Raw genomic sequence first — 54,740 nt, forward strand, 5'->3', positions numbered from 1 at the left:
CCCTGCACGACGTGCGCAACCTCGATGATGCCGCACTCGCGCAGGCCGGCGAGGCCTATCGCTCCAGGATCCGATCGGCACCGACGCGGGAGCGGCAACTGGAAGTTCTGGCGTGAGAGCTGGCGAGGCTGTCGTTCCGCGAAGAACGACAGGGAAGAGCGGAGACGGCGAGCGTTACACGGCCAAAGCTGCGACCACGTGCGCAGCGGCAGGCATCACACCGCCAGCAGAAAGCTGAGATGGGTGGAGGCCGGGCAGACCGAAGACGGGTTGCCCGTCTAGAGGCTGGCGCGCGCTCAAAAGTGATTGAAGCTCCGCATGGAATTCTTCTGGCGGACGCCCGATGGGCGAAGATGGAACCGCATTGCCCGGGCAAGACGACTGATCCCTGCCGAAGCCGGAGCGGCAATCGGCTCTTCGTCGAGGTGGTTCCTGAAAATCGTGTGAACCGCCAGCCCCTGGCGAGACATGCCAGCCTGCTTCGGCAACTCGGACTAAGCCGCATTTGAACCTGGGTCGGAAATTCTGGACACGCCCACTTCAACCGGCCGCTCCTCGCTCCGGCTCCATCAGAGCGTGTTCGAGATGGGGATCCGAGAGATGGCGGCAGAACATCACCTGCCTGCTTCCTTGACCCAGACTTTTGCATTCGCAGCTGCAGATAATCGGCTCACCCGCCGGTTATGGTTGCCTCGTCTGGGGTGTACCAGTCTCGGACTTCGCCAGCGCCACTGCGGTTTCCTGAGTGTTTTCAAGCGTTGCTTGAACGTCGGGGCGCACCCCGACACCCTCCCAGTTGCTCCGCGTAACTGGATTTTCGGCCCGACCCGTCGGCACAACGGCAAAGAAGTCCGAACCTAGTTCACGAAGCCCGCCCGGATTGGCACCACCGCGTGTGACCGTGCCGACGACGATCGCCCGCCGAAGGGCCTGCAAGTCGTATGCGAATTCCTCGCCCGCCGAATAGGTCTTCGGACCGACCAGAACGTAGACCGGTTTGCCGAGGTAATGCACGGGCGTCGGCGAACTCCAGAAAGCTTCCGTTCTGAACGTCAACGTCCCGCGATTGCGCCAGATGAGGTCGTTGATATGGACGCGCGCACCTTCATCGAGAAAGAAGCTGACGAGGTAGGCAACGGATGCTGGGTGGCCGCCGCCATTCTCGCGCATGTCGATGAGCAGGGCGGCGGTGTCCGACACGCTGCGCATGGCCTTGTCGGCCGCTGGTTTGAAGGTATCGGGCGGAACGAACCGGCTGAGGTGGATGTAGCCGATATTCCCGTCAAGCCGCTTCACCTCGAAGCCGGCTTCGTCCGTGCCGCCGGACGCTGATCGATTGCCGAACGGCGATCCAAAGATCACGCGCAGATGGCTATCTTTCGTTATTTCCCGGAGTTGTGCGGTCAGCTTTGCGGCAAACCGTTCGGGATCGGTCACCTCGGCATAGACATGTTCCGCCAGCGCGTTTTCCAGTGTCTCGGCCGCCAGAGCACCCTTCTCCGGGAAGACGTAGCCTTCGCGCAACTCCGCGACGATGCCTCCGATTGTCGTGCTCACCGTCGCTCGATCCAGTGTAGCGCCTTGTGCCGTGCTGGGAGATACGTCTGCTTTCGCGGCGCTTGCTGCCATGAATGCGAAAATCACCGCGCAGCATGTTGCCAGGAACAGCGGTCGATAGCCTGCCATTGAAACCCTTTCGGCTTGCGAGAACCTACATTAAAACCAGATCCAAATTCTTGTTATTTTTATGAATTTTGATTTTACTTACAAGCACCCTATTTCCCATGTCGACATCAAGAACATCGCCTTCTCTCTGAAATAACTCAGCAACGATTGCCTGCGATGCGGCAACGCATGGGGTCATTGCCGGCACCCATCGAGCCAAACATCCGAAAAGCCCGCAGGCGCACAAGCTCCGGCTGCCAGACGCTGGATACGGGCCACCCGTTCGTCGAGCCTGGCATCGCTTCCAACGAGATCGTAGGAGGCCGGCGCAATCAGCACCGCCGCGAGCCGGATGAACTCGGCTTCGGTCAGTTCGGCTGGAGGCCGCCCATAGATCGCTGAGCTTGCCGAAAAAAAGCCGACCATCCAGCCATTGGGGCCGTTGCCCATTTGCAGCGTCTCCAGCCACAGGGCAAGGATCTGCTCCTTGGAAAGACTTCTCTCCAGCCCAAGCGCATAGCCGGTCTGGCGTATCTTACCGATGCCGGGATGAAACTCCTCAAAGGCGAGCCGTTTTGCTGCCGATTGGGTGATCGTGGTCAAGCCGGCGCCCGGGCTCGAGAAATCCACTCCGGAATGCGTTGAAAAATTCGGGTCTTCGACCGCAAGCAGGATAGCCCGGTGTGCCGCCCCCAGGGAGTCACCACCGCTACCTTGAGCAATCAGTGCATCGGCACGAGCGCGCAAGCCCTCGGCATCCGATACCGCATCCCAGTATCCCTTGGCGCCATAACCCACGAGGCCAATCAGCAAAAGAGCGAATACGATGCCCAAATACTTCAATATCCGCATCATTCGATCTACTTATCCTAGGTACCGCAGGCTTGTATCCGTCACTCCCACTCGATCGTGCCGGGCGGCTTCGAGGTCACGTCGTAGACGACGCGGTTGATGCCCTTCACCTCGTTGATGATGCGCGTCGCGGCCGCGCCGAGGAAGTCCATGTCGAAGTGGAAGAAATCGGCCGTCATGCCGTCGACGGAGGTGACGGCTCTGAGGGCACAGACGAAATCATAGGTGCGCGCATCCCCCATCACGCCGACGGTCTGCACCGGCAGGAGCACGGCAAAGGCCTGCCAGATGGCATCGTAGAGGCCGGCCTTGCGGATCTCGTCGAGATAGACCGCGTCGGCCTTCCTGAGGATATCGAGCTTCTCGCGCGTCACCCCGCCCGGGCAGCGGATGGCGAGCCCCGGCCCCGGGAAGGGATGGCGCCCGACGAAGCTTTCGGGCAGGCCGAGCTCGCGGCCGAGCGCCCTCACCTCGTCCTTGAAGAGCATGCGGAGCGGCTCGACGAGCTTGAGGTTCATCCGCTCCGGCAGGCCGCCGACATTGTGGTGCGACTTGATCGTCACCGAGGGGCCGCCGGTGAAGGAGACCGATTCGATCACGTCCGGATAGAGCGTGCCCTGGGCAAGGAATTCCGGCGCCGCGCCCCCATCCTGGCCGAGCTTCTTCGCCTCCGCCTCGAAGGTCTCGATGAAGAGCCGGCCGATGGTCTTGCGCTTGGCCTCCGGGTCCGCCTCCCCTTCCAGAGCGGAGAGGAAGGTGTCCTCGGCGCGCACATGCACGAGCGGGATGTTGTAGTGGTCGCGAAACAGCGAGACGACCTCCTCGCCCTCCCCAAGCCGCATCAGCCCGTGGTCGACGAAGATGCAGGTGAGCTGCTCGCCGATCGCCTCGTGGATGAGGACGGCCGCCACGGAGGAATCGACGCCGCCCGACAGCCCGCAGATGACGCGGCTGGAACCGACCTCCTCGCGGATGCGGGCGATCGCCTCCTCGCGGAACGCCGCCATCGACCAGTCGCCGGAAAAGCCAGCGATCCGGTGCGCGAAGTTGGCAATGAGCCGCGCCCCGTCCGGCGTGTGCACCACCTCGGGATGGAACTGCACGCCATAGAGCTTCCGGGTTTCGTCGGCGATCGCGGCGAAGGGCGCCCCCTCGGAGGTGCCGATGACCCGAAAGCCTTCCGGGATGGCGGTGATCTTGTCGCCGTGGCTCATCCAGACCTGGTGGCGCGTGCCCTTTTCCCAGATGCCGGCAAAGAGCGGCGAGGCTTCCTTCACTTCCACGAAGGCCCGGCCGAATTCTCGGTGGTCGGAGAGTTCCACGTCGCCGCCGAGCTGACGGCACATCGTCTGCTCGCCGTAGCAGATGCCGAGCACGGGAAGCCCCGCCTCGAAGATCGCCTGCGGCGCGCGCGGCGTGTCGGTGTCGGTCGTGCTCGCCGGGCTTCCTGAAAGGATCACGGCCTTCGGTTTCAGGCGGGCGAGCGCCTCTTCGGCCTTCTGGAAGGGAACGACTTCGGAGAAGACACCCGCCTCGCGCACCCGGCGCGCGATGAGCTGGGTCACCTGCGAGCCGAAATCGACGATGAGGAGCGTGTCGTGCTGGACGGAAATGGGCTCTGTCATCGCAAGGCGTTTAGGCACAGAAGCCGCCCACCACAATAGGGCGAACGGCCCGTGACGCCCTATTCCAGAAAAAGCTTGAAGCCGGCATGGCTCCGGGTGAAGCCGAGCCGCTCGTAGAAGCGGTGCGCGTCGGTGCGGGCCGCGTTGGAGGTGAGGCTGATGGCGTTGGCTCCCGCCCTGCGCGCTTCCTCGATGGCGAAGCGCACCATCTGCGCGCCGATGCCTCCCCCGCGCAGATCGGGCGCCACCTGCACCGCCTCCAGCACCGCCTTGATCGTGCCGCGATGCGGCAGCGAGCGGCGGATGCCGAGCTGGAAGGTGCCGACGACGCGCCCTTCCCGCTCGGCGACGTAGAGCGTCTCCTCCCCGCTCGCATCGATCGCGGCGAAGGCCGCCTCGTAGGCCGGAAACACCGCCGGATCGGTGGTATCTCCATGGCCGCCGAGCTGATCGGATGCGAAAAGCGCCACAAGATGAGGAAGATCCTCACTTTGTGCGGGACGAATGGAAAGGCCATGCATACTTGAGCGCGAACCCCTTTTGTCTTTGCCAGCGCAATATCGCCGCAATACCTTCAAGCAGACACCTTTCTGCCGCAATCGCGCCACACGGCCGCCACGGCCCCGGCAAAACATCAGTCTGCTCGACGGCGTGCTTATGGCCAATTCCGGTTCAAGCCAACACCGCCGACGCTTTCAGGAACGAGACCGATGGCATCTACTCCGAAGCCGGGCCCCAAGGATCCCAAGGGCGGCAAGGGCGGCAAGAAGTAAGCAATTTCAGCCCATTGATTCTCTTTGCGGCCATCCCTCGCGGGATGGCCGTTTTCGTTTGGGGCGCGGCGTCCTTCCGCTTGCCGCAACCGGCCGGGTGGACGCGTGCCTGAAGGGCGCGAGCCATCCCGGCACGATTGCCGGCGCGGGACTTGAACGCCCTTGCTTGAACGCCGTTGGGAGAAGCGTTCAGACGCCCGCGAGGCGGGCGCGCTTGCCCGCCATCTCGGCAAGGCCGATGGCACCGATGGCGAGGACCACATGCGCAAGCTGGAGCGACCACTGGCCGCCGCCCATCGCCGTGGTCAGCTGGGCATAGCCGACGATCGGCACGACAAGGCCGACGAGGAAGCCGGCGAGCGCGATACCCTTTGCCGTGCCCATCGCCTTGAAGGACAGGAACCACAGGAGCAGCACGAAGATCGCTCCGACCGTCATGTGCAGATGGACGGGCATGGCGGCATAGCCGAGCCATCTGGCAATTCCGAGGGCAAGGGCGAAGAGCGCGCAGAGCCGCGCGCCCATCAGCATCGTCTTGGTCATGGTGTCACTCCGGTGTCGGTGTTGGCCGCGCCCGCGCCGGCCCGCCCGAAAGCGGGGGCCGCGCGGGGCGAGGGAAGGCCCGTCTACTCGATGCCGAGTTTCTCCTTCAGGAGCGCGTTGACGGCCTGCGGATTGGCCTTGCCCTGGCTCGCCTTCATGACCTGCCCGACGAACCAGCCGATCATGGTGGGCTTCGCCTTGGCCTGCTCGACCTTGTCGGGATTGGCGGCGATCACCTCCTCGACCAGCGCTTCGATGGCGCCGGTGTCGGTGACCTGCTTCATGCCCCGGCTTTCCACGATCTCGCGCGGCTCGCCGCCCTCGCCATAGGCGATCTCGAAGACGTCCTTGGCGATCTTGCCGGAGATCACCTCCTCCTTGAGCATGTCGAGGATCTGGCCGAGCTGGGCCGGCGAGACGGGCGCCTCGTCGATCGGCCTCCCGTCCTTGTTGAGCGCGCCGAGAAGGTCGTTGATCACCCAGTTCGCCGCCTGCTTGCCGTCGCGGCCCTCCGCGACCGCCTCGTAGTAATCGGCGATCGCCCGGTCGGAGGTGACGATGGAAGCGTCGTAGGCGCTGAGCCCGTAGGCCTCGATCAGCCGGTTGCGCCGGTCGTCCGGAAGCTCCGGCAGCCCGGCTTCGAGGTCCCGCACATAAGCCTCGTCGATCTCCAGCGGCAGTAGGTCCGGATCGGGGAAGTAGCGGTAGTCATGCGCCTCTTCCTTGGAGCGCATGGAACGCGTCTCGCCCTTGCCCGGATCGAAGAGTCGCGTCTCCTGGTCGATCGTGCCGCCATCCTCGATGATGCCGATCTGCCGCCGCGCCTCGTATTCGATCGCCTGGCCGGCGAAGCGGATGGAATTGACGTTCTTGATCTCGCAGCGCGTGCCGAAGGGCTCGCCCGGCCGGCGCACCGAGACGTTGACGTCGGCCCTGAGGTTGCCCTTCTCCATGTCCGCGTCGGAGGTCTTCAGGTAGCGCAGGATCGTCCTCAGCTTGGTGAGGTAAGCCTTCGCCTCCTCCGAGGATCTGAGGTCCGGCTTGGAGACGATCTCCATCAGCGCCACGCCCGAGCGGTTGAGGTCGACGAAGCTCATATCCTCATGCTGGTCGTGCAGCAATTTGCCCGCATCCTGTTCCAGGTGCAACCGCTCGATGCCGATGCGGATCTCCTCGAACTCGCCCTTCTTGTCGGGCCCGACCTCCACCAGCATCTCGCCCTCGCCGACGATCGGCTGGTCGTACTGGGAGATCTGGTAGCCCTGCGGCAGGTCCGGATAGAAGTAGTTCTTGCGGGCGAAGACCGAGCGGTGGTTGATCTTCGCCTTGAGGCCGAGGCCGGTGCGCACGGCCTGCGCCACGCAGGCCTCGTTGATGACGGGCAGCATGCCGGGCATCGCCGCATCGACGAGGCTGACATTGTCGTTCGGATCGTTGCCGAAGGTGGTGGAGGCGCCAGAGAAGAGCTTTGCTTTCGAGGCGACCTGCGCGTGCACCTCCATGCCGATCACGACTTCCCAGTCGCCGGTGGCGCCGGGGATGAGGTTTTTCGGATTGGTGTTGCGGGTCTCGGCGATCATCGGCGGGCGGCTCCTGTCTTCAGCCCGCTATAGACCACGCCTTTTGCGAGAGAAAGACCATGTCGCCGGAGCGACGGCAGACGCGCGCGCCGAGCGGCGCGGCCAGCTGCACAGACGGCGTCAGCCTGCGAGCTCTTCCTTCAGCCAGGCGAGCAGGGCGGCGACCTCAGCGCGGCTGCGCCCCGCCCCGTGCGCGGTGAAGACCGAGATCTCGGCCGGGCGGACGACGCTTTCCCGGCAGGGCCGGATGAGCGCGCCCTCCTTAAGGAGGGTCTCGACCGTGCGCCGCCAGCCGAGGGCGATTCCCTGGCCTGAGACCGCCGCCTGCAGGACCAGCGGATAGCTATCGAAGGCCCGCCCATCATGGGCGCCGACCCGCACCGCCGATCCCACCTCGGCGAGCCATCCGTCCCAGTCGATCCAGTCCTGCGGGACGACGCGGTGCGACAACAGCGCCTGCTTCCGCAGATCGGCGAGCGCCAGCGGAAGCGCCTTTCGCTCGATGTAGTGCGGACTGCAGACCGGAAAGATCTCATCGGAGGCCGTGAAGGCGAGCGGAAAGGAGCCATGCCGCCGCCCGGAAGTCTGGATGGCGACGTCGAAGGGCCCTTCGGCATCCACGATCGGCCGTGTCGAGCTCGCCACGCGCAGCTCCACATCGGGGTGCAGCCGGTGAAAGCGCGAAAGACGCGGCATCAGCCAGTAGAAGGCCTCGCAAAGCTGGCAGAAGAGGACGACCTCGCCCGACCGCGTCCCGCCGCGCAGCTTCCCGGCCGCCTCGCCGATGTCGCTCAACGCCGCTCCGACGATCCGGCCGAGTCGCCGGCCCTCCTCCGTCAGGAAGACGGCGCGGTTGCGGCGCTCGAAGAGGGCGGTGCCGAGATCGCGCTCCAGGGCCCGCACCTGCTTGCTGACCGCCGCCTGGGTCAGGCCGAGTTCGGCGGCCGCCAGGGTGAAGCTCTCCAGCCGCGCCGCCGCCTCGAACGGGGTCAGCGTCGCCAGCGGCGGCAGGCGGCGGCGATCATTCATAACTTTTACTCATGCAAATGGCTCGAGAAGTCGTTTTATGCGGCGATCTGCGCGCATCATACATAACTTCATGGCACGCTTGGAACAAACGCTACCGCCCCGTTCCGTCCCGCTCGGCATCGGCGCGATCGTGCTGGCGGTATTCCTGTTGTCGCTGTCGGACGCGCTGGTGAAGCTGACGAGCGACCGGCTGGCTGCCGCGCAGTTCTTCGCCCTGCGTTCGGCGATTGCGGCCGGCCTCATCCTCGCCGCGACCGCGGCCATGAACCGCCTGCCGCAGCTGCGCCTTCAGCGCCCCGGCTGGGTGCTCCTGCGCAGCGGCCTTCTGAGCACCATGTGGGTCGCCTATTATCTCGCCCTGCCGGCCATGTCCTTCGCGCTGGCTGCCGCCGCGCTCTACACCGCGCCGCTCTTCATGGCCGTGTTCGCGCGCATCTTCCTCGGAGAGCCGATCGGAAGAAGGCGCTGGGCGGCCATCGCCATGGGGCTGCTCGGCGTGATCCTCATCCTGCGCCCCGATCCATCGGGGCTATCGGCACTCGCAGCCCTGCCCTTCCTGGCCGCGTGCTGTTACGCGCTCGCCGCCATCGTCACATGGCGCCACTGCCCGGCCGAGCGCCCGCTCGCCATGGCGCTCAACCTCAACCTGGTTCTCGGGATGACGGGCGGCATCGCCCTTGCGGCCCTGGCCCTCTTTCCCCCGGACCCTGCCCTCGCGGCGGCCTACCCCTTCGCCTTCAGGCTCTGGCCGGCGCTGGAAGGCAGCGATCTGATGCTGGTGGCCCTGCTCGCTCTTTTCATCGTCGTCATCGCCACCGCCGTGGCAAAGGCCTACCAGATGGCGCCGTCGCCGGTGATCGGGCTGTTCGACAACGCCTATCTGGCCTTCGCGGCCATCTGGAGCGCCCTCTTCTTCCACGAAATGCCGGACTTGGCCGGCGGCGTCGGCATCGGCCTGATCGCCCTGGCCGCCCTCCTCAGCGTCAGGGGCGGCAGGCGCAAACGGCGCTGAAGAAAAAAGGCCGCAGCGATGCGGCCAGGCGGCAGTCCGTGGAGGTCTGAGTGTGCGGCCGAAGGCGGCCTTGCGCCTACTGGCAGCAATATTCCGGCGGCGGCGGAATGTCGCCCGGAAGGAAGGTCTCGCCCGTCGCACAGTAGAAATACGGTGTGCGGGCCGGCGGCGTCGGGCGCCCGTCGCGATCGAAGAAGGTGACGGTCTGGCCTCCGATCGGGCAGACCACCTGGATCGGGGCAGGCGCCGGCTGGTAGGCGTAGTTCGGGGCTGGCAGGAGATCCGCCGCCCGCGCGGCGGAGACGCCGGCGGCGAGAATGGCGATGACGGCGGCCGAGAGTGCGGCAACTGCGACCATCTGCCGGCCTGCGCGCCAGTAATCCGTGCTCATGAGAGTTCCCCTTCACCCGTTCGCCTGCCGACAATTTGAGACAAACCGCGGCAAAAGAAGTTAAGGAGCGGCAGGGTTCCCGGCTAAGTTTTCTCTCATGGTGAACGAAACCTTAGCGCATCGCGTCTGGGCAGCGGCGGGCGCAGATTGATCTCGATCAAAGATCGCACAAGCCCCCGCCGTCATAATTTTGCCCAATCCCGAGAATGCGGGCGGAGGACGCGATGGGCCTGAAGAAGCGCTATCTCGAAAACCTCGACAGGATGCGGCGGATGATGGCGCGCTACGCGCTGCAGCCGCTGGACGTCACGCGCTTCTTCGGCGAGGACGAGACGCGCAACGCGCTCGGCCGCTGCATCACCTGCGAAGCGGTCTGTCCGTGCGAGGCCTATCTCGCCGAGGCGGAGCTGACCGAGGTTCCGTCCTTCTGCCCGAACCTGCACATGCTGCAGAAGCTCTCGGCGACCTTGGTGGACGCGGAGGACGAGGCTTCCTCCGGTGGCGGCGGCCTCGCCGCCTGGCAGGCGGTCGATCGGTCGGATACGCGCCTGGGCGCTCCCGCCTGAAGGGAGCGCCGGCGCCAGGCTCCGGTGGGGGCCGGAACGGGCAGGGATGCGGGCCAGCCGGGGGACAGGAGGGGCTAAAAACCCTTTCTGTGGCAGAGCTCCATCTCCGCCCGTTCACTTTTTTCGGGGCGCCGAGACATGTGCCGGGAGGCGTCGCACGCGCCCGCATGAGAGCGCGAGCGTGAAACGGTTCCATCCGCTCTGCGCATGGCTGGCCCGACGATAGATCGGTGCCGGGCAATTGCACCGCGCCGAAAAACGCGGGATGAAAGCTGTTCACTTCCGTCCGCGCCATCCCGACCTAGCTATCCGCTGCATGCCGGCCAGCCGCCTCATCCCGCTGATCATTGCCGTCGCTCTCTTCATGGAGAACATGGACGCGACGATGATCGCCACCTCGCTGCCGGCGATCGCGGCCGATATCGGCACCTCGCCGATCGCGCTGAAGCTGGCGCTGACCGTCTATCTCCTGTCGCTGGCGATCTTCATCCCCGTCTCCGGCTGGGCGGCCGACCGCTTCGGCGCGCGGCACGTCTTCACCGCCGCCATCGTCGTCTTCATGGCGGGCTCGCTCGCCTGCGCCGGCGCGAACTCGCTGATGGGCTTCGTCGGCGCGCGGTTCCTGCAGGGCATGGGCGGGGCGATGATGACCCCGGTCGGGCGCCTCGTCATCATGCGCACGGTGGAGAAGCGCGAATTCGTTTCCGCCATGGCGTGGTTCTCCATTCCCGCGCTGATGGGGCCGATCTCCGGCCCTCCGGTCGGCGGCTTCATCACCACCTATTTCTCCTGGCACTGGATCTTCCTGATCAACATCCCGATCGGCATCGTCGGCATCTTCCTGGCGCTACGCTTCGTGCCGAACCTGAAGGCGATGGAGCCGCGCCCGCTCGATTCGCTCGGCGTGATCCTCGTCGGCTTTGCGACCTCCGGCCTCGTCTTCGGCTTTTCTGTCGCCAGCCTCGGTGTCCTGCCCTCCTGGGCCTGGCAGGCGATGGTGGTCGTGGGCGCGGCCGCCGCCTTTGCCTATTTCCGTCACACGCGCCGGGTCCTGCATCCGGTGGTCGACCTGTCGCTGGTGAAAACGCCCTCCTTCGGCCTCAGCCTCGGCGGCGCGACGCTCTTCCGCATCGGCATCGGCGCCATGCCCTTCCTACTGCCCCTGATGCTGCAGCTCTCCTTCGGCCTCTCGCCGTTCCAGAGCGGCCTCGTCACCTTCACCGGCGCGGCGGGCGCGCTCCTGATGAAGTTCCTCGCCCAGCCGATCCTGAAGCGGGCCGGCTTTCGGCCCGTCCTTGTCGTCAACACGCTGATCGGGGCGGCATTTCTGGCGATCATCGGCTTCTTCGACGAAGGCACGCCCCGCCTGTTGATGATGAGCCTGCTTCTGGTTGGCGGCTTTGCCCGCTCGCTGCAGTTCACCTCGGTGAACTCGCTCGCCTTCGCCGACATTTCCCATGAGCGGATGAGCCATGCCACCAGCCTGTGGGCGGCGGCGCAGCAGGTCTCGCTCGCCCTCGGCGTCGCCATCGGCGGCACCTTCCTGGAGATTTCCATGCTGAGGCATGGCGGCCCGCTGACGCTCGGCGATTTTCACTTCGCCTTCTTCGGCGTCGCCCTCGTCTCGGCGCTGTCGATCTTCTTCTTCTTGCGCCTGCCCGACGACGCCGGCTCGGAAATGAGCGGTCACGTCGTCAATGCGCGCAGCAGCGGCCTTTCGAAGCTAGGCTGAATTTTCAGGGAAACGGCGGGCTCAGCCGCCGATCTCGGCCTCGAACTCGATCTCCACCAGCCATTCCGGATCGATCAGGCCGGCGGCGATCACCATCGTCGCGGCGGGGCGGATCTCGCCGAAGGCCTCGCCATGGGCGCGGCCGACCGCCTCCCAGTCCATCCGGCGGGTCAGGAAGATGCGCGTGCGGACGACATCGGCAAGGCTCGCCCCCGCCTCCTCCAGCGCGATGCGGGCGATCTCGATGCAGCGCCGCGTCTGCGCCGCCGCATCGCCGACGCCGACATTCCTGCCGTCCGGGCCGACCGGCGCCGTGCCCCCGACGAGGACGCGGTTGCCGATCTTCACCGCCCGCGAAAAGCCGATCACCGGCTCGTAGGGGCTGGCGGAAGAGATGTTCTTTCGGCTCACCACCATTTCTCCGGCGGAAACGAGCCCGCCGCATCCTCGATGACGTGGGCCGCCTTGAAGAGCCCCGCCTCGTCGAAGGGGCGTCCGATCAGCTGCAGGCCGAGCGGCAGGCCCTTACCGTCGAGCCCGGCAGGCACGGCGATGCCCGGCAGGCCCGCCATGTTCACCGTCACGGTGAAGACGTCGTTCAGATACATCTTCACCGGATCGGCGTTCATGTCCTCGTCGGCGACACCGAAGGCGGCCGAGGGCGTCGCCGGCGTCAGGATGGCGTCGACGCCCGCCTCGAAGACCTCCTCGAAGTCGCGCTTGATCAGCGTGCGGACCTTCTGCGCCTTCAGGTAATAGGCGTCGTAATAGCCGGCCGAGAGCACGTAGGTGCCGATCATGATGCGCCGCTTCACCTCGCGGCCGAAGCCCGCCGCGCGGGTCTTCTCGTACATGTCTATGATGTCGTCGCCCTCGACCCGGAGGCCGTAGCGCACGCCGTCATAGCGGGCGAGGTTGGAGGAGGCCTCCGCCGGCGCCACGATATAATAGGCCGGCAGGGCGTATTTGGTGTGCGGCAGCGACACGTCGACGATCTCGGCCCCGGCGGCGCGATACCATTCGATGCCCTTCTGCCACAGCGCCTCGATATCGGCCGGCATGCCTTCGACGCGGTATTCCTTCGGAATGCCGATCTTCATGCCCTTGACGCTCTGGCCGACGGCGGCCGGAAAGTCCGGCACTTCCCGGTCGGCCGAGGTGGAATCCTTCGGGTCGATGGAAGCCATCGACTTCAGCAAAATCGCCGCGTCCTTGACGGTGCGCGCGATCGGGCCGGCCTGGTCGAGCGAGGAGGCGAAGGCGATGATGCCCCAGCGCGAGCAGCGTCCGTAGGTCGGCTTGATGCCGACCGTGCCGGTGAAGGCGGCCGGCTGGCGGATCGAACCACCCGTGTCGGTCGCCGTCGCGCCGGCGCAAAGCCGCGCCGAGACGGCCGCGGCCGAGCCGCCCGACGAGCCGCCCGGCACGAGCTGGGCATTGGAGCCCTTCGAGCGCCAGGGGCTGATCACCGGGCCGTAATAGGAAGTCTCGTTGGAAGAGCCCATGGCGAACTCGTCCATGTTGAGCTTGCCGAGCATCACCGCCCCGTCGGCCCACAGATTGGCTGTGACGGTGGATTCATAGTGCGGCTTGAAGCCGTCGAGCACATGCGAGCCGGCCTGCGCATGCACGCCCTCGGTGCAGAAGAGGTCCTTGATGCCGAGCGGCACGCCTTCCAGCGGCCCCGCTTCGTCCTTGGCGATGCGCTGATCGGAGGCCTTCGCCATCTCCAGCGCCTTGTCGGCCGTCACGGCGACATAGGCGTTCAGCGCGTCGTTCGCCGCCTCGATGGCGGAAACGTAGGCCCCGGTAAGCTCCAGCGCGGAGAACTTCTTCGCGGAAAGGCCGTCGCCGATCTCGGCGATGGTGAGGGAGGTAAGGTCGGTCATCGAAATCGGCTCAATCGGAAAGGCGTTTTTCCATGAAGATGGAGACGCCATTGTCGGGATAATCGAGATACGGGCCGCGGGGCGAAAAGCCCGCGGAACGGTAGAGGCCGAGCGCCGCCGGTTGCGCATGCCCGGTCTCCAGGACGAGCGCGGCTAGGCCCCGCGCACGCGCCTCCCACTCGATCGCTTCGAGGATTTTTCGGCCGAGGCCCCTGCCCTGCTCGGACGGCGCGACATACATGCGCTTCACCTCGCCGAGCCCCTCGCCGATCATCCTGAGCGCCCCGCAGGCGACCGGCTCCTCGCCGCGCCTTGCGGTGAAGAAGACGACCTCCGGCCGCTTCAGCTCCTCGATGGTGAGGTGGTGGCATTCCTCCGGCCGGTAGAGCGACAGGAGATAGGCGTTGAGGTCTGCGATCAGGCCCGCGATCTCGGGCCTGTCCGGCAGTTCGATGCCGATGACGGCCGGGTCTTCAAGGGTGGCGGGCACGTCTCATTCCACGACTTTGGGCACGAGGAAGTAGTGGTCCTCACTGGCGGGCGCATTGGCGACGATATCGTCCACCTTGCCGCCGTCGGTCACCTCGTCCTGCCGCGCCTTGAGGCGCATGGCCGTGACGGAGGTCATCGGCTCGACGCCGGTGACGTCGACCTCGCCCAGTTGCTCCACGAATCCCAGGATCGCGTTGAGCTCCTCGCGAAGACCCTCGGTCTCCTCGTCGGAAAGCTTGATGCGTGCCAGATGCGCGACGCGCTTGACGGTTGGAAGATCGACGGACATCGCAAAACCCCTTCTGGCGCCCGCTATAGACCGCGTGGGCTAAGCCGGCAACGGGGGCGCGGCGCCGCGCACACCGACCTTCGGCGCATAAGGCAAGGCCAGCCAATCCGGCAGGTCTGCCCCGCACAATATTGCAGCGCAAAAGAACGGCGACGTGCTAGTTTCCTCGACCCGCCACCAAAACCCGGCCCCCATGCCCGCACCCTGGATCAATTTCACCCTTCTTGCCCTCGAATCCCAACAGGTCATCTGGCTGAGGCTGATGAAGCTCGCCGCCGGTGGACCGGCCGCCTGCAGCGAAGCGCGGCAGATGGTGGAGGAAAAGCTCGCCGCCGGCTCCGATGCCGCCGGCCAGATCCTTGCCGGCGAGCCGCCCGAGGCGATCGTCGACGGCTATCTGGGCAGGGTCCGGGCGAACCTCAAGCGCCTGTCGAAATAGACCGCCCCCGGGCGGCGGCTCAGAGCTCGACCGTCTCGCCGATATCCGGCACATGCACCTTGCCGGCGTCCTCGCCCATTGCCGCCAGGAACCGGTCCGGCGTCTGATCGACGAGCGGGAAGGTGCGATAGTGGCAGGGCAGGATCGCCGAAAACGAGAAGTAGCGCTTGCAGGCGAGCGCGGCGGTTTCCCCGCCCATGGTGAAGCGGTCACCGATCGGCACGATACCGATATCGGGCCGGTAGCGCTCCTGCACGAGCTCCATGTCGCCGAAAATGTCGGTGTCGCCCATATGATAGAGCACCTTCTCGCCCGGCGCCCGGATGATGAGGCCCATCGGATTGCCGAGATAGACGGGCGTGCCGTCGACCATCGTCGAGGACGAATGCAGCGCATTGACGAAGGAGACGGTGAAGCCGCCGCAATCGACCGTGCCGCCATGGTTGCCGGGATTGATGTTGTCGCCGTCGACGCCCTTGCTGACGAGATACATGCAGACCTCGAAGGAGGAGACAAGCATGGCGCCGGTCGCCTTGCACAGCTCCGCCGTATCGCCGAGATGATCGTCATGGCCGTGGGTGAGGAGAATGTGCGTCGCCCCCTTCGCCGCCTCTACCGGGTCGCCCTCGAAGACGGGCGAGCCGGAAAGGAACGGATCGATGATGACGATCTTGTCGGCGAATTCGACGCGGAACGCGGAATGGCCGAGCCAGGTGATCTTCATGTGCGTGTCTCCCTTGGTTGGGAGGGACTTTAGCGGCCGCGGATGAAATTTCGAGGCCTGCCGTCAGCGCGTCAGCACCGCGCGGATGAAGGCGCCGCGCATCTCCGGAAGGGAGAGGTCGCGCGGCGCGAAGACATGGCGTTCCAGGAAGAGGCCGGTGAGATGAAAACCCTCGCCGAGCTCTGCCCGGTCGGGGCGCACATCGTTCCCCGCGCGCAGGAAGGCCGGCAACGGCAGGAGCCGGTTGTGATAGGCCATGCCCGCCTCGCGGCTGACCGCCCGGCCCGATTTCGGCGACACGTAAACAAGGTCCTCCGCAACGCCCGTCGCCGCGCAGGAGCCGAGATCGAGCCCCACGCCCATCTCTTCCAGAAGCAGCATCTCGAAACGCACCATGCCCTCCGCCATCGCCCGCGCATCGAAGCCACCCGAAACGGCGCCCTCCAGAAGCGCCGTCAGCGCCCGGTGGAGGACCGGATGCGGATCGCGCTCCGGCAGGAGCCGCAGATGCGCGGCCAACGCCTGGATGAGATAGGTACCGGCCCGGTCCGCCATGATGGCCCCGGCCCGTTCCACAACGGGCTCGGCGCGGAAATTCCCCAGATGCTCGTTGAGCCTTGCCCGCCAGGTCAGTTCCAGCGTGTTGCCGGGCTGCAGCGCCGGCCGCTGGCGGCGCGAGCGCCCGCCCTTGACGAGGCCGAGATGGCGGCCGTGCCCGAGCGTCATCGCTTCCAGGATGATGTCGGCCTCGCCGTGGCGGCGCGTGGCGAGGACGATGCCGGGCTCGGACCATTCCATGGCGATGCTCTAGCGAAGAAGCGGCGCGCAGACGAGGAAATCCTCCGCGCCCGGCCTCAAGTGCGCGGCAGTGGCGCCTCGTGAGGGGGGACCGGCACCCGCCCCTCCTCCCGGGCGGAAGCGGTCCGCTCCGCGCCGAGCGTCGTCTTGATCCAGTCGGCGAAAGCCAGGGTGACGGGCTCCTGCGCCTTCTGCGTCTCGGCGACGAGATAATAGGCGTTGAGCGAGGGAACGGAGAGCGAGAACGGCCGCACGAGCTGGCCGCTTCTCAGCGCCGCCGCGCAGGCGATGTCGTCGCCGATGGCGACGCCCAGGCCCGCGATCGCCGCCGCAAGGACAAGATACATGTTGGAAAGGACGATCCCCCGCCGCGCCTCGATCCGCACACCGGCGCTCGCCAGCCAGCGCGTCCAGTCGTCGTGGCTGCCCATATGCAAGAGCGGCGTGCGCTCCAGATCCTCCATCTCCAGCCGGCCGCCGAATTCGCGCAGAAGCGTCGGGCTGCAATAGGGCGTGAATTCCAGCTCCGACAGGAGCTCGGTCGCATGGTCGGGCCAGTTGCCAGAGCCGAAGGCGATGTAGAGGTCTACGTCGCGTTCGTTCACCGCATCGAGCTGCTGCGGCGTGGAGATGACGAGGTCGACCTTCGGGTAAAGGGCGCGGAACGCGCCAAGATGGTTGCACAGCCAGAAGATGGCAAAGCCCGGCGCGCAGCTGATGCACAGGCGGCCGGAAAGCTCCGGCCCCTCGTCGAGGTCGCGGGCCCGGTCGAGGATGGTGAGGGCCTTGCGCACCTCGCGCGCATAGTGCCGGCCGAAATCGGTGAGTTCCACGCCGCGGCCGCGGCGCGCGATGAGCTTGTCGCAAAGCTCCTGCTCCAGGAAGCGGACCTGATGGCTGATGGCGCTGGGCGTCAGATGCAGCTCCTCGGCGGCGAGCCGCATGGAGCCGAGGCGGGCGAGACTGTCGAAGGCCTGCAGGGCGTGGAGGGAGGGAAGACGCATGTAATTGGTGAAATCCATTCAACTGAACATGGCACACATTTCGATTGTGCCGCGTTTTGCTGCAAGCCTAAATTCTCGCCACCCCTTCCTCGAAGAGCAGGCCCCCATGACCCGCATTTCCGATTCCCGCCGCTTGCAGTTCCTCGACCAGATGATGAAATCGCAGCTTTCCCGCCGCGGATTGCTGCTCGGCGGCGCGGCCACGGCCGGCGCGCTCGCCATGCCGCGCTTTCTCGGCGCGGGCGAGGCGCGCGCCGCCGAGACCATCCGCTTCTGCTCCTGGGGCGGATCGATCCAGAAGCTGCAGCGCGAGTACGTCCTTCAGCCCTTCACCGAGGCGAGCGGCATCGAGGTCGTAGAAGATTCGCTGCCCCTGTCGAGCCGCATCAAGGCGATGGTCGACAACGACGCACTCGAATTCGACGTCGTGCAGACCGACCTTCTCACCCTCCTCTCGCTCGAGCAGATGGGCGAGTATTTCGAGCCGATCGACTATTCGGCGATCGCGCCGCAGGCCCTGAAGGGCATTCCGGAGGCCGTCCGCCTGCCCAAGGCCGTCGGCTATCTCTACTGGTCCTACAACATCGCCTATCGCACCGATAAGTTCGACGCGGCGCCGAAGGACTGGGCCGAGGTCTGGGACACGGAAAAATTCCCGGGCGGGCGCACCCTCACCTCCGCCGATGACGGTCAGTACCCGAACCTGGAATTCGCGCTGCTCGCCGACGGGGTCGCCAAGGAGGATCTTTATCCGATCGATGTCGACCGGGCCTTCTCCGCCCTCGATCGCATCAAGTCGGACGTGGTGAAATGGTGGAGCTCCGGCAGCGAGGTCGTCCAGCTCTTCACATCCGGCGAGGCCGCCGTGGGTTCCGCCTATTCCGGCCGCATCCTGACGGCCAAGAGCGAAGGCGCCCCGGTGGACCTTGCCTGGAACCAGGGACAGGCCTCGCTCGACTACCTGATGATCGTCAAGGGCGCGCCCAAGGACCGGGCGATGAAGCTCATCGACGCGCTGCTGGCGGTCGAGCCCTCGGTCGAGGTCTTCAACCGCTACAATGCCGGCCCGGCCAATCAGGACGTTCTCGCCGGCCTCAAGGAAGGCCGCGCCGCGGAGCTGCCGAGCTACCCGGAAAATCTGGAGAAGATGTACGTTCAGGATTCGCAGTGGTGGGCCGACAACCTTGACGACATCATCGAGCGCTTCCACGAATGGACCTTCGCCTGAGGGCCAGTCTGGAAAATTGTGATGGGAGCGCTTGCCACCGCCCGGTCCGCCCGACCGGCTGAGACTTCCTCGCTGTGGCTCGCGCTCCCCGCCATCCTTGCGCTCGGCCTCTTCTTCTTCGCCCCGCTGGCGAACCTCGTCACGATCTCGTTTTCCGGCGAGACCGCCTTTTCGGCCTATGAGCGCTTCTTCGCCTCCCCGGCGGCGACCCGCATCCTCGTCAACACGGTGCTGGTGGCGCTCGCCGTCAGTGCCTCGTGCACCCTCATGGCGCTCGCCTTCGCGCTGGCCATCCGCACCCTCACCCCCTTCTGGGCAAGGCTCGCCCTGCTTTCCGTCACGCTGCCCCTGTGGATCAGCATCCTGGTGCGCAGCTATTCCTGGCTCTACGTCCTGGCGCAGGAAGGCATCGTCAACCGCTCGCTCCTGGCGCTAGGGCTCACCGACCAGCCGTTCCAGCTCCTCTTCAACTGGGGCGCGGTCGGCCTCGGCATCGGCCATATCCTGCTGCCCTATGCGCTGCTGCCGATCCACAACGCCGTCGAGGCGCTCGATCCGCTGCTCCTGCGGGCCGCGCGTTCCCTCGGCGCCGGGCCGGCGCGCATCTTCTTCACCCTGATCCTGCCGCTGACGGCACGCGGCATCCTGACGGGCGCCGCCCTCGTCTTCGTTCTGGCGCTCGGCTTCTACGTCACGCCGCAGATGCTCGGCAGCGCCCGCAACACCATGCTCGCCGTCTATGTGGACGTCCTCGTCAATACGATGCTCGACTGGCCGCGGGCCGCCGCCGCCTCGCTCGTCCTCGTCGTCACCGTCGCCGCCGGCATCGCCCTCCTCGCCTTCGCGGCCGGCCGCACTGTCGCCAGGCTCCGCCCGTGAGCGCCCGTCCCTCGCTCCTTTCTCTGATTGCCCGGCTGGTGGTGGTGGCGGGCGTGCTCTTTGCCCTCGTGCCGCTCGCCATCATGCTCTTGATGTCCTTCTCCTCCTCGGAGTTTGTGCGCTTTCCGCCGCCGGGATTCTCGCTGCGCTGGTACGATTCCTACCTCTCCCAGACCGACTGGATGGCCGCCACCTTCCGCAGCCTGTGGCTGGGAACCGGCGTCGCGGCCATCGCCGTCCTTCTCGGCGTGCCGGCCGCCATCGCCATCGACCGCATGACCCCGTCCTGGCAGAAGGCCGCGCTCGGTGTCGCCGTCCTGCCGATCCTCCTGCCGCCGGTGGTGATCGCGGTGGCGATGTACATGACCTTCACCCGCCTCGGCCTCGTGGGAACGCCCGCCGGCCTCGTCGCCGGCCATCTGATGCTCGCCCTTCCCTTCGTCGTGCTGACCAGCGTCGCCGCCCTGCGCAAGCTCGACCCCGAGCTGACCCGCGCCGCGCGCTCCCTCGGCGCAGGCCGCACGCGTATCCTCTTCACCGTCACCCTGCCGCTCATCCGCCCGAGCATTCTCAGCGGCGCCCTGCTCGCCTTCCTCACCTCCTTCGACGAGCTCGTCATCGCGCTCTTCCTGGGCTCGCCCCAGCTGCGCACGCTGCCGCGCCGCATGTGGGAAGGCATCCGATCAGAGTTCGACCCGACCGTCGCCGCGGCCTCGGCGATGGTCGTCGTCGCCACCCTCCTCGCGGCCCTCGCCCTGCAACTCCTCGCGCATGCCGCGCGCCGCCGCATCCGTCCCTCCTAAGGAAAGAACATGTCGCAGAAGAAAGTCGTCTATCGCGCCAAATGGATTCTGGGCTTCAAGGAGAACGCCCACCGCCTCGTCACAGACGGCGAGGTCGAGGTCGAAGGCAACACGATCTCCTATGTCGGGCCGGAACGGGAGGCCCTGCCGGAGGGCGCGGAGCTGCGCGCCTTCCCCTCCGGTCTGCTGATGCCCGGCTTCATCTCCTCGCACGCCCATCTGTGCAACCATGTGGGCGACCGGATGATGGCCGATACCGGCCGGCTCGACCTCTTCAACTGCGGCTTCCTCAACTATCTGCCGGCCGGCAGGAACGGACGCGATTTCCTCGCCGATGACGATCCGCTCGCCGGCATCCGCTTTGCCGTGGGCGAACTTTTGAAGAGCGGTGTCACCACCGTCATCGAACTCGGCGGCGAAGTCGGCGGCAACACCGACGTCATGGTGGATATCGCCGGCGAGATGGGCATCCGCGCCTATGTGGCGCCCGGCTTCGCCTCGGCCCATTATTCCTTCAGCGAGGCCGGAAAGCTCGGCTACGACTGGCTTCAGGACGACGGCGAGGCGCAGTTCGAGAAGGCCTGCGAGAGCGCGCTCGCCAATAACGGCCGCTACGACGACCGCATCCGCGGCATCCTCGTGCCGGTGGAGACCGTCCTCACCTCTCGCCGGCTGTTGCAGAAGACCGCCGAGACCTCGCAGAAGCTCGGCCTTCCGGTGACGCTGCATGTGGCGGAGACGATCTGGGAATTCCACGAGACGGTGCGCCGCGAGGGCACGACCCCCCTTGGCCTTTTGGGCGATTGCGGCCTGCTGGCGCCGAACGTCATCCTCGGCCATTCCATGTTCTATGGCGGCCACTCGCTCACCGGCTTTCCGCGCGTCGACGACCTTGAGCGCATCGCCGAGGGCGGCGCGCATGTCTCCCACTCGCCTTTCGTCTTCGCGCGCCGCGGCATGCAGCTGGAAGGCTTCCGCCGCTACGCCGAGCTGGGCATCAACATCACGCTCGGCACCGACAGCTACCCGCAGGACATGTTCAACGAGATGAAATTCGCCTCCGTTCTCGGCAAGCTGCACGAGCACGACTTCCGGGCGGCCCCGGCAAGCGAGGTTTTCAACGCCGCGACCGTGAACGGGGCGAAGGCGCTCGGGCGCAGCGATATCGGCCGCCTCGAACAGGGCGCCAAGGCCGACCTCGTCGTCGTCGACATGGACAGGATCGCCTTCGGTCCGATGCTCGACCCGGTCAAGATGCTCGTCCATATCGCCGGTGCGGCGGATGTGCGGCATGTCATGGTCGACGGCATCGTGCGCGTGGAGGAAGGAAAACTGACCATGCTCGACGAGGACGCGCTTCTGCGGACCGTTCGCGCCGCCGCCGAGCGGGTCTATGCCAGCGTCCCGGAATATGACTTCAAGGGTCGGACCGCGGAGGAATTCGCGCCTCCCGCCTTCGAGCGCTGGTAGGCGCGCGGAGAAGACGATGAACCTCGGCTCGGCCATCCATATCGAGGGCGTGAAGAAATCCTTCGGCGCCCATGTCGCCCTTCAGGGGGTCGACGTGGAGATTCCGGCCGGCTCCTTCACCGCGATCCTCGGCCCGAGCGGTTGCGGCAAGACCACGCTCCTCATGACCATCGCAGGCTTCGAGCACCCGGAGGAAGGCCGGATCCGCTTCGATGCGCACGAGGTCACCGCCGAGCCGCCGGAAAGGCGCAATGTCGGTCTCGTCTTCCAGAGCTACGCGCTCTTTCCGCATATGAGCGTGGCCGACAACATCGCCTATGCCCTGAGGGCGCGGCGGCGCCCCAAGGCCGAGATCGCGGACAAGGTGAAGGCGGTCGCGGCCCTGATGGAGGTCGAGCCGCTGCTCGCCCGGCTTCCCTCCGAGATATCCGGCGGCCAGCGCCAGCGTGTCGCCATCGCCCGCGCCCTCGTCTTCGATCCGCATATCCTGCTTCTCGACGAGCCGCTTTCCGCGCTCGACCGCAATCTGCGCGACCGCATGAAGGACGAGTTGCGGCGCATCCACCGCAAGCTCGGCATCACCATCGTCATCGTCACGCACGACCAGGACGAGGCGACCGAACTCGCGGACCAGATCATCGTCATGGATAGTGGGCGCGTGCTCGCCGCCGGCCCGCCGCGCGCCCTCTACGAGCAGCCGCGAAGCGCCGAGATCGCCCGCTTCTTCGGGCGCGCCAACATCTTCAAGGTCGCCGGCAACAGCGAAGACGCCGTGCATGTGGAGGGAAGCCGTCTCGATGCCGCCACCGTGTCGGGTGAGGGCGCGCAAATCCTCGTCCGCCCGGAGGATTTCGAGCAGGTCGAGGAGGACCGCGAAGACGCCATCCGCATGCTGGTGGAGGCCGTCACCTTTCGCGCCGGCCTGTGCGCCGTCACCTGCAAGGCGCCGAGCGGCGCCCCGGTGCTCGCCGAGCTGCCCACCGGCCGCATCGAGACGCTCGCAAAGGGCGATGCCTTCTATCTGCGCCCGCGCAAGGCCTGGCTTCTCGACTGAAGCAGCCGCCGGCGGGCGGCGGGGCCCCATTCTGCGGAGGGGATCGCGGTGCAGCCGTCGCGGCCGCGCCCGGCCCCTCTCACGGAACGGCTGTCCTCAAGCCTCGCTCTTGCCGCGCTCGATCGCTTCCATCACGAGCCGTTCGGCGCCCTCGGCGTCCTGCCAGCGGCCCATATCGACCCACTTGCCCTTTTCCAGATCCTTGTAGTGCTGGAAGAAGTGGGCGATCTGCTCGCACATGATCGGCGGCAGGTCCTCGTAGCTTCGCACCCCGGTATAGAACGGATGCAGCGCATCGGCCGGCACGGCGATGATCTTCTCGTCGCCGCCCGATTCGTCTTCCATGACGAGCGCGCCGACCGGCCGGCAGCGGATGATGGCGCCGGCCACCACCGGCACCTGGCTGACCACGAGGATGTCGCACGGATCGCCGTCCGGCGAGAGCGTGTGCGGGATGAAGCCGTAATTGCCGGGATAGAACATCGCCGTATGCAGGAAGCGGTCGACCATGAGCGCGCCCGATTTCTTGTCGAGCTCGTACTTCACCGGCACGCCGCCATAGGGGATCTCGATGACGGCGTTGAGGTCCCGCGGCGGGTTGGTGCCGACGGGGATATGGGACAGGTCCATCTTGGCCTCTGGATGTGGATGGCAGGGTCGGCAGCCGCGTAGCACCGCGCCCGCGGCAAGGGCAATGAGACCTTCGCACGGCTTGGCCGGGTGGTGAACAGAAGACGCCCCGGCAAAGCCGGCGCCGCGCTCCCTAATCTTCTTCTCCGGGCTCCTCGGCTTCCTCGAAAACGCCCTCGGTGAAGAGCACCGGTGCGCGTGGCATCTCGTCGACGAGCATCTGGAAGACGTCCGGCCGGGCATAGTGGCCGACGACGTCGAGGTCGTACTTGCCGCGCACGATATCGTCGAGGTCGATATCGGCGGCAATCACCGCCTCGCGCTCGTAGACCGGGCCGGCCAGCACCTCGCCGAGCGGGCTGGCGATGACGCTGCCGCCGCGGATGAGGATGGCGGCGGGATCGTTGCCCTGGATGCAGTCATATGCCTCGGGAGCGTCGGCGCGGGTCATGTACTGGCAGGCGCTGAGCACGAAGGTGCGGCCCTCATAGGCGATATGGCGCATGGAGGACTGCCAGATCTCCCGGTCGTCGACGGTCGGCGCGCACCAGATGCCGATCCCCTTGGCATACATCGCCATGCGAAGGTTCGGCATGTAGTTCTCCCAGCAGATCACGCCGCCGAGCCGGCCGAGCGGCGTCTCGAAGACCGGGATGGTGGAGCCGTCGCCCTGCCCCCAGACGAGCCTTTCGCTGGCCGTCGGCATCAGCTTGCGATGCTTGCCGAGAAGCGCCCCGTCCGGGCCGAAGAAGAGCACCGTGCAATAGAGCGTACCGCCGTCACGCTCGATGACGCCGGTGACGAGATGCGCCTTCATCTTTGCGGCGAAGGAGCCGATCTGGGCGCATTCGGGCCCCGGCACGTCGATCGCCGACTTGAAGTAGCGCAGGAAATCGTCTCGCCCGGCTGGGCTGCGCATGCCGATCCGCGCGCCGAAATCGAGCCCTTTGGGATAGCCCCCGACATAGGCCTCGGGAAAGACGACGAGCTCGGCCCCTTCGCCGGAGGCCGTCTCGCAATGCGCGCCCATGCGCTCCAGCGTGCGCGGCGTGTCGAAGAGGCTCGAACCCGTCTGGACGACGGCGACGCGGTGCTGGCTCATGGCTTTTCCCCTCAGTTTCGGGAGCGGCCGGGAAGATGCCACGAGGCGGCCCGGCATGCGAGCCCCGGCCAACCGGCTAGCGCGGAAACTCCAGCCCCATCTCGCGATAGCGCTCCGGATCGTCCGCCCAGCCCTCGCGCACCTTCACGAAGAGGAAGAGGTGCACCTTGCGCGACAGCATCTCATGCAGGTCGCGCCGCGCGGCGATGGAGATCGCCTTGATCGTCTCCCCGCCCTTTCCGAGGAGAATCTTGCGGTGGCTCTCGCGCGCCACATAGATCACCTGGCTGATCTTGACCGAGCCGTCCTTCTTCTCCTCCCAGCTCTCCGTCTCCACGGTCGCCGCATAGGGGATTTCCTGGTGCAGGCGCAGCATCAGCTTCTCGCGCGTCACCTCCGCCGCGATGGAGCGCAACGGCAGGTCGGAAATCTGGTCCTCCGGATAAAGGAACGGGCTCTCCGGCATCTGCCCGGCGAAGTAGGAAAGGAGATGGGTGACCCCGTCGCCGTTGAGCGCGGAGATCATGAAGGTCTCGGCGAAGGCGAGCCGCGCATTCGCTTCCGCCGTGATGGCGAGCAGCGTCTCGCGCCTGACGAGGTCGATCTTGTTGAGTAGGAGCACGCGTTTTTGCGCCGGCGCGCCGGTTTCGGCCAGCCGGTCGAGGATGGTGAGCGCCGCTTCGTCGAGCCCGCCGCGCGCGTCGATCAAGACGGCGACGATGTCGGCGTCGGCCGCCGAGGCCCAGGCCGTCGTCACCATCGCCTTTTCCAGCCGCTTCTTCGGCTGGAAGATGCCGGGCGTATCGACGAAGACGATCTGCGTATTGTCATGCATGGCAATGCCGCGAATGACGCTGCGCGTCGTCTGCACCTTGTGCGTGACGATGGCGACCTTCGAGCCGACGAGACGATTGATGAGTGTCGACTTTCCCGCATTCGGGGCGCCGATGAGGGCGACGAAGCCGGCGCGGGTCGCAACGCCTTCCTGCGGCGGCTCTGGCGTATCGGCAGGCGTGTCGCTCACGACCACACTCCCTCGCGCTTCAGGATGGCGGCGGCGGCCGCATGCTCGGCCTCGCGCTTGGAGGCGCCCTTGCCGATGCAGCCCTCCGTCCCGGGGATGACGACGCTCACGGAAAACTCCGGCGAATGGTCGGGGCCGCTGCGCCCGGTCTCTTCGTAGCGCGGTGTCGGCAGGCTGCGCCGGTGCGCCCATTCCTGCAACTCGGTCTTGGCATCGCGCAAAGGCCCTTCCATCTGTTTGACACGTTCGGCCCAGTATCGGTGGATGGTGCGCCGCGCCGCGTCCAGCCCGGCATCGCGGAAGATCGCCCCGATGACGGATTCGCAGGTATCGGCGAGCAGCGTGCGCGCCGTGCGCGCATTGGCCTTGGCCAGGCTCTCGCCGACCCGGTAATGCTCCGACAGACGCATCTCCTCGGCGACGGCCGCGCAGGCCTCGCGATTGACGAGCCGCGCCAGGCGCCGCGACAGCTCCCCTTCCGGCGCCTGCGGATATTCCTCGATCAGAAGGTCGGCGATGACGAGGCCGAGGACCCGGTCGCCGAGAAATTCCAGCCGCTCGTAGGTGGTCAGCGGATCACCACGCCCGTCGTCGCCGATGGCGCTCGCATGCGTCAGCGCCCGGGCGAGAAGCTCCGGGCGCGTGAAATGGTGTCCTATCCGTTCCTGCAGATCTTCAAGGGTGGCCTTGCCGCTCATAGTCCCTCGAGGATGCGGTCGTAGCGAAGGCTCCACGGCCAGCGCCAGAATTCCCACACATGAGTGTCCTCGTCGACGGAGAAGAAGATCACCTCCGCCTTGCCGACGAAGTTCTCCTCCGGAACGTAGCCGACGAAATTGAGAAAGCGGCTGTCGGAAGAATTGTCGCGGTTGTCGCCCATCATGAAGTAGTGATGCGGCGGCACCTCGTAGACGCCCGTATTGTCCTTCTCGCCGTTCTGCGTGAGGTCGAGCGTCAGGTAGCTGACGCCGTTGGGCAGCGTCTCGCGGTACTGCGCGACCTTGATCTCCTGGCCGAAGGCGTTCGCGCCCGTGTAATCGTCGACCCGCTCGCGCTCGACCGGCTCGCCGTTGATGAACAGCAAGCCGTTCTTCATCTGGATCTTGTCGCCCGGCAGGCCGATGACGCGCTTGATGTAGTCGGTGTTCGGATCGCGCGGCAGGCGGAAGACCGCCACGTCGCCGCGCGTCGGCCCGTCCCCCTCCCAGATCCGGCCCTTGATGAAGGACAGGTCGATCGGGAAGGAATAGCGCGAATAGCCGTAGGAGAACTTCGACACGAAGAGGTAGTCGCCGACGAGCAGCGTCGGCATCATCGAGCCGGAGGGAATATTGAAGGGATGATAGAGAAAGGTCCGGAAAAGCAGCGCGATGATCAGCGCCTGGATGACGACCTTCAGCGTCTCCCCGAGGCCGCCCGATTTTGCCTTCGCGGCATGCTTGCCGGTTTCCTTCTCGGAATCGGCGTCTTGTTCCGCCACGTGCATGGCTCCGTCCTTGGGTGTCGCTCGGGGGGTTTAGCGGTAGCGTCCGGCGGCTGCAACGCCGCGCCCGACCGTCGCGGCATTAATTCCGCTTTTGAGGCCGCATTGGGGCAAGAGCCCGCCTGATCCTAACGCCTCTCCTGCGCCTCGATCAGCACCACAGCCTGGGCGAGCGGCCCGTCATCGGTGATGGTGAGGTGGATCGAGACCTCGTGGCCTTCCGGCGTGATGCGCGCCAGCGCCTCGGCCGCGCCACCCGTAAGGCGGATCGTCGGCTTTCCGGAGGGCAGGTTGACGACGCCCATATCGCGCCAGAAGACCCCCTGCCGGAGCCCGGTTCCGAGCGCCTTGGAGCAGGCTTCCTTGGCGGCGAAGCGCTTGGCGTAGGAGGCGGCGCGCATGCGCCTTCGTTCCGATTTGCGCTGCTCGACCTCGGTGAACACACGCTGCACGAAGCGCTCGCCGAAACGCTCCAGCGTCTTTTCCACCCGGCGGATGTCGATGAGGTCCGAACCGAAGCCGATGATCATGCCGCCGCTCCCGCCTTGCTGCGGGCCTCCACCATCAGCCGGCGCATTTCGGCGATGCTGTCCGAAAGTCCGATGAAGATCGCCTCGCCGATGAGGTAATGGCCGATATTGAGCTCGCGGATCTGCGCGATCGAGGCGATCGGGCCGACATTGTCGTAGCCGAGGCCGTGCCCGGCATGGACTTCAAGCCCCGCCGAGGCGCCATAGAGCGCCATCTCGGCGATGCGCTTCCGCTCCGCTTCGGCGCCGGCCATGTCGCCCTCGCGGCCGAGATCGCAGAAGCGGCCGGTATGCAGCTCCACCACCGGCGCACCGAGCGTGACGGCCGCGTCGAGCTGGCGCCGGTCGGCTTCGATGAACAGCGACACGCGCACGCCGCGCTCGCCGAGCCGCGACACGATCGGCCCCAGCCGCTCCATGCTGCCGGCCGCGTCGAGCCCGCCCTCCGTGGTGCGCTCCTCACGCCTTTCCGGCACGATGCAGGCCGCATGCGGGCCGTGGCGAAGCGCGATCGCAAGCATCTCGTCGGTCGCCGCCATCTCCAGGTTGAGGGGAAGGGCGATCTCCTCCATCAGCCGCGTGATGTCGTCGTCACGGATGTGCCGCCGATCTTCGCGCAGATGCGCGGTGATGCCGTCCGCGCCGGCGCCCTCTGCGATCTTCGCCGCCCGAAGCGGGTCGGGATGGTCTCCTCCGCGGGCGTTCCGCACCGTCGCCACATGGTCGATGTTGATGCCGAGGCGAAGCTTCTCGTTCATTGAATGCCTTTCAGGCTGGCCCCTTCCTGCGAGGGATTCTCGCCACCCGTCGGCTTGCGCCGGAGCGCGAAGCGCTCCTTGCGGGCGGCCTGGTAGGCCGCGACCATCTTGTAGACGATGACGTAGGAGATGATGCCGACGAGCAGGCCGAGCGGGATCGCGCCGACCGTCATCGGCTTCAGGAGTGGCATGAGCTGCTCGAAGGATTTCTCCACCAGGTCGTGGCCGAGCCGGGGCGGCGGCAGCTCGTGCTGGCCGCGCAGGATGAGGTGGCCGAGCTTGTAGGTCGCGGCCCAGATGAAGGGGAAGGAGAGCGGATTGCCGACCGACGTGCCGAGCGCGGCGGCGAGAAGATTGCCGCCGATCAGCCAGGCGAGCCCGAAGGAAATAACGAAGTGCAGGCCGAGGAACGGCGTGAAGGAGGTGAAGGCGCCGGCCGCCACGCCGGCGGCGATGGCATGCGGCGTCGCCGAGAGGCGCAGGATGCGCTTGGTGAAATAGAGGACGGAGCGCCGCCAGCTGGAGCGCGGCCATACCATCACACGAAGGCGATGGTGCAGGGCTTCCTCGTTACGTCTCTTGAACAGCATGGGACGCGGTCACCGATACGCTGGCGTCGACTTGCACATGGCACCCATCCGCTCAGCCGTTCACGCGGGAAACACCGCTGACCACGGACCGCGCCCTCAGATTGCGCATGATATGGTTCAGGTGCTTGAGGTTCCAGACTTCGAGATCGATTTCAAGTTCGGTAAAATCGCGTCCGCGTTCCAGCATCCTCAGGTTGTCGATATTGCCCTCGCTTCGCCCGATCGCTTCGGCGATCTCGGCGAGCGAGCCCGGCTCGTTGATCGCCGAAACGCGGATGCGCGCCGGAAAGCGCTCGCCCGATTCGTCCGGGATATCCCAGCGCACGTCGACCCAGCGGTCCGGCTCGTTGTCGAAGGCCGTCAGCGCCGGCGACTGGATCGGATAGATGGTGATGCCCTCGCCCTGGGTCAGGATGCCGACGATACGGTCGCCCGGCAGGGCCCCGCCTTCCGGGGCGAAGCGCACCGGCATGTCGCCACTCGTGCCTCGGATCGGCAGCGCGCCCTGCTCCGCGCCGCTCTCCGCCTCGCCGTTGCGTTCCTTGCGGCTTCGCCCCGGCAGGCGGAAGTTGATGCTCCTGAGCGATTCCCCCCGGCCCGTGCCGGCCTTTCCGCCCGCCTCCAGGCCGGCAGGCAGCACCTTGCCGGGAAACAGGCCCGCCATCACCGTATTGGCCTCCGTCTGGCCGCGGCCGATGGCGGCCAGAAGGTCTTCCACGTCGTCGAAGCCGAAGCGGTTGACGTGCTCCCGCAGATGCGCCTCCGACCAAGGCTCGTCGATCTTCTCGAAGGCACGGTGGAGGATGTGTCGGCCAAGCCCGGCATATTGCTTGCGCACATGCGCGCGGGTCGCCCGGCGGATGGCGGCCCGCGCCTTGCCGGTAACGACGACCGATTCCCAGGCAGGCGGCGGACGCTGCGCATCGGAGCGCACGATCTCCACCTCGTCGCCGTTCTCCAGCGGCGTCACGAGCGGCGTCAGCTTGCCGTTGACCTTGGCGCCGACGCAGGTGTCGCCGATATCGGTATGGACGGCATAGGCGAAGTCGATCGGCGTCCCCCCGCGCGGCAGGGCGATAAGGCGCCCCTTCGGGGTGAAGCAGAAGACCTGGTCCTGGAAGAGCTCCAGCTTGGTGTTTTCCAGAAACTCTTCCGGCGCGTCGCCATGGGCGATGTGCTCGACCGTCTGCCGCAGCCAGGCATAGGCCGAGGATTCGCGCGCCAGGCGCTCGCGGTCGGCGGCGATCCCGTCCTTGTAGAGCGGATGGGCGGCGATGCCGTATTCGGCGACCCGGTCCATCTCCCAGGTCCTCAGCTGCAGTTCCACGCGTTGCTTCTCCGGCCCGACCACCGTCGTGTGCAGCGACTGGTAGCCATTCTGCTTGGGGGTGGAGATGTAGTCCTTGAAGCGGCCCGGCACCATCGGCCAGGCCGTGTGCATCGCCCCGAGCGCGCGATAGCAGTCGCCGAGATCGGAGAGAAAGATGCGGAAGCCGAAGATGTCGGAGAGCTGCTCGAAGCCGATCGCCTTCTTCTGCATCTTGGAAAAGATGGAATAGGGCCGCTTCTGCCTTCCGCGGATTTCCGCATGGATGCCGGCCTCCAGCAGCCTCTGGCGAAGCGCCTCCTCGATCGTCTCGATATCGCTGCCGGTCCGCTTCCTGAGGTCCGCAAGCTTGCCGGCGATGGTGGCGTAAGCGTCGGGAAAGAGCGCGCGGAAGGAAAGGTCCTCCAGCTCCTCGCGCACGGCCTGCATGCCCATGCGCCCGGCGAGCGGGGCGTAGATCTCCATCGTCTCCTCGGCGATGCGCCCGCGCTTGGCCTCCGGCACGTACTGGATCGTGCGCATGTTGTGGAGCCGGTCGGCGAGCTTGACGAGAAGCACGCGGATGTCGTCGGCGACGGCCAGAAGCAGCTTGCGGAGGCTTTCGGCCTGCCGGGCCTCGCGCGAGACGAGGTCGAGCCGGTCGATCTTGGTAAGCCCGTCGACGAGCTTTGCGATCTCCGTGCCGAAGAGATGGTCGATCTCGTCGCGCGTCGCGCTCGTATCCTCGATCGTGTCGTGCAGCAGGGCGACGGCGACGGAAGCGTCGTCGAGCCGGAGATCGGTGATGATCGCCGCGACTTCGAGGGGATGGGAGAAGTAGGGGTCGCCCGAGGCGCGCTTCTGCGTGCCATGCTTTTGCATGGCATACACATAGGCCCTGTTCAGAAGGTCCTCGTTGACAGCGGGGTTATAGGCGGCCACCCGCTCCACGAGCTCGTATTGACGCATCATGCGCGGCGCGCCTGCAAAGCTTCAAGTTTCTCCGTTAGGACCTTGCAGATATAGGCTTACCAAAGCCTGAGCGCATCCTTCAAAAGAAACAAAAGCCCCGCCGGGGCGGGGCTTCTCGCCGCGGCGCGTGCCGCGGCATCTCGCAAAAGGGCGGCGAAGGCCTTTAGTCGTCGCGCCGCTCGGGCGGATCGAGGCTTTCCAGGCCGCGCAGGAGCTCTTCCTCGCTCATGCGATCGAAGGTGACCTCCTCGGTGGCGCCGCCACCGTCGGCCTCGATCTCCTCCGGCGCCGGCTCCGGCTCGTCGATCTCGACGAACTTCTGCAGCGAATGGATGAGATCTTCCTTCATGTCCTCCGGCGAGATCGTCTCGTCGGCGATCTCCCTGAGGGCCACGACGGGATTCTTGTCGTTGTCGCGATCGATCGTCAGCGGCGAGCCGTTCGAGATCATGCGCGAGCGGTGTGCCGCCAGCAGGACGAGCTCGAACCGGTTGTCGACCTTGTCGACGCAATCTTCCACGGTGACGCGCGCCATGGATCAGCTCCTTGAAAACGTTCGGTTCGGGATTTGGGTCTCCCTTAGGCGCTTTTCAACAGCCTAGCAAGGTGTTGTTCGGCCGCTGCCTTGAAAGTGCCCGATCGATGTCATACCGGGTCAGACGGCGGCAAAGTTGCGCCCCATTTCGATAAAAACGCATATTGATCAGGAGTTTGCCATGCTGGATGCAAGGGAGAAGGTTGCCCTCTTTCTGGACGGCGCCAATCTTTACGCCACTTCGCGTTCCCTCGGCTTCGATATCGATTATCGCCGTCTTCTGAAGAGTTTCCGTGAAAAGGCATATATCCTGCGCGCGGTATACTATACGGCGCTCGCCGAGGAGCAGGAATATTCCTCCATCCGTCCCCTGATCGACTGGCTCGACTACAACGGCTACCGCGTCGTCACCAAGCCCTTGAAGGAATATACGGACGCGCAGGGCCGCCGGAAGGTGAAGGGCAACATGGATATCGAGCTTGCCGTCGATGCCATGGAGGCGGCCGACCATATCGACCACTTCGTCATCTTCTCCGGCGACGGCGACTTCCGCTATCTGGTGGAGGCGCTGCAGCGCAAGGGCAAGAAGGTGACGATCGCCTCGACACTCAAATCCTCCCCGCCGATGATTTCCGACGAGCTTCGCCGCCAGGCCGACCATTTCATGGAACTCGCCGACATGGAGGACGAGCTCGGCCGCCAGGGCGGCCAGCGCCCGGCCCGGCCGGCACGCGCCGAGGAGGCGGAGGAAGAGGAAGAAGATTACGAGGAGTATTACGACGAGGAGGATGAGGACGATCCCGCCGACCGCTGAGCGGCCAAAGCTGAGCGTCCACCTTTGAGCGGCCGACCGCTGAGCGGCCGCCCCTTCCCCGATCAGAAAAGCCGTCATGCCCGCCAGATCCGCCGCGCGCCCCGCCGCGACCACGACCGAACCGTCCGCCGACTGCCCGCTGTGCCCACGCCTCGCCGCCTTCCGGCAGGAATGGCGTGAGAAGGAGCCGGCCTGGCACAATGCGCCGGTGCCGACCTTCGGCGCCGGCGATGCGCCGCTTCTCATCGTCGGCCTCGCGCCGGGACTGCGGGGCGCCAACCGCACCGGCCGGCCCTTCACCGGCGACTTCGCCGGCGACCTCCTCTATGCGACGCTGATCGAATACGGCTTTGCGCGGGGCGAATACCGCGCCGATCCCGAGGACGGGCTGACGCTGACGGGCGCGGCGATCACCAATGCGGTGCGCTGCGTGCCGCCGCAGAACAAGCCGGTGGGCGCGGAGATCGCCACCTGCCGGCCGTTCCTTTCCGCCACGATCGACGCCAATCCGAAAATAGCGGCGGTGCTCGCCCTCGGCCGCATCGCCCATGACAGCGTGCTGCGCGCGCTTGGCGTCCGCCTGAGGGACGCGCCCTTCGGCCACGGCGCCGTGCATGAGCTGGACGGGCTCAGGCTCTACGACAGCTACCATTGCTCGCGCTACAACACGAATACGGGCGTCTTGACGGAAGCAATGTTCCGCAGTGTCTTCGCGCGGATCAGGGAAGATATCGGCTGCACCTAGAGGCGCGGCCGGGCGCAGCTTCTAGCCCAACTCCTTCAGGAGCCGGTTCTTCTCACGCTGCCAGTCGCGCTTCTTTTCGGTTTCGCGCTTGTCGTGGCTCTTCTTGCCCTTGGCGAGCGCGATGGCGAGCTTGGCGATGCCGCGGTCGTTGAAGTAGAGCCGCAGCGGCACGATCGTCATGCCGTCGCGCTCCACGCCCTGGGAAAGCCGGGCGATCTCGCGCTGGTGCAGGAGCAGCTTCCGCTTGCGCCGCGGATCGTGGTTGAACTGGTTCGCCTCGACGTATTCGGGGATGTTGCCGTTGATCAACCAGATCTCCCCGCGTTCGGGGCTGACATAGGATTCGGCGATGTTCGCCTTGTTGCGGCGAAGGCTCTTCACCTCCGTGCCGACCAGCGCCAGGCCAGCCTCCATCGTCTCGCCGATTTCGTAATCGAAACGGGCGCGGCGATTGTCGGCGACGAGCTTGCCGCTGGTTGTGCTTTTCTTGGCCATCAGCCGGTTGCGCTAGTTGAGAAGCCCCGCATGGCGCAGAGCGTCCTTCACTTCCCTCTGTGTCTCCTCGCCGACCGTGGTGATCGGTGAGCGGACCTCCTCGCTCATCTTGCCGAGGATGGACAGCGCATATTTGGTGGGCGCAGGGCTCGGCTCAAGGAAGAGGGCGCGATGCAGCGGCATCAGCCGGTCCTGATAGGACAGCGCGGCGGCGAAATCGCCCGCCATGCAGGCCTCCTGGAATTCCGCGCACAGCTTCGGCGCGACGTTCGCCGTCACCGAGATGCAGCCATGCCCGCCATGGGCCATGAAGCCGAGCGCCGTCGGATCCTCGCCGGAGAGCTGGTTGAAGCTCTCGCCGATGGCCTGCCGCTGCAGGCTGACGCGGCCGAGATTGGCCGTCGCGTCCTTCACCCCGACGATGTTCTCGCAATCCTCGAAGAGAGCCTTCATCGTCTCCACGCTCATGTCGACCACCGAGCGCGGCGGGATGTTGTAGATGATGAGAGGCAGCGAGATGGCGTCCGCAACGGCCTTGAAATGGGCATACATGCCCTTCTGGCTCGGCTTGTTGTAATAGGGCGTGACGACGAGCACCGCATCGGCCCCGGCCTTCTCGGCATGCTCGGCGAGCTCGATCGCCTCGCGTGTGTTGTTCGAGCCGGCGCCTGCGATCACCGGCACGCGCCCGGCCACCAGTTCCACGGTGAGCTCCACGACCCTTTTGTGCTCGGCATGGGAAAGCGTCGGCGATTCGCCGGTCGTGCCGACCGGCACGACGCCATGGCTTCCTTCCTCGAGCTGCCAGCTCAGAAAGCCGCAGAACGCGTCTTCGTCGACCTCCCCGTCCCGCATCGGCGTGACGAGAGCCGGAATTGACCCCTTGAACATAACTTGGCCTAAAAATCCTGCCTTTGACTTGGCCGCGGACGATAGTGGCGCGCCCCGGCAAGAGCAAGCGCTGCCCTTCCCGCAGGATCAGGGGCACCTCCGGCAGGAGAAGCGGAACGTCTTGAAGCTGACGCAGAGGAGCATCGTGGCGCTCGCCGCCTTCGCCTTGTGGTTGCCGGCGGCTCTGCCGGCGGCGCTCGGCATGGCCGGCCTCGCCAGCGTGATCGCCCCCGCCCCGGCGATGGCGGCCGAGGCCCGTCCGAGCCTGCCGAAAGCCCGCCCGGCCGGCGACGGAAAGGCCGACGAGCTGCCGCGTCCCCGCCCCGCCGGAGACGGCGCGGAGAACGCCGAAGCCACGCCCCCCACGGATGCCGCACTCGCCGAAGAGCCGGTCGCAGCGGAGACCGGAGCGAGCGACGCCGAGGCCGAGGCCCCGGATCTCGCCTCGGACACCGCAAGCGCCGCCGACGACAAGGCGCAGGAGACGGCGACGGCACCGGACGAGCCGGCCGCAACCGCTGCCGAGGGCGAGACGGCCATTGCATCCGCCGAGCCTGCACCGGCGCCCGAGCCGGAAAAGGCAGAGGCAGCAACGCAGGCAGGCGAACAGCTCGCCTTTTTCGGCCCCCGCCCGCGTCCGCAGCCGGAAGGGGCGGCAGCGGCCCGCCTCGCGCGCATCAAGAACGACAGGCCGCCTTTCGGCTTTGCCGATGCGAACCTTCTGAAGCGCGGGCTCGATCTCGTCACGGGCGACGCCTATACCAGCGCACTCGCCTTTTCGCGGGAACTGCCGTCGACATTCGACCGCAAACTGGTCGCCTGGTTCGTGGCGCGCGCACCGATCTCCGGCCTTTCCGCCGCCGAGATCGGCGCCGTCCTGGAGCGCCACCCCGACTGGCCCGAGCCGGAGCTTCTGGAACTGCGCGCCGAGCAGGCCTTTTTGCGCTCCGGCCCCGGCGACGGGGCGGTTCGCGATTACTACGCCTCCCACCAGCCGCTCACCGACGACGGCTGGCTGAAGCTTGCCGATGCCTATGCCGATGCCGGCGAGACCGGCCGCAGCCGGCCGATCGTCCGCCGCCTGTGGCGCGAGAAGAACCTGCGTGAATCGCTTTCCGCCCATATCCTGGCCGAGCACGCCGCCGCGCTATCGAAACAGGACCATCTCTTCCGCTTCCGCCGCCTGCTCCTGCAGCGAAGGAGCGGCGATGCGATCAAGGTCGGCCAGGCGATCGGCCCCGGCTACGACCAGCTTGCCCGCGCTGTCGCCGGCGTGATCGCCCGCAAGAAGGGCGCCGAGGCGAGCCTGATGGCGCTGAAGGACCGGTTCCGCGACGAGCCCGCCTTCGAATATGCGCGCGTCCTGCTGCTCCACCGCGACGGGCGCAACCTCGACGCCGGCCTCCGTCTCGGCCTCGTCACGCGCGATGCGGCCGGGCTCGGCGACGGCGACCGATGGTGGGAGCTGCGCAAGGACATCGCCCGGGCGCTGCTCGACGCGGGCTATCCCGCCCTCGCCTATTCCGTCGCCGCCACCCATGCCGCCGTCTCGCCGGAAGATCTCGTCGAAGCCGAGTTCCATGCCGGCTGGCTGGCGCTGCGCTACCTCGATTCGCCACGCGCCGCGCGCGGCCACTTTGCGCGCATCGCCGCCGTGGCGACCCAACCCCGCTCGATCGCCCGCGCCTATTACTGGCTCGGCCGTGCCCATGCGGCCGCCGGCGCGGAGACGATGGCGCGCCTTGCCTATGGCCGGGCCGCCGAACACGGCGCCACCTATTACGGCCAGCTCGCCCGCGATGCGCTCGGCATCGCCCATACCGGGTTGGAGATGCGCCCGCGACCTTCCGCGCTCGACCGGCTGCGCTTTGCCGCCCGCGACGAAGTCCACGCCATCAAGAGGCTCGCGGCCGCCGGCCATTCCTTCCGCACCCGCCCCTTCTTCCTGGCGCTCGGCGACAAGCTGAAGAGCCCGGGCGAGCTCGCCCTTCTCGACACGCTGGCGCGCCGCATCGAGGAGCCGCATCTCGGTATGCTGGCGGCCGCCCGCGCCGATGCCGAAGGCGTCGATGTCGGCGCCCTGAGGGCCCCGCTCATCGTCGTGCCCACCGATATCCCGCAGCCGGACATCGTCGATCGCGCCCTGCTCTACGCCGTCTCCAAGCAGGAGAGCGCCTTCAACGCCTCGGCGACGAGCCATGTCGGCGCGCGCGGGCTGATGCAGTTCATGCCGGCGACGGCCCGCTCCACGGCGCGCCAGATCGGCCTGCCCTTCTCCCTTGTGCGACTCTCCTCCGATCCCGCCTACAACGCCACCCTCGGCGCCGCCCATCTCGGCGAGCTTCTCACCAACCTGCGCGGCTCCTACATCATGACCTTCGCCGGCTATAACGCCGGCCCCGGCCGCGCCATCGACTGGGTGAGGCGCTATGGCGATCCCCGCGGCGGCGTCACCGACCCAGTCGACTGGGTGGAGCGCATCCCCTTCGACGAGACGCGCAACTACGTGCAGAAGGTGATGGAGAACCTGCAATCCTACCGCAGCCGCCTCGGCCACGCCCTGTCGATCACCTCCGACCTGAAGCATGGCGAGCCGATCCGCTAGAGCGGGGCCCGTTGCCAGCGCGTGCTTGAACCACCGTCAGAATCCGCTATTGCGGGCAACGGGTTTGGGGAAGGCAATGGCCGCGGAAGCCGACGTCGAAGAGAAGATCATGCATGTGCCGGCGCAGGACGGGCTGAAGCTCGGCCTGCGTTTTTACGGCGAATGGCACGCGGAGCGCCTGCCGCTCGTCTGCCTGCCCGGTCTCTCGCGAAACGCCCGCGACTTCCAGCGCCTTGCAAGCTTCTTCGCCGGCCATGCCGAAGCGCCGCGCACTGTCGTCGCTCTCGATTATCGCGGCCGGGGCCTCTCCGGCTACGACCGCAACTGGAAGAACTACCACCCTCTCGTCGAGACGGCCGACGTCGTCACGGTAATGACCGCGCTCGACATCCCCGAGGCCGTCTTCATCGGCACGTCGCGCGGCGGCCTCGCTGCGATGATTCTGGGCGCCATCCGCCCGAAGCTGCTCGCCGGCGTCGTGCTCAACGACATCGGGCCGAAGATCGAGGGCACGGGCCTTGCCCGCATCAAGAACTACCTCGGCCGCATGCGCCCGCCCCGCACCTGGGCGGAAGCGGAGGAACTGGTCCGCCAGATCAACGGCCGCACCTTCACAGGCGTCGACGACGAGGACTGGAGAGCCTTCACCGAGGCGATGTTCGTCAAGGTCGACGGCGAACTCAAACCGGACTTCGACCCGAACCTCATGAAGACGGTGCAAAATCTCGACCTGGAGGACGAGGTCCCGACGCTGTGGCCGCAATTCGCCAGCCTCGCGAAGATCCCGGTCATGTCGATCCGGGGCGCCAATTCCGACCTTCTCAGCCCCTCGGTCGTCGACGAGATGGCCCGCAGGCATCCTTCGATGGAGCGCCTCACGGTGCCGGGCCAGGGACACGCGCCGCTTCTGCGCGACCGGCCGACCCTCAATCGCATCGCCGCCTTCGCCCGCCGCTGCGACGAACGGCGCGCCGCAGCCTGAACCGCCGCGCCGCGATCACCGGGACACGGAGCTCCGGCGCCGGAATGGCCCGAACTTCCCGCCGGGGCCGATAGCCCGAGAGCCTCTGTCTCGGAAGCTGCGCTCTCCGCACACCATCAGCCCCATCCGGCCGTGTCGCCGCCCAGCGGCAGCCGCCGCACGCCGATTGCGGCATGGCAAGCCGTCACGCCGGCAGGGCAGCATCCCGACGACTGGCAAGGGAAGAGATCCGCCCCCACGCGTTTGCCGCAGCACCTGATGCGGAGGCTGGAGCCGCTCGCGACAAACGGCGCGCAAGTTCGCGGCTGGAAAGCGCGAGATGCTGGGTGAGACCGGGGAGAAAAGAGACGAGGAGAACGGCCGGGGGGCGTTGCGGCGGGGGCGCATCCCGATGCGGCCCGGCAAAAGCGCGCCTCACGAAGGGGGCATCACGAAGGGGAACGAAATCCCCCGCGGGGCTGGGCGAAGCTGCTGCGCAAGGCTCCCCCCAAAAAGAAGAAGGCCCGGCGTTTCCGCCGGGCCTTCCCTTGGATCTGATCGCTTTAGGCGATTAGAAGGTGCGCTGACCGCGAACCATCAGGCCGAAAGCGTCGGCATCCGCAGAAGCCGTGCCAGCAGCGAAGTCGACCGAAGAGTAGGCCGCTTCGACGCCAAGCAGGAAGCCGGAGACCGGGGTCCAGGCAACGTTGGCCGCAACGCCCCAGAGGTCGAAGTCGACGAAGCCGCTCGTGGCAGCGTTGTCCACATCGCCGTAGGAGGCCGAGATCGAGGCCGTCCAGTTGGTGGCGAAGTCAGCGGAGATACCGCCGCGGACCGTCCACGCGTTGGAGAGGCTGACGCCAGTCGCCGCCGTGTAGCCACCGTCGGTGACCGTGCCGGCAATGATGCCGCCGTAACCGGCCGAACCGCTCATGATGTAGCCGACAGCGCCCTCGGAGTAGCCAGCCTGGCCACCGACCTTGAAGCCGGTACCCGGGACGGCAACCTCGGCGCCAGCGCCGATCGCCCAACCGAGCTCGGTGTCGCCCGCACCCGGGCCAGCACCACGAACCTCACGCAGGGCACCCATGACCTGGGCAGAACCCCACCCCTGATCGACGCGAATGTTCGCGATCAGATCCGGGTAACGGTTGCCGCCGTAGAGGCCAACACCGCCGCCGCGACGACCGTCAGACTTGGAGTCTTCCAGCGAGAGAGAGGCCGAAACGCCGTTGCCCACGTTGAAGGTGTAGGCCATGAGCGTCTGCTCGCCCGTCGGATCGTCCGTGCCGATGCGGGTGTCGAACGCGTAGGTCGCCCAGTAGTCGAAGAACGACGAGGCATGACCGAACGTGAACGTGCCCATGTCGTTGGAGATCTGGATGAACGCAGTCTCCAGCGTCGTGCCTTCGGTGTACGTGTCGCCGAAGTTGGACGGGCCAAGCGTCTGGTAGATGCCCAGGTTGGCGCGCAGCATGCCGAAGTCGGTCTGGTTACGGGCGTCGAGACGCACGTAGCCACGAGCGCGGCTGGTGTAGTTGTTGAAGTTACGATCGGTCACGCCGATGTTGGAACCGACCGGGGGATCAGCGTCCACCCAGTGCATTTCCACGCGGACCCGGCCGCCGACCTTCAAGCAGGTGTCGGTGCCCGGGATGTAGTAGAAGCCCGTGCCGAAGGCGTCGCAGATGCGGACGTATTCGACCGGCTCAGCGATCGGCAGATCGGCTGCCTGAGCGCCGGTAACGGCCACCATGGCAGCCGCAGAGCCGAAGAGAAGGCTCTTGAGTTTCATTGTAGACCTCCAGTCCAAGTTGCATGAGCCGGGGTTGTCAATCCTTGGTCCATCGCCTTGTTGGCTCCGGTTCTCAAGGTCGGCTTCCCCGCCCTGAACCTCTTCTCTCGAAGAAGTGGGCTGCCTCATGGCTGCCTGAAGCCACACTATGCATCCGCCTTGCACAGGCAACACCAGATTGGGGTCGCCACACCCTTTGCCTGTCGATGTTGCACAATTGCCACGAGCAGACAGACCCCCGAATTCTCCGCTCCGTCGGGGCGAGGAGGCCGGGCGCGGGCCGGGGATTCACCGGGCGTTGGAGACGCCTCGCGGCGAGGCGAACGATGGGAAAGGCGCCGTCCCGCTAGCCTGGCGGCGGCTTTGCCGCGGCTCAGCCTGTGGCGGCGACGCCAGACTGGCGGGCGGCCGACTGCCCGCGGGCGGCGAAAACCTCGGCGTCGAATCGTTCGAAAGACACGGCAGGCGCGAATGCGGGGCCCTGGAAGAGGCGGCAGCCGGCATCCGAGAGTTCGGCGATCTGGCGCGATGTCCTCACCCCGCCGGCCACGGCGACAACGTCGAGGCTGCGCGCGATTCGCAGAATCGTTCGCGCCACGGCGCGGTGATTCTCGCTCTCCTCGATCCCGTGCACATAGGAAGAAGCGATCTTGATCTCGTCGAAGGGCAGGAGCTTGGCCGAGCCGAGCGCGACGAGGCCGCTGCCGAAATCGTCGAGCACCACCCGCACGCCGAGAGCGCGCAGCCGGCGCATCTTGTCCGCCGCGACGGTGAGGTCGCCCTTCATCACGCCTTCGGAGACCTCCAGCTTCAGCCGGCGGGGATTGGCCCCGCTCTGCCGCAGGAGCCGGCCGACGAGACGCAGGAGGCCGGGCTCGCTGAAAAGACGCGGGCTGACGTTGAGGGAAAGGCTGAGCTGGCTGCGCTCGGGATCGGCGTCCCATTGCGCGAGGATTCGGCAGGCCGATTCGACGGCAAGACGGCTCAACGATTCGCCGAGCCCTCCCTCCTCGGCCAGCGCCGTCAGTTCGGCCGCCCCCATCGGCGCTTCCTCGCCGCGCTGCCAGTGAAGAATGAGTTCCGCTCCCCGGCATTGGCCGTCGAGGTCGAACTGGCCCTCGAGGTCGAAGCCCACCTCCCGCTCATCCAGCGCCCGGCGCAGCTCCGACACCGCTTCCGCGCGCCGGCTGACGACCTTCTGCATGCGCGGCGCGAAGAACCGTAGCGCGTTGCGGCCCGCCGCCTTGGCTTCATACATGGCAAGGTCCGCCCGCTTCAGCACCTCGTCGGAATCGGCGCCTTCGCCCTCTACGAGCGTGAGGCCGACGCTGCAGGTGGTCTGAAAATGCCGGCCGTTGAGCAGGCAGGGCTGATCGATCGCTTCCAGCACCTTGCGGGCGACCGTTTCGGCATGGCGCATCGCCCGGGTCGCGCTGTCGCCGAGATCCTGCAGCAGCACGACGAATTCGTCGCCGCCGAGGCGCGCGACCGTGTCGACCTCGCGCAGGCACTGGCGCAGCCGCTGCGCGATGGAAACGAGGAGCAGGTCGCCCACATCGTGACCATGGGTGTCATTGATGAGCTTGAAATTGTCGAGGTCGATAAAGAGCAGCGCCCCGTGGCTGCCGTTGCGCCGGCTCGCCGCCAGCGCCATCCGCAGCCTGTCGCGCAGCATCTGCCGGTTCGGCAGGCCGGTCAGCGAATCGAAATAGGCGAGCTCGTAGATCTGCCGCTCGTTCGACTTGATGGCCGTCACGTCCGAAATGAAGCCGTGCCAGAGGATGGAGCCGTCGCCCTCGCGGTCCGGCACGGCCCGCCCTGAGAGCCAGATCGTGCCGCGCTCGGGATGGTTGACGCGAAATTCCAGGTTCCAGGGCGTCATCCGCGCCGCCGAGCGCGCCAGGCTGTGTTCCAGGCGGTTGCGGTCTTCCGCATGGATGACGGCGAGCAGATCGGAAGCGTCCTCGCGCACCATCTGCGGGGCGACGCCGAAGAGCGGCTCGAGCCCGAGCCCCGCATAGGGCATGGCGAGGTGGCCGTTCGCATGGCGGCGGAACTGGAAGAGACAGGCACAGATGACGGCGCCGATCTTCTGCAGCCGGTCGTGCAGCATCAGCTGCTGGACGGTGGCGGTCACCTCCCGGACGGTGCCCTCATAATAAAGAGGCGATCCCGTCACCTCGTCGCGCACGAGATGGGCGTTCTCCTCCACCCAGATCCGTTCGCGCGTCTTGTGGCGATAGACCTCCGAGATGAAGCTCTCCACGCGCCCCTTCTCGAAGAGGATGCGCTGAAACTCCGCGCGCCGGCCCGGATCCACATACCATTCGGTCGCGATGTCGCGCACGCCGGCCAGCATCGCCGCCTCGCTCTCATAGCCGTTGAGGCGGACCAGCGAGGGATTGGCGGCGAGCTGCCGCCCGTCCGGCGAGGAGCGATAGACGCCCTCGGAAATGTTCTCGTAGATATTGCGAAACTTGCTTTCCGCCTGGCGCGCGGCCTCCTGCAACCGCATGCGATCGCTGATGTCGGTGGCGATGACGAGGATTTCGCCGTCGCCCCCCTTGCACGAATAGGCCGTGAGACTGATCCAGAAAGGCCGCGCTTCTTCGTCGAGAAGGCGCAGCTCCAGGGCGAACTCGGAAATCTGCCCGGCGCCGAGCGCGGCAAGGCTTTCGGCCCAGCGCACGGCTTCCGGGCCCGCGCCCTCGAACAGCGCGCCCGTCGGGCTCATATCCTCGTGTCGCCTGAGAATTTCGTAGAAACGCGTATTCGCCCGCAAGACCGCATAATCCCTGCCGCGGATCTGCGCTGCACCGACAACATTCTGATCGAAGATCGAAGGTCCGCCCGCCGCAAACGGCGCGGAGCCAGAAGGTAGTTTTGCAGGCGCCCAATCGGCGCGCATAATCGTCACGGCATTTTCGGTCACTTCGGCGGCCCCTCCGACCCGTATGCCTCACATATCGCCCACCAAGATGACTAATTCCCTAGGGGAAGGACGCACCGCGGGTGGATTTCCCCTAGCGTAAATGGAGCGCTAACGGTCCACGCGCCCCCCGCGCTTCTCGCTGCTTGAGACCTTCGCCTCCTCCACCTTGAATGTAAATTATACTTTATATCGGCTGCGATCTACTATTTTCGCAGGCAATATGAAGTCAGATCTGAAGTTAATTTTAGTTAAATTCGATACTGCGGGTTCGTCGCGGAGCCCTAGATTGAGGGATCATACCTCTTCCAAGCCCGCGGGGGATGCGGCATAGCCAGCCGATGCAGGAATTCCTTACCACCCGCGAACTCGCCGAACTGCTGCGCATCAAGGAGCGCAAGATCTATGAGCTTGTGGCTGAAAACCGCATCCCGGTGGTGCGCGTCACGGGCAAGTTCATCTTTCCGCGCGAGGCGATCGCGGCCTGGTTGAGGGCGAGCACGGAGTATGGTCCGGAGCTGACCGGCGTGGCCGCCGCGCCCGCCGTGGTGGTCGGCAGTCACGATCCCCTGTTGGACTGGGCGCTGCGCGAGGCGGGTACGGAACTGCCCACCTATTTCGACGGCAGTTCCGACGGGCTGGAGCGATTTTCCGCCGGAAAGGCACTCGCTTGCGGGATGCACTTGCCGGCGGAGCCGGCCGGGGCTTCCGATTCTGTGGAAAGATGTGAAGAAGCGTCCGGCGACCTTCCTTCCGGAAACCGGCATGCCCTTGCGCGCGCCATGCCGGTGGAACCTGTCGTGCTCCTGGAATGGGCCCGCCGCGAACAGGGCTTCGTCCTTCCGCGCAACAATCGCAGGAAGATCGCCTCGCTTGCGGACCTCGCCGGCAGGAAGATCGCGCGCCGCCAGGAGGGCGCGGGCAGCCGCCGCCTCTTCGACGTTCTCGCCGCCTCCCAGCCGGGCCTTGCCGAAACGCTCACCTTCGTCGACCCGCCGCCGCGCAGCGAGGCCGACGTCGCCCAGACCGTCGCAACCGGCCATGCCGATTGCGGCCTCGCCATTCGTTCCGTCGCCGCCCAGTACGACCTCGGCTTCCTTCCCATCGCGACGGAACGCTACGACATCGCCGTGCGCCCGCGCGACTTCTTCGGCGCCGCCATGCAGAAGCTCTTCGCCTTCGCCCGCACAGAGGCCTTCCTGCGCCGCGCCGAGGAACTCGGCGGCTATGACGTATCGGGCCTAGGCCGCGTTCATTTCAACGGCGGCTGAGGCGCCGGCAGCCAGACGGCCCGTTCCCACCAGGGAGAACGGGCCGCCCAACGCCCCCGTAACCCGTGCCCGCCGCTCGTGGGCCTCACTTGCCCGAAGCGTTCGGGAAGAAGAGCTGCTGGCCGGCGACGCGGTAGTCGGCGATCGCCCCCTGCCCGTCTTCGGAAAGCAGCCAGTCGATGAATTCCTGTCCGAGTTCCGTCTTGGTGCTCGGGCAGGTTTCGGGGCTGACGAGGATCACCCCGTACTGGTTGAAGAGCTTGTCGTCGCCCTCCACCAGGATCTTCAGCTCGCCGCGGTTCTGATGGGCGATCCAGGTCGCCCGGTCCGTCATCGTATAGGCGTTCATCGCCACGGCGGTATTGAGCGTCGCGCCCATTCCCGAGCCGGTCTCGCGATACCAGCTGCCGGAAGCGGCAGAAAGGTCGATGCCGCTGCCCTTCCAGAGCGACAGCTCCTTCTTGTGCGTGCCGGAATCGTCGGCGCGCGAGGCGAAGGGCGCCTTCGCCTCGGCGATCTTGAGAAGCGCCGCCGGCGCGTCGGTCATCCCGGCGATACCCGCCGGGTCGGAAGGTGGACCGACGATGACGAAGTCGTTGTACATGAGGTCGAAGCGCTTCACGCCGTAGCCCTCGGAGACGAACTTCTCCTCCGCCGGTTTGGCATGCACGAGAAGCACGTCGCCGTCGCAGTTCTGCGCGTTCTTGATCGCCTGCCCGGTGCCGACCGCGACGACCCGCACCTGCGTGCCCGTGCGTTCCTCGTAGACCGGGAGCAGGTAGTCGAGGAGACCGGAATTCTGCGTCGAGGTCGTCGACTGGACCACGATGTAGCCCTGCGCGTGCGCCGCGCCGGCAGCTGCCATAAGCAGCGCGGCGAGCGCGAGGCGGGCAATCGGTTTCGCTAGTCTCATCAGGTTTCCTCCTGCTTGTCGTTGATGCGCTTCGTCAGGCGAGAATCTCGCCGGCGAGATAGGCTTTCGCCTCGCGGCTCTGGGGCTCGCGAAAGAACCGGGGCGCCGCGGCCCTTTCGGTGATCCGTCCGCCGGAAAGGAAAATGACCTCCTCGGCGAGACGGCGGGCCTGGCCGATGTCGTGGCTGACGAGGACGCATTTCGTGCCGGCCGCGGCGGCGCTGCGGACCATCGCCTCGATGGCGACGGCCGATCCCGGATCGAGGCTCACCGTCGGCTCGTCGAGGAAGAGGATGTCGGGCTTCAGCGCCAGCGCGCGCGCCAGGGCAAGCCGCTGCTGCTCGCCCCCGGAAAGAAGCCGCGCCGGAGAGCGGGCGAGCCTCTCCAGCCGTGCCGCTTTCAGCGCCTGCCCGGCCACGATGCGCGCCTGGCGGCCCGGCAGGCCGCCCGCTTTCAGGGCGAAGACGAGATTGGCAAGGACGGAACGGCGCAGGAGAACCGGCTTCTGGAAGACGAAACCGAGCCGCAGCGCCCGCGCCCGGTCCGGCGGCATCCCCGCCCAGCTCACCTCGCCCGAATCGGGAAGCTGCAGGCCGGCGAGACAGCGCAGAAGAAGCGTCTTTCCGGCCCCGTTCGGCCCCATGATCGCGGTGATGACGGCGCCGTCGAGAACGATCTCGTCGATATCGAGAAGTTGGCGTCCGCCACGCTCCATGGTGAGCTTGTGGCCGATGATCGGCAGCACGCCGGTCGTCACGAGAAGGCCGGTCCGCGGAATGTCGGCCGAGCCTCCGGCAAAGGAGAAGCGGGCCTCAGCCATGGGCCGAGCGCAGCGCCCTGCCGCCCATCAGCGACACGACGATGTTGACGGCGATCGCGATCGAAACCAGCAGGACACCGAGCCCGAGCGCGAGGGCGAGGTTTCCCTTCGAAGTCTCCAACGCGATCGTCGTCGTCATCACCCGCGTCACATGGTGGATGTTGCCGCCGACGATGATGACGGCGCCCACTTCCGCGATCGCCCGCCCGAAGCCGGCGAGCATCGCCGTCATCAGGCTGAAACGCGCATCCCAGATGAGCGTCGCCACGGAGGCGAACGGGCCGATGCCGAAGACCCGGAGCTGGTCGTCGTATTCTTCCTTGAGGTCGCCGATCGTCTGGCGCGTCAGCGCGGCGATGATCGGCGTCACCAGGATGGTCTGGGCGATGATCATCGCCAGCGGCGTGTAAAGGAGGTCGAGGACGCCGAACGGACCGGCGCGCGACAGGAGGAGGTAGACGGCAAGCCCGACCACCACCGGCGGCAGGCCCATCAGGGCGTTGAGGAAGACGATGATCGCCGGGCGACCGGCAAACCGCGTCACCGCCAGGATCGCGCCGAGCGGAAGGCCGATCACCGCCGCCGCCAGCACGGCGCCGAGGCTGACCTCCAGTGACAGCAGGACGATCTCGATGAGATCGGCGTCGAGGGACACGACCAGACGGAACGCTTCAGCAAATGCCCCTGCAAAATCCTGCATAATCTCTTGTTCTGTTCAAATATTGAGCGAGATAGCGGAAAGAAGGACGCTAGCAGCGCCAGAGCGCGCCAGCAAGCGGCCCAGACTCCGTCAGGTTAGGACGCAAAGAGCGTCAGGGAGCCGTCAAAACGAAACGGCAGCCCGGATCTCTCCGGACGGCCTGTGTCGGCATTCGTGACGCCATGGCATGGCGATTTAATTGTATATACAATTAGCGTTTCAATCTTCTCGCTTTGGCGGCCGCGCTCCCGTTAGTTGGCCAGACAGGCCTTCAGCGCCTCGGCGTTGCGCCGCATCAGGGTGAAGTAGAGGTCCGGCCCGTCGGCAAGATCGGCGCCGAGCGGATCGAGCGTGCCGCTGCGCGCCCCCGTCCCCTCGGTCACCGTGCCGATGACCTTCGGCGTGAACTGCGGCTCGGCAAAGACGCAGGCCGCGCCCAGCGACTGGATCTTCTGGCGGATTTCGCGGATGCGCTGCGCCCCGGGCGAGACTTCCGGGCTCACGGTGATGGAGCCTGCCGCCTCCAGCCCGAAACGGTTCTCCAGGTAGTGGAAGGCGTCGTGGAAGACGATGAAGGGCTTGCCCTTGACGGCTTCAAGATCGGCCGCGAGCTCCTTCGTCAGCGCCTCGAGCCTGCCTTCGACGGCCGCCGCATTGGCGTTGTAGGTCTCGGCGTTGGCGGGATCGGCTTCGGCAAGCGTTGCCGCGATCTCGCGCACCATCGCTTCGGCATTGGCCGGATCGAGCCAGACATGGGCGTCGGTCTCGCCCTCTTCATGCTCCTCATGCTCGTGCGCCGCGCCTTCGTGCTCGCCGTGATCGTGGTGCTCGAAGGTGCCGCCCTCGCGCAGCGCCAGATACGTGACGCCCGGCGCCTCGCCGAGTTCCACCGCTTCGGCGCCGGAAGCGAGCGTCTCCAGCGGCCCGGCGAGAAACGTCTCGATCTCCGGCCCAACCCAGAAGACGACATCGGCCTCCTGCAGCGCCGCCGCGCCGGAGGGCCTCAGCGCATAGGTGTGCGGCGAGGCCGCCCCCTCCACGAGGAGCTTCGGCGTGCCGACATCCTTCATCACCGCGGCGACCAGCGAATGGATCGGCTTGATCGAAGCGACGACGTCGGGTGCGGCCGCGGCGCTCCCGGCAAGCCCCGCCCAGAACAGAGCCGCTCCGACCGCACGGATTGCGCCGCGCGTCCGCAGGGGCCCGAACCGCGCCCCGAACCGGGCCCGCCCGCGATCTGCCGTCGTCTTGTCCATCTTTTCACGCTCCGATATGTTATGACATTACATTTATGTTATGGTATAACGTTCGACATTGAGGGGCGCAAGAGCCAGAATGCGGGATACGAAAAGCGGGAATCGATGAGCGCGGCACGGATGGCACATACGGGCGAGACGCTGGTGGAGGCAGGCGGGCTCGGCGTCAGGCGCGGCGGCCGCTGGCTGGTGCGCGGCATCGACCTTGCCGTGCGCCGCGGCGAGATCGTCACCCTGATCGGCCCCAACGGCGGCGGCAAGAGCACCAGCGCCAAGGCGCTTCTCGGCATCGTGAAGCCGGACGAGGGCGAGGTGCGCCGCAAGCCCGGCCTCACCGTCGGCTATGTGCCGCAGCGCCTGGCGATCGACTGGACCATGCCGCTGACCGTCTCGCGCTTCATGTCGCTGACGAACAGCTTCGGCCGCCAGGAGATCGCCGCCGCCCTCGCCGAGACGGGCGTCGCCCATCTTGCCCGCGCGCCGCTGCAGGGCCTTTCGGGCGGCGAGTTCCAGCGCGTCCTCATCGCCCGCGCCATCGCCACGCGCCCCGATCTCCTCGTCCTCGACGAGCCGGTGCAGGGCGTCGATTTCACCGGCGAGGTCGCGGTCTACCGTTTGATCGGCGAGATCCGCGAACGGCTTTCCTGCGGTATCCTGCTGATCTCGCACGATCTGCATCTCGTCATGGCCGAGACCGACCGCGTCGTCTGCCTCAACGGCCATGTGTGCTGCTCCGGCTCGCCGGAGCTCGTCGCCGCCAGCGAAAGCTATCGCCGCCTCTTCGGCCCGCGCGCGGCCGAGACGCTGGCCGTCTACCGCCACCATCACGGCCACAGCCACGACATCCACGGCGATGTGGTGCCGCTGCCGGCGCGGACGGCCGAAGGCTCCGCCGGCGAGCCGCATGGCGAGCGTGCGGGGGACGAGGTGACGGGGGAAAAGCGCCATGCTTGACGACTTCTTCCTGCGCGCCCTCCTTGCCGGCATCGGCGTCGCCCTCGTCGCCGGCCCGCTCGGCTGCTTCGTCGTCTGGCGGCGCATGTCCTATTTCGGCGACACCATGGCCCATTCGGCCCTTTTGGGCGTCGCGCTCGCCATTCTCTTCGACATCAACCTCACCATCGGCGTCTTCGCCGTGGCGAGCCTCGCCTCGCTCGGCCTCCTCGCCCTGTCGCGCCGCGGCACCCTGCCGGCCGATGCCCTCCTCGGCATTCTCGCCCATTCCACGCTCGCCCTCGGCCTCGTGCTGATCGCCTTCATGACCTGGGTGCGCGTCGACCTCACCGGCTATCTCTTCGGCGACATTCTCGCCGTCTCGCGGCTCGACCTTGCCGTGATCTGGGGTGTCGGCGCGCTGGCGCTCGGCATTCTCATTCTCATCTGGCGTCCGCTTCTGGCCGGCTCCGTCAGCGAGGAGATCGCCGTCGCCGAGGGCCTTGCCGCCGAGCGGGCGCGCCTCGTCTTCATGCTCCTGATGGCCGGCATCATCGCCGCCGCCATGAAGATCGTCGGCGTCCTCCTCATCACCTCGCTTCTCATCATTCCGGCGGCGACGGCCCGCCGCTTCGCCCCGACCCCGGAGGCGATGGCCGTGCTGGCCTCGGCGATCGGCGTCGCGGCCGTCGTCGGCGGGCTCTTCGGCTCGCTGGAATTCGACACCCCGTCCGGCCCCTCGATCGTCGTCGCGGCCCTGATCGTCTTTCTTCTCAGCCTCCTCCCCCTGCCCTGGGCGAGGACGAAGACCGCCACGGAGGGCGGAAGATGAGCGAAACCCTGAACCTGACGCGCAACCAGGAGCTGGTGCTCAAGGCGCTGCTTCATTCGCAAGGCCCGCTCAGCGCCTACCAGATCCTCGACGAACTGCGCGGCGAGGGGCTGCGGGCGCCGCTGCAGATCTATCGCGCTCTCGACAAGCTGAGGGACAGGAAGCTCGTTCACCGCATCGAGACGCTGAATGCCTTCGTCGCCTGCTCCTGCCATGCCGATCACGCCGGCGAGACGGTGGCCTTCGCCATCTGCGAGGCCTGCGGCAAGGTCGAGGAATTCTCCGACGAGGCGCTGCAGAAGCGCATCGGCGCATGGACGCGCGAGCACGATTTTCTGCCGGCCCGCACCACGCTGGAGATCAAGGGGCTGTGCGCGGCCTGCCACTGACTGCGCGCGCGGCCGCTACTGCGCGGCGGCCTCCGCCTGCCGCGCCCGCGCTTCCTTGCTGAGTTCGACGAGGATCGGCCGGTAGCCTTCCACGCTCTCCACCACCTTCGGAAAGACGAGGCGCACGATGCTCTCCCCGGCGACGAGATCGAGGCCCTCCGGATCGAGCGTTGCGATCTGCCAGCCTTCGTCGGGCTCCTTCACCTTGCACAGGAACCGCGCATAGAGCGCGATCGCGTCGGCATGGTCGGCATTCATGTGGTTCACCGCCCCTTCCTCGAACGAAGCGAGCGCGGCGACCGGCCCCTCCGGCAGGAGAAGATCCTCCCGCTCCAGGAAAAAGGCCTTGCCGAAGCCACCGTTGAGGCTGGCGCGCTCGGGCTCGATGCGGAAGAAAGCGAAATCGCCGAAATCGACGTAGAGCGAGGCTTTCGGCTGGCGGGCCAGATAGCGGCGGCGGATCCGGGCGTATTCGTCCGTGTTCTTCCCGATCTGCCGCGCCCGGCCGATCAGCGTGAGGCGCGCATGGGCGAGCGGATCGCCCCTTCCCGGCTCGCCGACGAGCAGCGAGCATCGCGCATCGCCATCGAGCGCCAGCCGGTGCGTGGAGAGCTCCGAAATGAGGATGATCGGCGCGCCGTCCATGTCGGTTGCAAGCGCCGTGCGGCTCGCCAGCGGATGGCCGGTCTCCGGCTCGACCACCGCGAGAGCGCCGAAGCGCGCCGTGCGAACGAGGCGCCTTGCGAGCGCCCTCGCTTCTTCGTCCGCCCGCCGGACGATCTCCGCGCGATCCTTTGCCAAAGCTCACTCCCTGACCTGTGAAAGGGCGCGGGAACGGGTCCCCGCCGCCGCATCGGCACCGCTTCTAGGGCGCGCCGGCAGGCACGGCCAGAACGATGATGCAACACCGTCCTGCAGAACCGCGCATGTGGCTTCAACACGCGAATCGGGAAAGTCCACCCGACTCAAGAGGGCAGCCGTAAGCGACTAGAATCATTCCAGATTATAGAAAGCCCAATGTACAATTTGTCACCCCCCGCAATGTTGACTCTCAAAGTCAAGTAGGAATACCCCAACTCCAGCACAGAGGAGACTGGGGTCCCATGGCGTCCACGCCGAACCACCCTTCACAGGCGGATGTTTTGTTGCGCGCGGCCCACCTTGGGGCCGCGCCGCTCGGCAGCGGGAAAAGTCGGACCAGCCCCCCGTTCCGGCTTTTCCTTGCTGCCGCCCTCTCGCTCTGTCTCCTGGCGCTATCGGCGCCGTTCTTCTCCGTTTCGGCCGACAGCCTCGACTACCGCCGCCTCGCCGACGAGGTGGAATCGCGTCTGGCAAGGGCCGCCGAGGCCTATTCGGCCGGCGACGCGGAAACCGCGAAGGATCTCGTCCAGGGAGCCTATTTCGAGATCTTCGAGAACCTCGAAGGCCCGATCCGGGTCAATGTCTCGGCCGCCAAGAGCTACGAACTGGAGGCCGAATTCGGCGATATCCGCAAGGCGATGATCGACGGCGCGCCGGCCGAGGCCATCAAGGCACGCATCGATGCCCAGATCGCCGCCATCGAGGAGGTCGTGCCGGTGCTGGAAGAGGGCTTCCAGATCAAGGCGGAGCCCTCCGCGGCGGCTGCCCCCGACACCGGCAGCACCGCCGCCGCCAACGCTGCCACGGCCAGTTCCGCCCCCGCCGCCGCGCCGAAGTCGATCGAGCCCTACTGGCAGGACGCGCTTGCCGAAATCGAAACGAAGATGTCGGACGCCGCCGGCGCCTACGAGGCCGGCCGCGCCGAGGAGGCAAGCCGCCTCGTCCTCGACGCGCAGTTCTCCGGCTACAAGAACTCCCTGATGGAGACGGCGGTCCGCCGCCAGCTCTCCGCCAGCCAGGATTCGGCCATCAACGCCGAATTCGCCCGCATCAACCGCCTCATCGCCGACGGCAAGCCGGCCCGCATGGTTCGCGCTTCCGGCGACGTCCTCGTCTCGGAGATCGAGGATCTTCTGCCCGGTCTTCCTCTGCCGGAAGGGGCAAAGGCCCGGGCGGACGCGGCCGAGAAGACCACGAGCGACTGGTCCGCCACGGCCGACAAGGTGGACACCGAGCTCACGGCCGCCATCGATCTTTACCGGGACGGGGACACCGCCGGCGCGATCCGCCATGTGCAGAACACCTATTTCGACGTCTTCGAGGCCTCCGGCATGGAGGCGGCCGTCGGCGCCCGCGACACGACGATGAAGACGACGCTGGAGGGCCATTTCACCCGCCTCGCCGGTGCCATGAAGCAGGGCGCGGACGCCTCCGCGCTCGAGGACGAACTCTCCGCCACGCGCGCCGATCTCGCCGCGGCCGTCGCCAGGCTCGGCGGCGGCACGGGGGATTCGCCGACGACGCTCTTCATCTACGCCCTGACGATCATCCTGCGCGAAGGCTTCGAGGCGATGCTCGTCGTCACCGCCATGCTCACCTACCTGGAGCGTATCGGCCACGGCGAGAAGCGCCGCGTCATCTACAATTCCGTCCTCGTCGCGCTCGTCGCCAGCGTGGCAACCGCGGTTCTGCTCGACTGGGTCTTCGAAGTGACGCCCGCCCGGCGGGAGGTGCTGGAAGGCGCCACGATGCTGGCGGCCGCCGTCATCCTCTTCACCATGAGCTACTGGCTGATTTCCAAGGCCGAGGCGCAGAAGTGGATGGCCTACATCAAGGGCAAGGTCGGCGGCTCGCTCTCCACCGGCTCGCTGACCGCGCTCTGGCTCGCCGGCTTCCTCGCCGTCTACCGCGAGGGCGCCGAGACCGTGCTCTTCTACAAGGCGCTCTCCGTCGAGGCCGATACGGCGGGCGGCACGGGCATCGCCGCCGGCTTCGCGCTCGGCGCGGCCCTTCTCGTCGTCGTCTACCTCGTCATGCGCTACGGCGCGATGCGCCTGCCGATCCGCCCCTTCTTCTTCGGCACGGGCGCCCTTCTCTACTACCTCGCCTTCGTCTTCTCCGGCAAAGGCGTCATGGAGCTGATCGAGGGCAAGGTGATCTCGCCGACCCTCCTGACCGGCATGCCGGAGATCCCGCTCCTCGGCATCTTCCCCTATGTGGAGACGCTCGCCCCGCAGCTCGTCCTCATCCTCGCCGCGCTCGCGGCGATCCCGATCGCGCGCCGCTCCGGCAGGCCCGCTCATGCCGCCTGAGCGCCGCGCAACCGAATTCCGCACCGGGCCACGGCCGGGCCTCGTGCGGCATGACCCCCCAACCACCCAAAAGGAGAACCGGCCAATGAAAGTCATTCCCGCTACGATTGCATCCCTCGCCCTTGCCGCCACGGCGGCAAGCCCCGCCTTCGCGGAATTCAAGGAATTCCCGGCGGGCGAATCCACGGAAATGGGTTCGATGGAAATCGCGGCGGTGTATCTGACCCCGATCGACATGGAGCCGCGCGGCATCGACCTTCCCGCCGCCCAGGCGGACGTGCACCTGGAAGCCGACATCCATGCCACGAAGGGCAACCCCAACGGCTTCGGCGCCGGCGAATGGGTCCCGTATCTCACGATCTCCTATCGTCTGGAGAACACCGATACCGGCAAGGTCATCAGCGGCAACCTGATGCCGATGGTCGCCGTCGACGGGCCGCATTACGGCTCCAACATCAAGATGGCGGGTCCGGGCAACTATCACCTGACCTACCATATCGATCCGCCGTCCCGTCAGGGCTTCGGCCGCCACACCGACGCCGACAGCGGCGTCGGCGCCTGGTTCGAGCCTTTCGACGTCGACTTCAACTTCAGCTACGTGCCGATCAAGGACTAGCTCCAGCCTCGCGGGTCGCCTCCGGGCGGCCCGCCCATCCGCTAGAGGGAGAACATTGAGCTTTTATCTCGCCGACGGTTTCCGCGCCTTTGCGCCTGCCACCTTCCTCCTGGCGCTCCTTGCCGGGCTGATCGTGGCCGTGGCGGATCGACGGGGAAGGTCCGAGGGCCTCGCAGCACGCCTTTCCCTCATCGCCGCCTTTGGCCTTTTGGCGGGTTCGGCGGCGGGCGTCACGGCCTATGCCTGGAGCGGCGAGGCGGCGAGCGTCACGGAAATCCGCATGTTCGCCGAAGCCACCGCGCTCGGCGCGGCGCTCCTGGCGCTTCTCGCCGCCTTCGCGCTCCGCTTCGCCGGCGCCGTGCTCCTCGGTCAGCTCGTCTTCGCGCTCTTTTCCCTCGTGCTTTTCGCCCAGGCGGGGATCGCCTTCTCCGACGCCGTCACCGCCCATTCGCTGACGGCGACATCGGTCCTCAACACCGAGCTCATTCTCAACGTCTTCGCCATCGCGCTGACGGCCTTCGCGCTCGCCGGCCTTGCCGCCGCCACGAGCCACGTCGCGCGCCGCCTGCCCCTCGCCGCGCTCCTCACCTTCGTGCTCGCCATTGTCGTGGAGGCGCTCGTCTGGGCCGGCGACGTCACCCTCGGCCTCCTGCAGGTCGGCTGGCTCGAAGTCACCTCGGGCCGCGTCTCGCTTGTCGCCAAGGCCGATTACTATTCCGATGCGGCGATCTATGCCGAGCTCGTCCTCGGCCTCGCCCTCGCCGCCCTCTTCCTGATGCGCAGCCCGCCTGCCAGACGGCTCTCCGAGGAGACCGCCGGCAGCGCCCGCACCGAG

General features: G+C 66.7%; 55 protein-coding genes (2 of these 55 only partly in view). 21 read left to right on the plus strand and 34 right to left on the minus strand.

Annotated elements, in window-relative coordinates:
- Nucleotides 1–116 carry the 3' portion of an NAD(P)H-dependent oxidoreductase gene (locus CLD20_RS01100; RefSeq protein ID WP_224404748.1) on the plus strand. 442 nt of this gene lie to the left of the window's left edge, so 116 of the gene's 558 nt are visible here — the last part of the coding sequence; the start codon falls outside the window, past its left edge; its stop codon occupies nt 114–116.
- A gap of 565 nt (nt 117–681) precedes the next feature.
- Here the strand turns inward: CLD20_RS01100 and CLD20_RS01105 are convergent.
- The 7 genes from CLD20_RS01105 to CLD20_RS01135 form a co-directional block, all read right to left on the minus strand.
- Nucleotides 682–1,686 (minus strand): S41 family peptidase, encoded by a 1,005-nt coding sequence (locus CLD20_RS01105; RefSeq protein ID WP_224404749.1) that lies wholly within the window; start codon nt 1,684–1,686, stop codon nt 682–684.
- 174 nt (nt 1,687–1,860) lie between these two features.
- Nucleotides 1,861–2,520, minus strand: a complete 660-nt coding sequence (locus CLD20_RS01110; RefSeq protein WP_224404750.1) for a transglycosylase domain-containing protein — start codon at nt 2,518–2,520, stop codon at nt 1,861–1,863.
- Between the two features lie 38 nt (nt 2,521–2,558).
- Nucleotides 2,559–4,142, minus strand: coding sequence for a glutamine-hydrolyzing GMP synthase (gene guaA, locus CLD20_RS01115; RefSeq protein ID WP_255599423.1), 1,584 nt, complete (start codon nt 4,140–4,142; stop codon nt 2,559–2,561).
- Between the two features lie 59 nt (nt 4,143–4,201).
- Entirely contained in the window at nt 4,202–4,777 is a 576-nt protein-coding gene (locus CLD20_RS01120; RefSeq protein ID WP_255599424.1) for a GNAT family N-acetyltransferase, read from the minus strand.
- Between the two features lie 327 nt (nt 4,778–5,104).
- A complete protein-coding gene (locus tag CLD20_RS01125) occupies nt 5,105–5,458 on the minus strand; it encodes a hypothetical protein (RefSeq protein ID WP_224404752.1) in 354 nt (117 codons plus the stop codon).
- Between the two features lie 83 nt (nt 5,459–5,541).
- Nucleotides 5,542–7,038, minus strand: a complete 1,497-nt coding sequence (gatB, locus tag CLD20_RS01130; RefSeq protein ID WP_224404753.1) for an Asp-tRNA(Asn)/Glu-tRNA(Gln) amidotransferase subunit GatB — start codon at nt 7,036–7,038, stop codon at nt 5,542–5,544.
- Nucleotides 7,039–7,158: 120 nt separating this feature from the next.
- A complete protein-coding gene (locus CLD20_RS01135; RefSeq protein ID WP_224404754.1) occupies nt 7,159–8,067 on the minus strand; it encodes a LysR substrate-binding domain-containing protein in 909 nt (302 codons plus the stop codon).
- Between the two features lie 70 nt (nt 8,068–8,137).
- Here CLD20_RS01135 and CLD20_RS01140 point away from each other — a divergent pair, with 70 nt between their 5' ends.
- The gene (locus CLD20_RS01140; protein ID WP_224404755.1) at nt 8,138–9,079 is read left to right on the plus strand and encodes a DMT family transporter; all 942 of its coding nucleotides are present in this window, start codon (nt 8,138–8,140) and stop codon (nt 9,077–9,079) included.
- A 76-nt stretch (nt 9,080–9,155) separates the two neighbouring features.
- On the opposite strand, the gene CLD20_RS01145 is transcribed toward CLD20_RS01140, so the two are convergent.
- Nucleotides 9,156–9,470, minus strand: coding sequence for a hypothetical protein (locus tag CLD20_RS01145; protein ID WP_224404756.1), 315 nt, complete (start codon nt 9,468–9,470; stop codon nt 9,156–9,158).
- Between the two features lie 224 nt (nt 9,471–9,694).
- Between CLD20_RS01145 and CLD20_RS01150 the strand changes: the two genes are divergently transcribed.
- Both CLD20_RS01150 and CLD20_RS01155 read left to right on the plus strand, forming a co-directional pair.
- Nucleotides 9,695–10,036: a DUF6455 family protein gene (locus tag CLD20_RS01150; protein ID WP_224404757.1), complete on the plus strand. Its 342-nt coding sequence runs from the start codon at nt 9,695–9,697 to the stop codon at nt 10,034–10,036.
- Nucleotides 10,037–10,301: 265 nt separating this feature from the next.
- Nucleotides 10,302–11,768 carry an MFS transporter gene (locus CLD20_RS01155; RefSeq protein WP_224404758.1) on the plus strand — a complete coding sequence of 489 codons (1,467 nt, stop codon included), beginning with the start codon at nt 10,302–10,304 and terminating at the stop codon, nt 11,766–11,768.
- A 21-nt stretch (nt 11,769–11,789) separates the two neighbouring features.
- On the opposite strand, the gene CLD20_RS01160 is transcribed toward CLD20_RS01155, so the two are convergent.
- Genes CLD20_RS01160 through gatC form a run of 4 tightly spaced genes read right to left on the minus strand, consistent with a single transcriptional unit; the run spans nt 11,790 to nt 14,438 of the window.
- Nucleotides 11,790–12,185 carry a RidA family protein gene (locus tag CLD20_RS01160; RefSeq protein WP_224404759.1) on the minus strand — a complete coding sequence of 132 codons (396 nt, stop codon included), beginning with the start codon at nt 12,183–12,185 and terminating at the stop codon, nt 11,790–11,792.
- Entirely contained in the window at nt 12,176–13,657 is a 1,482-nt protein-coding gene (gene gatA / locus CLD20_RS01165) for an Asp-tRNA(Asn)/Glu-tRNA(Gln) amidotransferase subunit GatA (protein WP_224404760.1), read from the minus strand. The genes CLD20_RS01160 and gatA overlap by 10 nt, the downstream gene beginning before the upstream one ends.
- Before the next feature lie 10 nt (nt 13,658–13,667).
- Nucleotides 13,668–14,147, minus strand: a complete 480-nt coding sequence (locus tag CLD20_RS01170; protein ID WP_224404761.1) for a GNAT family N-acetyltransferase — start codon at nt 14,145–14,147, stop codon at nt 13,668–13,670.
- A gap of 3 nt (nt 14,148–14,150) precedes the next feature.
- Nucleotides 14,151–14,438 (minus strand): Asp-tRNA(Asn)/Glu-tRNA(Gln) amidotransferase subunit GatC, encoded by a 288-nt coding sequence (gatC, locus tag CLD20_RS01175; protein WP_224404762.1) that lies wholly within the window; start codon nt 14,436–14,438, stop codon nt 14,151–14,153.
- 193 nt (nt 14,439–14,631) lie between these two features.
- Here gatC and CLD20_RS01180 point away from each other — a divergent pair, with 193 nt between their 5' ends.
- Nucleotides 14,632–14,877 (plus strand): hypothetical protein, encoded by a 246-nt coding sequence (locus CLD20_RS01180; RefSeq protein ID WP_224404763.1) that lies wholly within the window; start codon nt 14,632–14,634, stop codon nt 14,875–14,877.
- A gap of 19 nt (nt 14,878–14,896) precedes the next feature.
- Here the strand turns inward: CLD20_RS01180 and CLD20_RS01185 are convergent, their stop codons facing one another.
- The 3 genes from CLD20_RS01185 to CLD20_RS01195 form a co-directional block, all read right to left on the minus strand.
- Entirely contained in the window at nt 14,897–15,601 is a 705-nt protein-coding gene (locus CLD20_RS01185; RefSeq protein WP_224404764.1) for a metal-dependent hydrolase, read from the minus strand.
- A gap of 63 nt (nt 15,602–15,664) precedes the next feature.
- Entirely contained in the window at nt 15,665–16,399 is a 735-nt protein-coding gene (gene recO, locus CLD20_RS01190) for a DNA repair protein RecO (protein WP_224404765.1), read from the minus strand.
- Nucleotides 16,400–16,455: 56 nt separating this feature from the next.
- Nucleotides 16,456–17,421, minus strand: a complete 966-nt coding sequence (locus CLD20_RS01195) for a LysR substrate-binding domain-containing protein (protein WP_224404766.1) — start codon at nt 17,419–17,421, stop codon at nt 16,456–16,458.
- Between the two features lie 88 nt (nt 17,422–17,509).
- On the opposite strand from CLD20_RS01195, the gene CLD20_RS01200 reads away from it, so the two are divergent.
- From CLD20_RS01200 to CLD20_RS01220, 5 genes are read left to right on the plus strand one after another with little or no spacing between them, the layout of a single operon-like run.
- Nucleotides 17,510–18,631: an ABC transporter substrate-binding protein gene (locus tag CLD20_RS01200; RefSeq protein ID WP_224404767.1), complete on the plus strand. Its 1,122-nt coding sequence runs from the start codon at nt 17,510–17,512 to the stop codon at nt 18,629–18,631.
- Between the two features lie 21 nt (nt 18,632–18,652).
- Complete coding sequence (locus CLD20_RS01205) at nt 18,653–19,510, plus strand: ABC transporter permease (protein ID WP_224404768.1); 858 nt, start codon at nt 18,653–18,655, stop codon at nt 19,508–19,510.
- On the plus strand, nt 19,507–20,313 hold the full coding sequence (locus CLD20_RS01210) for an ABC transporter permease (RefSeq protein ID WP_224404769.1): 807 nt from the start codon (nt 19,507–19,509) through the stop codon (nt 20,311–20,313). Before CLD20_RS01205 ends, CLD20_RS01210 begins: the two co-directional genes overlap by 4 nt.
- Before the next feature lie 9 nt (nt 20,314–20,322).
- Nucleotides 20,323–21,783 (plus strand): amidohydrolase family protein, encoded by a 1,461-nt coding sequence (locus CLD20_RS01215; protein ID WP_224404770.1) that lies wholly within the window; start codon nt 20,323–20,325, stop codon nt 21,781–21,783.
- Nucleotides 21,784–21,799: 16 nt separating this feature from the next.
- Nucleotides 21,800–22,837: an ABC transporter ATP-binding protein gene (locus CLD20_RS01220; RefSeq protein ID WP_224404771.1), complete on the plus strand. Its 1,038-nt coding sequence runs from the start codon at nt 21,800–21,802 to the stop codon at nt 22,835–22,837.
- A gap of 96 nt (nt 22,838–22,933) precedes the next feature.
- Here CLD20_RS01220 and ppa read toward each other — a convergent pair whose 3' ends face one another.
- The 10 genes from ppa to rpoZ form a co-directional block, all read right to left on the minus strand.
- Nucleotides 22,934–23,467, minus strand: a complete 534-nt coding sequence (gene ppa, locus CLD20_RS01225; protein WP_224404772.1) for an inorganic diphosphatase — start codon at nt 23,465–23,467, stop codon at nt 22,934–22,936.
- 133 nt (nt 23,468–23,600) lie between these two features.
- On the minus strand, nt 23,601–24,569 hold the full coding sequence (locus tag CLD20_RS01230) for a nitrilase-related carbon-nitrogen hydrolase (RefSeq protein WP_224404773.1): 969 nt from the start codon (nt 24,567–24,569) through the stop codon (nt 23,601–23,603).
- A gap of 76 nt (nt 24,570–24,645) precedes the next feature.
- Nucleotides 24,646–25,593 carry a GTPase Era gene (gene era, locus CLD20_RS01235; RefSeq protein ID WP_224404774.1) on the minus strand — a complete coding sequence of 316 codons (948 nt, stop codon included), beginning with the start codon at nt 25,591–25,593 and terminating at the stop codon, nt 24,646–24,648.
- Nucleotides 25,590–26,291 (minus strand): ribonuclease III, encoded by a 702-nt coding sequence (rnc, locus tag CLD20_RS01240; protein ID WP_224404775.1) that lies wholly within the window; start codon nt 26,289–26,291, stop codon nt 25,590–25,592. The genes era and rnc overlap by 4 nt, the downstream gene beginning before the upstream one ends.
- Nucleotides 26,288–27,079, minus strand: coding sequence for a signal peptidase I (gene lepB, locus CLD20_RS01245; RefSeq protein ID WP_370636724.1), 792 nt, complete (start codon nt 27,077–27,079; stop codon nt 26,288–26,290). Before lepB ends, rnc begins: the two co-directional genes overlap by 4 nt.
- 125 nt (nt 27,080–27,204) lie before the next feature.
- The gene (gene acpS / locus CLD20_RS01250) at nt 27,205–27,606 is read right to left on the minus strand and encodes a holo-ACP synthase (protein WP_224404776.1); all 402 of its coding nucleotides are present in this window, start codon (nt 27,604–27,606) and stop codon (nt 27,205–27,207) included.
- Nucleotides 27,603–28,364, minus strand: coding sequence for a pyridoxine 5'-phosphate synthase (locus tag CLD20_RS01255; RefSeq protein WP_224404777.1), 762 nt, complete (start codon nt 28,362–28,364; stop codon nt 27,603–27,605). The genes acpS and CLD20_RS01255 overlap by 4 nt, the downstream gene beginning before the upstream one ends.
- Nucleotides 28,361–28,954: a DUF2062 domain-containing protein gene (locus CLD20_RS01260; protein WP_224404778.1), complete on the minus strand. Its 594-nt coding sequence runs from the start codon at nt 28,952–28,954 to the stop codon at nt 28,361–28,363. The genes CLD20_RS01255 and CLD20_RS01260 overlap by 4 nt, the downstream gene beginning before the upstream one ends.
- 52 nt (nt 28,955–29,006) lie before the next feature.
- Nucleotides 29,007–31,232 carry a bifunctional (p)ppGpp synthetase/guanosine-3',5'-bis(diphosphate) 3'-pyrophosphohydrolase gene (locus CLD20_RS01265; protein ID WP_224404779.1) on the minus strand — a complete coding sequence of 742 codons (2,226 nt, stop codon included), beginning with the start codon at nt 31,230–31,232 and terminating at the stop codon, nt 29,007–29,009.
- 163 nt (nt 31,233–31,395) lie between these two features.
- Nucleotides 31,396–31,767 carry a DNA-directed RNA polymerase subunit omega gene (gene rpoZ, locus CLD20_RS01270; RefSeq protein ID WP_224404780.1) on the minus strand — a complete coding sequence of 124 codons (372 nt, stop codon included), beginning with the start codon at nt 31,765–31,767 and terminating at the stop codon, nt 31,396–31,398.
- A 181-nt stretch (nt 31,768–31,948) separates the two neighbouring features.
- On the opposite strand from rpoZ, the gene CLD20_RS01275 reads away from it, so the two are divergent.
- Both CLD20_RS01275 and CLD20_RS01280 read left to right on the plus strand, forming a co-directional pair.
- Nucleotides 31,949–32,581, plus strand: a complete 633-nt coding sequence (locus CLD20_RS01275; protein ID WP_224404781.1) for an NYN domain-containing protein — start codon at nt 31,949–31,951, stop codon at nt 32,579–32,581.
- Between the two features lie 76 nt (nt 32,582–32,657).
- The gene (locus CLD20_RS01280; protein ID WP_224404782.1) at nt 32,658–33,326 is read left to right on the plus strand and encodes a uracil-DNA glycosylase; all 669 of its coding nucleotides are present in this window, start codon (nt 32,658–32,660) and stop codon (nt 33,324–33,326) included.
- Nucleotides 33,327–33,347: 21 nt separating this feature from the next.
- On the opposite strand, the gene smpB is transcribed toward CLD20_RS01280, so the two are convergent.
- Both smpB and dapA read right to left on the minus strand, forming a co-directional pair.
- Nucleotides 33,348–33,821: an SsrA-binding protein SmpB gene (gene smpB, locus CLD20_RS01285; protein ID WP_224404783.1), complete on the minus strand. Its 474-nt coding sequence runs from the start codon at nt 33,819–33,821 to the stop codon at nt 33,348–33,350.
- 12 nt (nt 33,822–33,833) lie between these two features.
- Nucleotides 33,834–34,712 (minus strand): 4-hydroxy-tetrahydrodipicolinate synthase, encoded by an 879-nt coding sequence (gene dapA / locus CLD20_RS01290; protein WP_224404784.1) that lies wholly within the window; start codon nt 34,710–34,712, stop codon nt 33,834–33,836.
- A gap of 121 nt (nt 34,713–34,833) precedes the next feature.
- Here dapA and CLD20_RS20300 point away from each other — a divergent pair, with 121 nt between their 5' ends.
- Together CLD20_RS20300 and CLD20_RS01300 are read left to right on the plus strand one after the other, a co-directional pair.
- Complete coding sequence (locus tag CLD20_RS20300) at nt 34,834–37,317, plus strand: lytic transglycosylase domain-containing protein (protein ID WP_304504339.1); 2,484 nt, start codon at nt 34,834–34,836, stop codon at nt 37,315–37,317.
- Between the two features lie 76 nt (nt 37,318–37,393).
- Entirely contained in the window at nt 37,394–38,299 is a 906-nt protein-coding gene (locus CLD20_RS01300; RefSeq protein ID WP_224404785.1) for an alpha/beta fold hydrolase, read from the plus strand.
- A gap of 550 nt (nt 38,300–38,849) precedes the next feature.
- On the opposite strand, the gene CLD20_RS01305 is transcribed toward CLD20_RS01300, so the two are convergent.
- Together CLD20_RS01305 and CLD20_RS01310 are read right to left on the minus strand one after the other, a co-directional pair.
- Nucleotides 38,850–40,073, minus strand: a complete 1,224-nt coding sequence (locus tag CLD20_RS01305) for a porin (protein WP_224404786.1) — start codon at nt 40,071–40,073, stop codon at nt 38,850–38,852.
- Nucleotides 40,074–40,446: 373 nt separating this feature from the next.
- Nucleotides 40,447–42,807, minus strand: a complete 2,361-nt coding sequence (locus CLD20_RS01310; protein WP_224404787.1) for a bifunctional diguanylate cyclase/phosphodiesterase — start codon at nt 42,805–42,807, stop codon at nt 40,447–40,449.
- A 536-nt stretch (nt 42,808–43,343) separates the two neighbouring features.
- On the opposite strand from CLD20_RS01310, the gene CLD20_RS01315 reads away from it, so the two are divergent.
- Complete coding sequence (locus tag CLD20_RS01315) at nt 43,344–44,273, plus strand: helix-turn-helix transcriptional regulator (RefSeq protein WP_224404788.1); 930 nt, start codon at nt 43,344–43,346, stop codon at nt 44,271–44,273.
- Nucleotides 44,274–44,358: 85 nt separating this feature from the next.
- Here CLD20_RS01315 and CLD20_RS01320 read toward each other — a convergent pair whose 3' ends face one another.
- From CLD20_RS01320 to CLD20_RS01335, 4 genes are all read right to left on the minus strand, one after another.
- Nucleotides 44,359–45,186, minus strand: coding sequence for a substrate-binding domain-containing protein (locus CLD20_RS01320; protein ID WP_370636726.1), 828 nt, complete (start codon nt 45,184–45,186; stop codon nt 44,359–44,361).
- 34 nt (nt 45,187–45,220) lie between these two features.
- On the minus strand, nt 45,221–46,006 hold the full coding sequence (locus tag CLD20_RS01325) for an ATP-binding cassette domain-containing protein (RefSeq protein ID WP_224404789.1): 786 nt from the start codon (nt 46,004–46,006) through the stop codon (nt 45,221–45,223).
- Nucleotides 45,999–46,706 carry an ABC transporter permease gene (locus CLD20_RS01330; protein WP_224404790.1) on the minus strand — a complete coding sequence of 236 codons (708 nt, stop codon included), beginning with the start codon at nt 46,704–46,706 and terminating at the stop codon, nt 45,999–46,001. Before CLD20_RS01330 ends, CLD20_RS01325 begins: the two co-directional genes overlap by 8 nt.
- A gap of 251 nt (nt 46,707–46,957) precedes the next feature.
- Complete coding sequence (locus CLD20_RS01335) at nt 46,958–47,887, minus strand: metal ABC transporter solute-binding protein, Zn/Mn family (protein WP_224405044.1); 930 nt, start codon at nt 47,885–47,887, stop codon at nt 46,958–46,960.
- A 180-nt stretch (nt 47,888–48,067) separates the two neighbouring features.
- On the opposite strand from CLD20_RS01335, the gene znuC reads away from it, so the two are divergent.
- Genes znuC through CLD20_RS01350 form a run of 3 tightly spaced genes read left to right on the plus strand, consistent with a single transcriptional unit; the run spans nt 48,068 to nt 50,116 of the window.
- A complete protein-coding gene (gene znuC / locus CLD20_RS01340; protein ID WP_304504340.1) occupies nt 48,068–48,916 on the plus strand; it encodes a zinc ABC transporter ATP-binding protein ZnuC in 849 nt (282 codons plus the stop codon).
- The gene (locus CLD20_RS01345; RefSeq protein WP_224404791.1) at nt 48,909–49,727 is read left to right on the plus strand and encodes a metal ABC transporter permease; all 819 of its coding nucleotides are present in this window, start codon (nt 48,909–48,911) and stop codon (nt 49,725–49,727) included. Before znuC ends, CLD20_RS01345 begins: the two co-directional genes overlap by 8 nt.
- Nucleotides 49,724–50,116, plus strand: a complete 393-nt coding sequence (locus CLD20_RS01350; RefSeq protein ID WP_224404792.1) for a Fur family transcriptional regulator — start codon at nt 49,724–49,726, stop codon at nt 50,114–50,116. The genes CLD20_RS01345 and CLD20_RS01350 overlap by 4 nt, the downstream gene beginning before the upstream one ends.
- A gap of 15 nt (nt 50,117–50,131) precedes the next feature.
- On the opposite strand, the gene CLD20_RS01355 is transcribed toward CLD20_RS01350, so the two are convergent.
- Nucleotides 50,132–50,917 carry a HugZ family protein gene (locus CLD20_RS01355; protein ID WP_224404793.1) on the minus strand — a complete coding sequence of 262 codons (786 nt, stop codon included), beginning with the start codon at nt 50,915–50,917 and terminating at the stop codon, nt 50,132–50,134.
- Nucleotides 50,918–51,261: 344 nt separating this feature from the next.
- Between CLD20_RS01355 and CLD20_RS01360 the strand changes: the two genes are divergently transcribed.
- The 3 genes from CLD20_RS01360 to CLD20_RS01370 form a co-directional block, all read left to right on the plus strand.
- Nucleotides 51,262–53,289, plus strand: a complete 2,028-nt coding sequence (locus CLD20_RS01360) for an FTR1 family protein (RefSeq protein ID WP_224404794.1) — start codon at nt 51,262–51,264, stop codon at nt 53,287–53,289.
- An 85-nt stretch (nt 53,290–53,374) separates the two neighbouring features.
- Nucleotides 53,375–53,905, plus strand: coding sequence for an iron transporter (locus tag CLD20_RS01365; protein WP_224404795.1), 531 nt, complete (start codon nt 53,375–53,377; stop codon nt 53,903–53,905).
- Between the two features lie 55 nt (nt 53,906–53,960).
- Nucleotides 53,961–54,740 carry the 5' portion of a Fe-S-containing protein gene (locus tag CLD20_RS01370; RefSeq protein WP_224404796.1) on the plus strand. It continues 702 nt past the right edge of the window, so 780 of the gene's 1,482 nt are visible here — the first part of the coding sequence; the start codon lies at nt 53,961–53,963; the stop codon falls past the right edge of the window.

The sequence above is a fragment of the Afifella sp. IM 167 genome, assembly GCF_020144925.1.
Lineage (GTDB): Bacteria > Pseudomonadota > Alphaproteobacteria > Rhizobiales > Afifellaceae > Afifella.

Excerpts from the sequence above, each read along its gene's own strand:
- CLD20_RS01155 (WP_224404758.1), top strand. The coding sequence starts at position 10,302 with ATGAAAGCTGTTCACTTCCGTCCGCGCCATCCCGACCTAGCTATCCGC.
- CLD20_RS01275 (WP_224404781.1), top strand. The coding sequence starts at position 31,949 with ATGCTGGATGCAAGGGAGAAGGTTGCCCTCTTTCTGGACGGCGCCAAT.
- CLD20_RS01105 (WP_224404749.1), bottom strand. The coding sequence starts at position 1,686 with ATGGCAGGCTATCGACCGCTGTTCCTGGCAACATGCTGCGCGGTGATT.
- CLD20_RS01140 (WP_224404755.1), top strand. The coding sequence starts at position 8,138 with ATGGCACGCTTGGAACAAACGCTACCGCCCCGTTCCGTCCCGCTCGGC.
- CLD20_RS01145 (WP_224404756.1), bottom strand. The coding sequence starts at position 9,470 with ATGAGCACGGATTACTGGCGCGCAGGCCGGCAGATGGTCGCAGTTGCC.
- CLD20_RS01320 (WP_370636726.1), bottom strand. The coding sequence starts at position 45,186 with ATGAGACTAGCGAAACCGATTGCCCGCCTCGCGCTCGCCGCGCTGCTT.
- CLD20_RS01200 (WP_224404767.1), top strand. The coding sequence starts at position 17,510 with ATGACCCGCATTTCCGATTCCCGCCGCTTGCAGTTCCTCGACCAGATG.
- CLD20_RS01215 (WP_224404770.1), top strand. The coding sequence starts at position 20,323 with ATGTCGCAGAAGAAAGTCGTCTATCGCGCCAAATGGATTCTGGGCTTC.
- CLD20_RS01300 (WP_224404785.1), top strand. The coding sequence starts at position 37,394 with ATGGCCGCGGAAGCCGACGTCGAAGAGAAGATCATGCATGTGCCGGCG.
- CLD20_RS01110 (WP_224404750.1), bottom strand. The coding sequence starts at position 2,520 with ATGATGCGGATATTGAAGTATTTGGGCATCGTATTCGCTCTTTTGCTG.
- rnc (WP_224404775.1), bottom strand. The coding sequence starts at position 26,291 with ATGAGCGGCAAGGCCACCCTTGAAGATCTGCAGGAACGGATAGGACAC.
- CLD20_RS01195 (WP_224404766.1), bottom strand. The coding sequence starts at position 17,421 with ATGGATTTCACCAATTACATGCGTCTTCCCTCCCTCCACGCCCTGCAG.
- CLD20_RS01305 (WP_224404786.1), bottom strand. The coding sequence starts at position 40,073 with ATGAAACTCAAGAGCCTTCTCTTCGGCTCTGCGGCTGCCATGGTGGCC.
- ppa (WP_224404772.1), bottom strand. The coding sequence starts at position 23,467 with ATGGACCTGTCCCATATCCCCGTCGGCACCAACCCGCCGCGGGACCTC.
- rpoZ (WP_224404780.1), bottom strand. The coding sequence starts at position 31,767 with ATGGCGCGCGTCACCGTGGAAGATTGCGTCGACAAGGTCGACAACCGG.
- CLD20_RS01260 (WP_224404778.1), bottom strand. The coding sequence starts at position 28,954 with ATGCTGTTCAAGAGACGTAACGAGGAAGCCCTGCACCATCGCCTTCGT.
- CLD20_RS01160 (WP_224404759.1), bottom strand. The coding sequence starts at position 12,185 with ATGGTGGTGAGCCGAAAGAACATCTCTTCCGCCAGCCCCTACGAGCCG.
- guaA (WP_255599423.1), bottom strand. The coding sequence starts at position 4,142 with ATGACAGAGCCCATTTCCGTCCAGCACGACACGCTCCTCATCGTCGAT.
- gatA (WP_224404760.1), bottom strand. The coding sequence starts at position 13,657 with ATGACCGACCTTACCTCCCTCACCATCGCCGAGATCGGCGACGGCCTT.
- recO (WP_224404765.1), bottom strand. The coding sequence starts at position 16,399 with ATGGAATGGTCCGAGCCCGGCATCGTCCTCGCCACGCGCCGCCACGGC.
- CLD20_RS01150 (WP_224404757.1), top strand. The coding sequence starts at position 9,695 with ATGGGCCTGAAGAAGCGCTATCTCGAAAACCTCGACAGGATGCGGCGG.
- CLD20_RS01135 (WP_224404754.1), bottom strand. The coding sequence starts at position 8,067 with ATGAATGATCGCCGCCGCCTGCCGCCGCTGGCGACGCTGACCCCGTTC.
- CLD20_RS01255 (WP_224404777.1), bottom strand. The coding sequence starts at position 28,364 with ATGAACGAGAAGCTTCGCCTCGGCATCAACATCGACCATGTGGCGACG.
- znuC (WP_304504340.1), top strand. The coding sequence starts at position 48,068 with ATGAGCGCGGCACGGATGGCACATACGGGCGAGACGCTGGTGGAGGCA.
- CLD20_RS01280 (WP_224404782.1), top strand. The coding sequence starts at position 32,658 with ATGCCCGCCAGATCCGCCGCGCGCCCCGCCGCGACCACGACCGAACCG.
- CLD20_RS01310 (WP_224404787.1), bottom strand. The coding sequence starts at position 42,807 with ATGAGCCCGACGGGCGCGCTGTTCGAGGGCGCGGGCCCGGAAGCCGTG.
- CLD20_RS01315 (WP_224404788.1), top strand. The coding sequence starts at position 43,344 with ATGCAGGAATTCCTTACCACCCGCGAACTCGCCGAACTGCTGCGCATC.
- gatC (WP_224404762.1), bottom strand. The coding sequence starts at position 14,438 with ATGTCCGTCGATCTTCCAACCGTCAAGCGCGTCGCGCATCTGGCACGC.
- CLD20_RS01345 (WP_224404791.1), top strand. The coding sequence starts at position 48,909 with ATGCTTGACGACTTCTTCCTGCGCGCCCTCCTTGCCGGCATCGGCGTC.
- lepB (WP_370636724.1), bottom strand. The coding sequence starts at position 27,079 with ATGCACGTGGCGGAACAAGACGCCGATTCCGAGAAGGAAACCGGCAAG.
- CLD20_RS01230 (WP_224404773.1), bottom strand. The coding sequence starts at position 24,569 with ATGAGCCAGCACCGCGTCGCCGTCGTCCAGACGGGTTCGAGCCTCTTC.
- CLD20_RS01180 (WP_224404763.1), top strand. The coding sequence starts at position 14,632 with ATGCCCGCACCCTGGATCAATTTCACCCTTCTTGCCCTCGAATCCCAA.
- CLD20_RS01125 (WP_224404752.1), bottom strand. The coding sequence starts at position 5,458 with ATGACCAAGACGATGCTGATGGGCGCGCGGCTCTGCGCGCTCTTCGCC.
- CLD20_RS01325 (WP_224404789.1), bottom strand. The coding sequence starts at position 46,006 with ATGGCTGAGGCCCGCTTCTCCTTTGCCGGAGGCTCGGCCGACATTCCG.
- CLD20_RS01185 (WP_224404764.1), bottom strand. The coding sequence starts at position 15,601 with ATGAAGATCACCTGGCTCGGCCATTCCGCGTTCCGCGTCGAATTCGCC.
- CLD20_RS01220 (WP_224404771.1), top strand. The coding sequence starts at position 21,800 with ATGAACCTCGGCTCGGCCATCCATATCGAGGGCGTGAAGAAATCCTTC.
- CLD20_RS01365 (WP_224404795.1), top strand. The coding sequence starts at position 53,375 with ATGAAAGTCATTCCCGCTACGATTGCATCCCTCGCCCTTGCCGCCACG.
- CLD20_RS01120 (WP_255599424.1), bottom strand. The coding sequence starts at position 4,777 with ATGTTTTGCCGGGGCCGTGGCGGCCGTGTGGCGCGATTGCGGCAGAAA.
- CLD20_RS01265 (WP_224404779.1), bottom strand. The coding sequence starts at position 31,232 with ATGATGCGTCAATACGAGCTCGTGGAGCGGGTGGCCGCCTATAACCCC.
- dapA (WP_224404784.1), bottom strand. The coding sequence starts at position 34,712 with ATGTTCAAGGGGTCAATTCCGGCTCTCGTCACGCCGATGCGGGACGGG.
- smpB (WP_224404783.1), bottom strand. The coding sequence starts at position 33,821 with ATGGCCAAGAAAAGCACAACCAGCGGCAAGCTCGTCGCCGACAATCGC.
- CLD20_RS01330 (WP_224404790.1), bottom strand. The coding sequence starts at position 46,706 with ATGCAGGATTTTGCAGGGGCATTTGCTGAAGCGTTCCGTCTGGTCGTG.
- gatB (WP_224404753.1), bottom strand. The coding sequence starts at position 7,038 with ATGATCGCCGAGACCCGCAACACCAATCCGAAAAACCTCATCCCCGGC.
- acpS (WP_224404776.1), bottom strand. The coding sequence starts at position 27,606 with ATGATCATCGGCTTCGGTTCGGACCTCATCGACATCCGCCGGGTGGAA.
- CLD20_RS01350 (WP_224404792.1), top strand. The coding sequence starts at position 49,724 with ATGAGCGAAACCCTGAACCTGACGCGCAACCAGGAGCTGGTGCTCAAG.
- CLD20_RS01205 (WP_224404768.1), top strand. The coding sequence starts at position 18,653 with ATGGGAGCGCTTGCCACCGCCCGGTCCGCCCGACCGGCTGAGACTTCC.